53 protein-coding genes are annotated in these 56,044 nt (G+C 63.8%); 29 read left to right on the top strand and 24 right to left on the bottom strand.

Annotated features, from left to right (window positions below; translation table 11 throughout):
- The first annotated feature begins 112 nt into the window (after positions 1 to 112).
- The 5 genes from rpmE (at position 113) to VIG90_RS08605 (ending at position 5,793) form a co-directional block, all read left to right on the top strand.
- Positions 113 to 340, top strand: coding sequence for a 50S ribosomal protein L31 (gene rpmE, locus VIG90_RS08625; RefSeq protein ID WP_331593088.1), 228 nt, complete (start codon positions 113 to 115; stop codon positions 338 to 340).
- Between the two features lie 493 nt (positions 341 to 833).
- Positions 834 to 1,655, top strand: a complete 822-nt coding sequence (locus VIG90_RS08620; protein ID WP_331593087.1) for a PEP-CTERM sorting domain-containing protein — start codon at positions 834 to 836, stop codon at positions 1,653 to 1,655.
- Between the two features lie 86 nt (positions 1,656 to 1,741).
- Positions 1,742 to 3,949, top strand: a complete 2,208-nt coding sequence (locus VIG90_RS08615) for an AsmA family protein (protein WP_331593086.1) — start codon at positions 1,742 to 1,744, stop codon at positions 3,947 to 3,949.
- Between the two features lie 163 nt (positions 3,950 to 4,112).
- The gene (locus VIG90_RS08610; protein WP_331593085.1) at positions 4,113 to 4,856 is read left to right on the top strand and encodes a glucose 1-dehydrogenase; all 744 of its coding nucleotides are present in this window, start codon (positions 4,113 to 4,115) and stop codon (positions 4,854 to 4,856) included.
- 244 nt (positions 4,857 to 5,100) lie between these two features.
- Positions 5,101 to 5,793, top strand: coding sequence for a porin family protein (locus VIG90_RS08605; protein ID WP_331593084.1), 693 nt, complete (start codon positions 5,101 to 5,103; stop codon positions 5,791 to 5,793).
- 118 nt (positions 5,794 to 5,911) lie between these two features.
- On the opposite strand, the gene VIG90_RS08600 is transcribed toward VIG90_RS08605, so the two are convergent.
- Positions 5,912 to 6,763, bottom strand: a complete 852-nt coding sequence (locus VIG90_RS08600) for an ATP-binding protein (RefSeq protein ID WP_331593082.1) — start codon at positions 6,761 to 6,763, stop codon at positions 5,912 to 5,914.
- Between the two features lie 179 nt (positions 6,764 to 6,942).
- Between VIG90_RS08600 and yajC the strand changes: the two genes are divergently transcribed.
- Genes yajC through VIG90_RS08580 form a run of 4 tightly spaced genes read left to right on the top strand, consistent with a single transcriptional unit; the run spans position 6,943 to position 10,281 of the window.
- Positions 6,943 to 7,281, top strand: coding sequence for a preprotein translocase subunit YajC (gene yajC / locus VIG90_RS08595; protein ID WP_331593081.1), 339 nt, complete (start codon positions 6,943 to 6,945; stop codon positions 7,279 to 7,281).
- A gap of 20 nt (positions 7,282 to 7,301) precedes the next feature.
- Positions 7,302 to 8,912, top strand: a complete 1,611-nt coding sequence (gene secD, locus VIG90_RS08590; protein ID WP_331593080.1) for a protein translocase subunit SecD — start codon at positions 7,302 to 7,304, stop codon at positions 8,910 to 8,912.
- A 15-nt stretch (positions 8,913 to 8,927) separates the two neighbouring features.
- The gene (secF, locus tag VIG90_RS08585; RefSeq protein ID WP_331593079.1) at positions 8,928 to 9,896 is read left to right on the top strand and encodes a protein translocase subunit SecF; all 969 of its coding nucleotides are present in this window, start codon (positions 8,928 to 8,930) and stop codon (positions 9,894 to 9,896) included.
- Position 9,897: 1 nt separating this feature from the next.
- Positions 9,898 to 10,281 (top strand): Mth938-like domain-containing protein, encoded by a 384-nt coding sequence (locus VIG90_RS08580; RefSeq protein ID WP_331593078.1) that lies wholly within the window; start codon positions 9,898 to 9,900, stop codon positions 10,279 to 10,281.
- 413 nt (positions 10,282 to 10,694) lie between these two features.
- Here VIG90_RS08580 and VIG90_RS08575 read toward each other — a convergent pair whose 3' ends face one another.
- On the bottom strand, positions 10,695 to 11,564 hold the full coding sequence (locus tag VIG90_RS08575; protein ID WP_331593077.1) for a LysR family transcriptional regulator: 870 nt from the start codon (positions 11,562 to 11,564) through the stop codon (positions 10,695 to 10,697).
- Between the two features lie 128 nt (positions 11,565 to 11,692).
- Here VIG90_RS08575 and bla point away from each other — a divergent pair, with 128 nt between their 5' ends.
- Positions 11,693 to 12,568, top strand: coding sequence for a subclass B3 metallo-beta-lactamase (gene bla / locus VIG90_RS08570; protein ID WP_331593076.1), 876 nt, complete (start codon positions 11,693 to 11,695; stop codon positions 12,566 to 12,568).
- Positions 12,569 to 12,670: 102 nt separating this feature from the next.
- On the opposite strand, the gene VIG90_RS08565 is transcribed toward bla, so the two are convergent.
- On the bottom strand, positions 12,671 to 13,225 hold the full coding sequence (locus VIG90_RS08565) for an outer membrane protein (protein ID WP_331593075.1): 555 nt from the start codon (positions 13,223 to 13,225) through the stop codon (positions 12,671 to 12,673).
- A gap of 379 nt (positions 13,226 to 13,604) precedes the next feature.
- On the bottom strand, positions 13,605 to 14,171 hold the full coding sequence (locus VIG90_RS08560; protein WP_331593074.1) for a porin family protein: 567 nt from the start codon (positions 14,169 to 14,171) through the stop codon (positions 13,605 to 13,607).
- A gap of 171 nt (positions 14,172 to 14,342) precedes the next feature.
- On the opposite strand from VIG90_RS08560, the gene VIG90_RS08555 reads away from it, so the two are divergent.
- From VIG90_RS08555 to VIG90_RS08540, 4 genes are all read left to right on the top strand, one after another.
- A complete protein-coding gene (locus VIG90_RS08555; RefSeq protein WP_331593073.1) occupies positions 14,343 to 15,191 on the top strand; it encodes a phytoene/squalene synthase family protein in 849 nt (282 codons plus the stop codon).
- Between the two features lie 233 nt (positions 15,192 to 15,424).
- Positions 15,425 to 16,063, top strand: coding sequence for a hypothetical protein (locus VIG90_RS08550; protein ID WP_331593072.1), 639 nt, complete (start codon positions 15,425 to 15,427; stop codon positions 16,061 to 16,063).
- A 302-nt stretch (positions 16,064 to 16,365) separates the two neighbouring features.
- Positions 16,366 to 16,983: a VOC family protein gene (locus VIG90_RS08545; protein WP_331593071.1), complete on the top strand. Its 618-nt coding sequence runs from the start codon at positions 16,366 to 16,368 to the stop codon at positions 16,981 to 16,983.
- Positions 16,980 to 17,777 (top strand): hypothetical protein, encoded by a 798-nt coding sequence (locus VIG90_RS08540; RefSeq protein WP_331593070.1) that lies wholly within the window; start codon positions 16,980 to 16,982, stop codon positions 17,775 to 17,777. Before VIG90_RS08545 ends, VIG90_RS08540 begins: the two co-directional genes overlap by 4 nt.
- A gap of 566 nt (positions 17,778 to 18,343) precedes the next feature.
- On the opposite strand, the gene VIG90_RS08535 is transcribed toward VIG90_RS08540, so the two are convergent.
- On the bottom strand, positions 18,344 to 18,973 hold the full coding sequence (locus tag VIG90_RS08535; protein WP_331593069.1) for a glutathione S-transferase family protein: 630 nt from the start codon (positions 18,971 to 18,973) through the stop codon (positions 18,344 to 18,346).
- Positions 18,974 to 19,017: 44 nt separating this feature from the next.
- Positions 19,018 to 19,455 carry a VOC family protein gene (locus VIG90_RS08530; protein ID WP_331593068.1) on the bottom strand — a complete coding sequence of 146 codons (438 nt, stop codon included), beginning with the start codon at positions 19,453 to 19,455 and terminating at the stop codon, positions 19,018 to 19,020.
- Between the two features lie 302 nt (positions 19,456 to 19,757).
- Between VIG90_RS08530 and VIG90_RS08525 the strand changes: the two genes are divergently transcribed.
- Positions 19,758 to 20,375: a winged helix-turn-helix transcriptional regulator gene (locus VIG90_RS08525; protein ID WP_414695483.1), complete on the top strand. Its 618-nt coding sequence runs from the start codon at positions 19,758 to 19,760 to the stop codon at positions 20,373 to 20,375.
- A gap of 3 nt (positions 20,376 to 20,378) precedes the next feature.
- Here VIG90_RS08525 and mobA read toward each other — a convergent pair whose 3' ends face one another.
- Entirely contained in the window at positions 20,379 to 20,999 is a 621-nt protein-coding gene (mobA, locus tag VIG90_RS08520) for a molybdenum cofactor guanylyltransferase (protein WP_331593066.1), read from the bottom strand.
- A 380-nt stretch (positions 21,000 to 21,379) separates the two neighbouring features.
- On the opposite strand from mobA, the gene VIG90_RS08515 reads away from it, so the two are divergent.
- The 3 genes from VIG90_RS08515 to VIG90_RS08505 all read left to right on the top strand — a co-directional run bounded on the left by VIG90_RS08515 (position 21,380) and on the right by VIG90_RS08505 (position 25,382).
- Positions 21,380 to 21,952 (top strand): hypothetical protein, encoded by a 573-nt coding sequence (locus tag VIG90_RS08515; RefSeq protein WP_331593065.1) that lies wholly within the window; start codon positions 21,380 to 21,382, stop codon positions 21,950 to 21,952.
- Positions 21,953 to 22,197: 245 nt separating this feature from the next.
- Positions 22,198 to 23,220 (top strand): tryptophan--tRNA ligase, encoded by a 1,023-nt coding sequence (gene trpS, locus VIG90_RS08510; RefSeq protein ID WP_331593064.1) that lies wholly within the window; start codon positions 22,198 to 22,200, stop codon positions 23,218 to 23,220.
- Positions 23,221 to 23,513: 293 nt separating this feature from the next.
- On the top strand, positions 23,514 to 25,382 hold the full coding sequence (locus VIG90_RS08505; protein ID WP_331593063.1) for an HAD-IIIC family phosphatase: 1,869 nt from the start codon (positions 23,514 to 23,516) through the stop codon (positions 25,380 to 25,382).
- Between the two features lie 32 nt (positions 25,383 to 25,414).
- On the opposite strand, the gene VIG90_RS08500 is transcribed toward VIG90_RS08505, so the two are convergent.
- Positions 25,415 to 26,827, bottom strand: coding sequence for an amino acid permease (locus VIG90_RS08500; RefSeq protein WP_331593062.1), 1,413 nt, complete (start codon positions 26,825 to 26,827; stop codon positions 25,415 to 25,417).
- A gap of 244 nt (positions 26,828 to 27,071) precedes the next feature.
- Complete coding sequence (gene soxR / locus VIG90_RS08495) at positions 27,072 to 27,584, bottom strand: redox-sensitive transcriptional activator SoxR (RefSeq protein WP_331593061.1); 513 nt, start codon at positions 27,582 to 27,584, stop codon at positions 27,072 to 27,074.
- An 81-nt stretch (positions 27,585 to 27,665) separates the two neighbouring features.
- Between soxR and VIG90_RS08490 the strand changes: the two genes are divergently transcribed.
- Positions 27,666 to 28,247: an NAD(P)H-dependent oxidoreductase gene (locus tag VIG90_RS08490; RefSeq protein WP_331593060.1), complete on the top strand. Its 582-nt coding sequence runs from the start codon at positions 27,666 to 27,668 to the stop codon at positions 28,245 to 28,247.
- 205 nt (positions 28,248 to 28,452) lie between these two features.
- Positions 28,453 to 28,992 (top strand): DUF1269 domain-containing protein, encoded by a 540-nt coding sequence (locus tag VIG90_RS08485; RefSeq protein WP_331593059.1) that lies wholly within the window; start codon positions 28,453 to 28,455, stop codon positions 28,990 to 28,992.
- 95 nt (positions 28,993 to 29,087) lie between these two features.
- Here the strand turns inward: VIG90_RS08485 and VIG90_RS08480 are convergent, their stop codons facing one another.
- The 5 genes from VIG90_RS08480 to VIG90_RS08460 form a co-directional block, all read right to left on the bottom strand.
- Complete coding sequence (locus VIG90_RS08480) at positions 29,088 to 31,082, bottom strand: acetyl/propionyl/methylcrotonyl-CoA carboxylase subunit alpha (protein ID WP_331593058.1); 1,995 nt, start codon at positions 31,080 to 31,082, stop codon at positions 29,088 to 29,090.
- Complete coding sequence (locus tag VIG90_RS08475; protein WP_331593057.1) at positions 31,082 to 31,867, bottom strand: enoyl-CoA hydratase/isomerase family protein; 786 nt, start codon at positions 31,865 to 31,867, stop codon at positions 31,082 to 31,084. Before VIG90_RS08475 ends, VIG90_RS08480 begins: the two co-directional genes overlap by 1 nt.
- Before the next feature lie 20 nt (positions 31,868 to 31,887).
- Complete coding sequence (locus VIG90_RS08470; RefSeq protein ID WP_349257203.1) at positions 31,888 to 33,492, bottom strand: carboxyl transferase domain-containing protein; 1,605 nt, start codon at positions 33,490 to 33,492, stop codon at positions 31,888 to 31,890.
- A 303-nt stretch (positions 33,493 to 33,795) separates the two neighbouring features.
- Entirely contained in the window at positions 33,796 to 34,635 is an 840-nt protein-coding gene (locus VIG90_RS08465; RefSeq protein WP_331593056.1) for a hypothetical protein, read from the bottom strand.
- A 473-nt stretch (positions 34,636 to 35,108) separates the two neighbouring features.
- Positions 35,109 to 35,924, bottom strand: coding sequence for a 3-hydroxybutyrate dehydrogenase (locus tag VIG90_RS08460; protein WP_331593055.1), 816 nt, complete (start codon positions 35,922 to 35,924; stop codon positions 35,109 to 35,111).
- A gap of 242 nt (positions 35,925 to 36,166) precedes the next feature.
- Between VIG90_RS08460 and VIG90_RS08455 the strand changes: the two genes are divergently transcribed.
- Positions 36,167 to 37,390 (top strand): polyhydroxyalkanoate depolymerase, encoded by a 1,224-nt coding sequence (locus VIG90_RS08455; RefSeq protein WP_331593054.1) that lies wholly within the window; start codon positions 36,167 to 36,169, stop codon positions 37,388 to 37,390.
- Between the two features lie 88 nt (positions 37,391 to 37,478).
- On the top strand, positions 37,479 to 38,243 hold the full coding sequence (gene yaaA / locus VIG90_RS08450; RefSeq protein WP_331593053.1) for a peroxide stress protein YaaA: 765 nt from the start codon (positions 37,479 to 37,481) through the stop codon (positions 38,241 to 38,243).
- Between the two features lie 54 nt (positions 38,244 to 38,297).
- Here yaaA and VIG90_RS08445 read toward each other — a convergent pair whose 3' ends face one another.
- The gene (locus tag VIG90_RS08445) at positions 38,298 to 38,909 is read right to left on the bottom strand and encodes a DUF2239 family protein (RefSeq protein WP_331593052.1); all 612 of its coding nucleotides are present in this window, start codon (positions 38,907 to 38,909) and stop codon (positions 38,298 to 38,300) included.
- Between the two features lie 99 nt (positions 38,910 to 39,008).
- Complete coding sequence (locus VIG90_RS08440) at positions 39,009 to 40,805, bottom strand: ATP-binding cassette domain-containing protein (protein WP_331593051.1); 1,797 nt, start codon at positions 40,803 to 40,805, stop codon at positions 39,009 to 39,011.
- A gap of 98 nt (positions 40,806 to 40,903) precedes the next feature.
- On the opposite strand from VIG90_RS08440, the gene VIG90_RS08435 reads away from it, so the two are divergent.
- From VIG90_RS08435 to VIG90_RS08420, 4 genes are all read left to right on the top strand, one after another.
- Complete coding sequence (locus VIG90_RS08435; protein WP_331593050.1) at positions 40,904 to 41,245, top strand: PepSY domain-containing protein; 342 nt, start codon at positions 40,904 to 40,906, stop codon at positions 41,243 to 41,245.
- A 30-nt stretch (positions 41,246 to 41,275) separates the two neighbouring features.
- Entirely contained in the window at positions 41,276 to 41,944 is a 669-nt protein-coding gene (locus VIG90_RS08430; RefSeq protein ID WP_331593049.1) for a response regulator transcription factor, read from the top strand.
- Between the two features lie 14 nt (positions 41,945 to 41,958).
- Positions 41,959 to 43,368, top strand: a complete 1,410-nt coding sequence (locus VIG90_RS08425; protein WP_331593048.1) for a HAMP domain-containing sensor histidine kinase — start codon at positions 41,959 to 41,961, stop codon at positions 43,366 to 43,368.
- A 115-nt stretch (positions 43,369 to 43,483) separates the two neighbouring features.
- Complete coding sequence (locus VIG90_RS08420; protein ID WP_331593047.1) at positions 43,484 to 43,972, top strand: RT0821/Lpp0805 family surface protein; 489 nt, start codon at positions 43,484 to 43,486, stop codon at positions 43,970 to 43,972.
- Between the two features lie 124 nt (positions 43,973 to 44,096).
- On the opposite strand, the gene VIG90_RS08415 is transcribed toward VIG90_RS08420, so the two are convergent.
- The gene (locus VIG90_RS08415; RefSeq protein ID WP_331593046.1) at positions 44,097 to 45,881 is read right to left on the bottom strand and encodes a methyl-accepting chemotaxis protein; all 1,785 of its coding nucleotides are present in this window, start codon (positions 45,879 to 45,881) and stop codon (positions 44,097 to 44,099) included.
- Between the two features lie 215 nt (positions 45,882 to 46,096).
- On the opposite strand from VIG90_RS08415, the gene VIG90_RS08410 reads away from it, so the two are divergent.
- The gene (locus tag VIG90_RS08410; RefSeq protein WP_331593045.1) at positions 46,097 to 47,173 is read left to right on the top strand and encodes a GTP-binding protein; all 1,077 of its coding nucleotides are present in this window, start codon (positions 46,097 to 46,099) and stop codon (positions 47,171 to 47,173) included.
- A 48-nt stretch (positions 47,174 to 47,221) separates the two neighbouring features.
- On the opposite strand, the gene VIG90_RS08405 is transcribed toward VIG90_RS08410, so the two are convergent.
- Genes VIG90_RS08405 through VIG90_RS08395 form a run of 3 tightly spaced genes read right to left on the bottom strand, consistent with a single transcriptional unit; the run spans position 47,222 to position 50,492 of the window.
- The gene (locus VIG90_RS08405; RefSeq protein WP_331593044.1) at positions 47,222 to 48,448 is read right to left on the bottom strand and encodes an ABC transporter permease; all 1,227 of its coding nucleotides are present in this window, start codon (positions 48,446 to 48,448) and stop codon (positions 47,222 to 47,224) included.
- Between the two features lie 11 nt (positions 48,449 to 48,459).
- Positions 48,460 to 49,206 (bottom strand): ABC transporter ATP-binding protein, encoded by a 747-nt coding sequence (locus VIG90_RS08400; protein WP_331593043.1) that lies wholly within the window; start codon positions 49,204 to 49,206, stop codon positions 48,460 to 48,462.
- Positions 49,203 to 50,492, bottom strand: coding sequence for an efflux RND transporter periplasmic adaptor subunit (locus VIG90_RS08395; RefSeq protein ID WP_331593042.1), 1,290 nt, complete (start codon positions 50,490 to 50,492; stop codon positions 49,203 to 49,205). Before VIG90_RS08395 ends, VIG90_RS08400 begins: the two co-directional genes overlap by 4 nt.
- A gap of 275 nt (positions 50,493 to 50,767) precedes the next feature.
- On the opposite strand from VIG90_RS08395, the gene VIG90_RS08390 reads away from it, so the two are divergent.
- Together VIG90_RS08390 and VIG90_RS08385 are read left to right on the top strand one after the other, a co-directional pair.
- A complete protein-coding gene (locus VIG90_RS08390; protein ID WP_331593041.1) occupies positions 50,768 to 51,835 on the top strand; it encodes a GTP-binding protein in 1,068 nt (355 codons plus the stop codon).
- 4 nt (positions 51,836 to 51,839) lie between these two features.
- On the top strand, positions 51,840 to 52,826 hold the full coding sequence (locus tag VIG90_RS08385; protein ID WP_331593040.1) for a hypothetical protein: 987 nt from the start codon (positions 51,840 to 51,842) through the stop codon (positions 52,824 to 52,826).
- An 84-nt stretch (positions 52,827 to 52,910) separates the two neighbouring features.
- Here VIG90_RS08385 and VIG90_RS08380 read toward each other — a convergent pair whose 3' ends face one another.
- The 4 genes from VIG90_RS08380 to fahA all read right to left on the bottom strand — a co-directional run.
- A complete protein-coding gene (locus VIG90_RS08380; RefSeq protein ID WP_331593039.1) occupies positions 52,911 to 53,456 on the bottom strand; it encodes a hypothetical protein in 546 nt (181 codons plus the stop codon).
- Positions 53,457 to 53,676: 220 nt separating this feature from the next.
- On the bottom strand, positions 53,677 to 54,204 hold the full coding sequence (locus VIG90_RS08375; protein ID WP_331593038.1) for a hypothetical protein: 528 nt from the start codon (positions 54,202 to 54,204) through the stop codon (positions 53,677 to 53,679).
- 336 nt (positions 54,205 to 54,540) lie between these two features.
- Positions 54,541 to 55,179: a maleylacetoacetate isomerase gene (maiA, locus tag VIG90_RS08370; RefSeq protein ID WP_331593037.1), complete on the bottom strand. Its 639-nt coding sequence runs from the start codon at positions 55,177 to 55,179 to the stop codon at positions 54,541 to 54,543.
- A gap of 4 nt (positions 55,180 to 55,183) precedes the next feature.
- Positions 55,184 to 56,044, bottom strand: an 861-nt coding sequence (gene fahA / locus VIG90_RS08365; protein ID WP_331593036.1) for a fumarylacetoacetase, incomplete at its 5' end; no start/stop codon positions are given.

The following is a 56,044-nucleotide window of genomic DNA, read 5'->3' as shown; positions in this document are numbered from 1 at the left end:
CGGTCGCGCGCCCGAGCGCGTGCCCAAACTCTTGCACTGGCTGGCGGCATGGAGTAGAAGCCCGCTTTCTTTCAGACGGACTGGTCGGCAACCAGCCGAAGTGAGGCACGCCATGAAGCAGAACCTGCACCCTGATTACCACATCATCACCGTCCAGATGACCGACGGCACCACCTACCAGACCCGCTCCACCTGGGGTAAGGAAGGTGACACGATGGTCCTCGAAATCGACCCTCGGTCGCACCCGGCCTGGACCGGCGGTAACCAGCGCATGATGGACCATGGCGGCATGATCTCCCGCTTCAACAAGCGCTTCGGCAGCTTCAAGCTGGGCAAGTAAGCCCGGCTTCCTTCCTGGGCACCTCCCGCGGGAGGGGGCGCGGCCTCCGCGCTGCCCGGAAGCTAAACGCCATACGGAACGGGTCGGCCTCAAAGGCCGGCCCGTTTTGTTTTGTCCGGCAAGGGGTTGAGCGGCTGCGATGCTGATAGGAAAAAACCTATTGACAAGCGTGACGATACTCTGTAGGGTTCTGGATAGTGCTGGAAAGTGTAAGCGGCGGACGGGGTAGAACCCGGCCGCTTTTTTTGTGCCTGACGGGTTTTATACCCGGTCTGGTTTTGTGTTTTAACAATTCGAGGCTGTTAAATGGCAATTGACGTGCAGCATGTTGTCCGCACATAGTTGGTTTGGAGTATGGCAGTGCGCCGCTTGTGGCTGCCGGTTCAGGATGGCGTGCCCGAGTAGTTGCCTGCCCCAGTTGCTCTGTGCCCGAGTGGTGGCGGCCCGGTGGCGGGGAGTGCAACGCAACACAAACACTCCATAAGGAAAAGCCATGAGCTTTCAGAACATGCTGCGCAGGGCAGGCCGGATGGGCCTGCGCCTGATGTTGACGGGCGGATTGATTGCGGGTCTCGCCCTTGTGGCCATGCCCGCGAAGGCAGCCGACGTGGACCTTGAGTTCACCACGCCGACGAATACGGATGCCTCGACGGTGACGGTGGATATCGGCACCCGCCGGATCTCGGTTCTCATTCCGCCGGGCACGACCGCCCCGCAGAAGCGCAATCTCATCCGCGACGCTATTCGGGCCAACCAGGTGCCGCGGTTCACCGTGGAAGACGACGGGCCGACCGGCCTGACCATCAGGTTCCTGACCCGGGGCACCAGGGTCGTCTTCTCCCCCGGTGCAACCGGGGAGGAGAAGGAAGACATCGTGGCCGGGCAGATCCTGACCGGCAGCATCGACTGGGGAACGGGGCAATACAATCCGACGGGCGCCACGGGCGAACCCTCCCGGTTCACGGCGGGGGTGATCACCGATCTGGGCGAGGCAGAGGTCACGCTGACGGCGGAGGAACTGGCCGCACTTGATGGCGCAACCATCGCGGCGGCGTTGTTCGACGAACTGCTGCCGGAAGTGGCGGGGCTTGGGGTCAGCCTTGCAAATCTGGGCGGTACACTTGCCTTCACCTTCGATCGGTCGCTGACCGTAGGCGGCGGCGTCATCTTCGGCACCACGGCGCTTTCCGAAGGGCTGTCCGGCTCGGTGGTGGTGGACGCGCCCGAGCCGGCCAGTCTGGCGCTGATGGGGCTGGGGCTGGCCGCTGCGGGCCTTGCGGCGCGCGGCCGGGGCCGGAGAACTACCAGAGCGTAGGATGGAACAAGGGCCTCGGGCAGCCTGCCTTGGCAGTGCCGCCCGAGCCTGCCGGAACGCTCGCGCTTTAGCACCGTTCTATCCGCGTGAGCAACGAAACGACCTCGCGACGGAGTAACCTGTACAGGTTCGGCAGGGTGCTCGCCATCACTCTGGCGAGTTTGGTGGGTTTGTTCCTGCTTCTGTTTGTGGTGCTTTACGTCACCAAGGGCCGCTTCCTGAAGGAGCCGGCCACGTCTCTGGCGAGCCGGGTGACGGGCCGCACGGTGGAGGTGGGCGGGGACTTCCAGCTTTACCTCGACCCGCACGTGCGGCTGCGCACGGAAGATCTCTCCATCAGCAATCCGGACTGGGTGGGGCCGGGCGCCGCGGCAGACGACGCCCTGTTTCGCGCCGAGAGGCTGGATGCTTCCATTCGGGTGCTGCCGCTGTTCGTGGGCGACGTGAGATTCCGCAGCCTCGACGTAGTGAAGGGCAGCGCCAATCTGGTGCGGGACGAAAACGGCCGGGCCTCCTGGGACTTTGGCAAAGAGAAGACCGACAAGCCCTTCGAGATGCCGCAGATCAGGGCGGCGCGGGTGGTGGACAGCCGCGTGCGCTACGACGACAAGAAGGAGGACCTGTCGGTCGACCTGAACATCGGCGACGTGGATGTGGACGACAATGCCGTCGACCAGCCGCTGACGGCGCGCGGAACGGGCCGGTCACGGGGGCTGCCGTTCCGGTTGGACGCCCGCTGGCGCGGCCAGAACGGCGCTCTGACGGGCGGGCCGCAGAACCTTGTGCTGGTGGTGAACGTGGCAGGCTCTCGCGTCGAGGTCTCCGGCGAGGTGCCGGGCACCACGACGCTGGACGGGGTGGAGTTCAACGTCGCCTCGCGCGGGCGGACGCTGGCCGCGCCGTTCCGGCTGATCGGCATCGTGGTGCCGGACACGCGAACCTATGATGTGCGCGGCATCGCCCGGAAGGATGGCGACACCTGGCGGGTGCGCGACCTGAAGGGGAGGTTCGGCGACAGCGATCTGGCGGGCACGCTGGCGGTGCATACGGCGGGCTCGTCAGGCGAGGGGCGGCTGAAGCTGGAGGCGGACCTCTCCAGCCAGAAGCTGGACATCATCGATGTGGGTCCGTGGATCGGCTACAGCCCGGAGCGGCTGGACGCGCAGGGCGGCAAGGGCGCGATCACGCAGGAAGGCGGGCGGCCCTGGCTGCTGCCCAACGCGACGCTGGCAACGGAGAGCCTTGGCAACTTCGATGCCGAGGTGCGCTATCGGGCAGGCCGGGTGCGGACGGGCAACGTGCCGATCAACGACCTCGACCTGACACTCTCGCTCGACAGGAAGCTGCTGAAGCTGGACCCGGTGGCGATCAATCTGGCGGGTGGACGGCTGACCGCCTACGTGAGCATCGACGCCCGGCAGGAAACGGTGACGACCGACTACGACCTGCGGCTTTCGCCCGCGCCGCTGTCTCGCCTGCTGGCCTCGTTCGGCGCGCTGGCGGACGGCACCACCGGCACGCTCCAGGGGCGGATGCAGCTGCGCGGCTATGGCGATACGGTGCGCAAGTCCCTGGGCTCATCGAACGGGCGCATTGCCCTCATCCTGCCGAAGGGCACGCTGTGGGTGCGCAACAACGAACTGGTGGAGCTGGACATCGGCGGCTTCATCGAGGCGGCGATCTCGGACGACCTGAAGAAACCGGCCGAAATCCGCTGCGGGCTGATCGGCTTCACGGTGAAGGACGGGCAGGCGGCCGCGGACCCGGTGCTGATCGACACCGAACGGGCGGTCATCAAGGGGCGCGGCGGGTTCTCGTTCAAGGACGAAAGCCTGGGGCTGCAGATTGAAGCAGATTCGAAGAAGGTGAGCCTGTTCTCCGCCCAGTCTCCCATCGGCCTGCAAGGCTATTTCGCGGCGCCTGGCATCAACCCGATCTCGGGCGAGCTGCTGGCGCGCGGCGGCGCGGGCGCGGCACTGGGCGTGGTGGCAACCCCGCTGGCGGCCGTGCTGGCATTCCTGGATGTGGGCGACGCCAAGGACACCAACTGCGGCCCGGTGCTGGAAGGGGCAACCGCCGCAAAGGTGAAGGCGGCCCAGCCGTCAAAGGGCGAGAGCAAGGACGCCGAGAAGCAGCGCAAGGCGGTGGAGAAGCAGGCGAAGGAAGCCCGGGAAGACGCTGAGGAAGCAGCTGAAAAGGCAGCAAAGCAGCGGGAGAAGGCGGCGCGGGAAGCCCGCGAGAAGGCCGAGGAGCAGGCTGAAGAGCAGGCAGAGAAGGCGGAGAGGGCCCGCTGAGGGCGGCCGGGCTTCCGGGCTTGCCTGACCTCACCAATACGGCAGGTCTTGGGCGGGTTGCCTGACAGGCCGGTTGGTTCGGCGAATTTCCCCGATAGTATCAGGCCATATTGCTTAGTGAATACGAGCGGCGCCTTGTCGGGCGGCCGCCAGAGGGGGAACTATGGAACGAGTGGCTTTGGTGACGGGCGCGGCAACGGGCATCGGCCGGGAGACGGCGCTGGCCTTCGCCCGCTCCGGCGCACGGGTGGTGGTGGCCGATGTGGCGGTGGCCGAGGCCGAGGAGACGGCGCACCTGATCGAGACGGCGGGCGGCAGGGCCGTGTTCGTGCGCACCGACGTGGCGTCCTCGGCTGATGTGGAAGCGATGGTGGCAACGGCGGTGCGGGAGTTCGGACGGCTGGACTACGCCTTCAACAACGCAGGCATCGCGCCGCGCGGCGCACCCATCGCCGAACTGGACGAAGAGGTGTGGCACCGCACCATCGCGGTCAACCTGACCGGCGTCTGGCTGTGTTTGAAGCACGAGTGCGCCCAGATGCTTCGCCAGGGCGGCGGTGCGATCGTCAACACTTCCTCGATCATGGGCGTGGCGAGTGGCCCAGGGCTTTCGGCCTATTCGGCGTCCAAGACCGGGGTGGTTGGCCTGACCCGCTCGGTGGCGCTGGACTATGCCCGGTCCAACATCCGGGTGAACGCGGTGTGCCCCGGCGGTATCGGCGGTACCGCCATTACCGACCGGGAAGACAACAAGGCGGACATGGACCAGCTCAAGATGATGACGCCCATGGGCCGCCTCGGCACGCCGCGCGAGATTGCCGACGCGGTGGTGTGGCTGTGTTCTGATCAGGCCTCGTTCGTGACCGGGCAGGCACTGACCGTGGACGGCGGCTTTACCGTGTGGTGAGCGGCGCGGGAGAAGAGGGGGCGGGCCTGGCTCGCCCCTGAAAGGCTCTAATAACCGACAGAAATGATTATCTTAAATTAATAAATAACATCAAATCAAAATCATGTCATAACAATTTTAAACTATCCATTTCCGAATTTGTTCTGCTATAGTTCTTGTTGTGGCGCTAGATTTTTGATTTTGCTTTGGTTTTCGTCGCAACTTTCATGGTTGATTATTAATATTTTTTTACTTCGGGGGATTCATGAGACGTCTTCTCGCGGCGGTGGTTGCCTGTCTTCTGGCGACCGGCCCGACCATGGCCATGGCTCAGCAATTTACAGGCAAACGTGCGGAAGTCCGCCTCGGGGCGGATCTCAATGGTGCAGACCTGTGGGAGGCCTATGACTATATCGACGGCTATTACCGCATGAATGACGAGCGCCGCTTCCACAGTGCGGAGGCTGGTTTCAGCTATGGGCTGGGCCTTGGGTATGACATTCCGCTCAGTGGCCGGGTCGTTGCCGGAGTGGAAGCGACGCTCGACTTCTCGACGGCAAAGACCTGCACCTCTGATTTTTACCAGTGGGAAGACTTCTGCCTGAAGGCCGGACGCGACATCGGCCTTGGCATTCGCGCCGGAGCCGTTGTCGCGCCCGGCACCCTGCTGTTCGTGAAGGCCGGCTACGCCAGCGGCCGCATCAAGATGACCGGGAGAGACTTGCTCTGGGGCGGCACCCTGTCCGAGGGTAAGAGCCGCGACGGCCTGCGCATCGGCGGGGGACTGGAGGCGGCCTTGTCCCGCAGGCTCTACCTGAAGGCGGAATACTCCTATACCGACTACAGCAACTGGCAGGACCGCTTCGAGCAGGTCGAGCAGTGGCTCCGCTTCCGGCAGGAGGCCCGCCTCGACTTTGACCGCCACAAGATGCTGGCCGTGGTGGGAGCGCGCTTCTGAGGCCGCAGCGAGAGCAGCTTTCGAGCAGGGTGGCGCACCCTGCGCTGAACAAAAGTGCAACCAGACAAGGACTTAGAGCCGCGATCGGATTCATTCAGATCGGAAAAGACTTAGGCGCTCATGCCAGCCGTATGCCGTGGCGGCCAGCGATGTCCTGAATGAGCTGGAAGGCGACGCGGCCGCTGCGCGAACCGCGGGTCGCGGCCCACTCAATGGCGAGCGGGCGGGCTTCGTCCATGGTTATGGGGAGATTGAAATGGCTGATGTAACCCTCGATCATTTCAAGGAATTCATCCTGCGTGCAGGAGTGGAAGCCGATCCACAGCCCGAAGCGGTCGGACAGGGAGACCTTGTCCTCCACCACGTCGCGCGGGTTGATAGCGTCCCGCTTCTCGTTCTCCATGATGTCGCGGGGGATGAGGTGGCGACGGTTGGAGGTGGCGTAGAACAGGCAGTTGGCCGGGCGGCCCTCGAGCCCGCCTTCGAGCACGGCCTTAAGCGCCTTGTAGCGGCTGTCTCCGGCGTCGAACGACAGATCGTCGCAGTAGAGCAGGAACAGGCGCTCATGCCCGGTGAGCTGGCGCATCAGCTTGGGCAGCGTCTCGATGTCCTCGCGGTGGATCTCGACGATGGCGAAGTCCAGCCCTTCCTCAGAGAGGAGGTGGCCCTGCACGGCCTTGACCAGCGAGCTCTTGCCCATGCCGCGCGCGCCCCACAGCAGGGCGTTGTTGGCGGGCAGGCCCTGGGCGAAGCGGCGGGTGTTCTCCAGAAGCTGCTCCTTCTGCCGGTCAACGCCGCGCAGGAGCGCGAGCGGCACGCGGGCAATGGCGGGCACCGGCTGGAACGCCTCGCGCTCTCCGTCCCACACGTAGCCGGGGAAGGCAGACAGGTCCGTCCGCGGCGGCGGTGGGGGGGCAAGCCGGTCGAGAGCGTCGGCAATGCGGGCGAGAAGAGGCAGAAATTCGTTCATATGGCTCGCTCGGGTACTTGCTGGTGAAACGATTCATCCCCATCTGCCAGGCTTCAATCCGGCGGACGGGGCGGCGGATCAGACTGTTCGCCGGACCTGAACCGTCGTCAAACATTGCGAAATGAGGCGTCGTCTGTATAGTCGCGGCCTTATCTCAGACCAATTGGAAACCTTGAGCGATGTTCATTTCTCCCGCATACGCACAGGCCGCCGGCGCAGCCGGTGGGGCCAACCCGTTCATGCAGCTGCTGCCGCTGATCGCGATCTTCGTGGTCTTCTACTTCTTCCTGATCCGCCCGCAGCAGAAGCGCATGAAGCAACACCGTGAAATGGTCGGCAACGTGAAGTGCGGCGACACGGTGGTGACCTCCGGCGGCCTCATCGGCAAGGTGACCCGGGTTGACGAAACCGAAGTGCAGGTGGAAATCGCCAACGGCGTCCACGTGCAGGTGGTGAAGTCCACCCTGGCCGACGTTCGCACCAAGGGCGAACCGGCCAACGACGTCGCCAAGAAGTAACCCGGCCCCCGGCCCCGACCATGTTGGATTTTCCCCGCTGGAAGATCTGGGCGATCGTGCTGACGCTGATTGCAGGCACGATCTTCGCCCTGCCGAACCTGTTTCCCGAAGCCCAGGTGGCCCGGTGGCCGAGCTGGCTGCCCAAAAAGCAGATCAACCTGGGCCTTGACCTGCGCGGAGGCTCGCACCTCCTGCTCGCCGTCGATACCGAGGCGGTGATCAAGCAGCAGGTGGAAACGCTGGAAGACTCCGTGCGTGCCACGCTGCGCGACACCCGCGACGCGAACGGCGGGCGGGTCGGCTACGGCAACTTCACGACGGGGCCGAATTCCGTCAGCTTCCTCGTGCGCGACGCAAGCGACGTCGATGCGGTGGTGGAGGCCCTGCGCGGCCTGTCACAGCCGATCGGCGGCAGCTTCTCGGGCCAGCGCGACATCGACGTCTCGGTTCGCGACGGCACGCGGGTCACTGCGCGCCTGACCGAGGCGGGCGTCAACGAGCGCAAGCGTCTCGCGGTGGAGCAGTCCATCGAGATCGTGCGCCGCCGCATCGACGAGATGGGCACCCGCGAGCCGACCATCGTGCGCCAGGGTGAGGACCGCATTCTCGTGCAGGTGCCGGGCCTCAAGGACCCGGGCCAGCTCAAGGACATTCTCGGCAAGACCGCAAAGCTCGAGTTCAAGCTGGTCAACACCGACGTCCCGGCCGAGGACGTGTATGCAGGCCGCGTGCCTCCGGGCAGCGAAATCCTGCACATGCAGAACGACCCGAACCAGAAGATCGCGGTGCGCCGCCGCGTCATCATTTCAGGTGAGGAACTGACCGACGCCCAGCCCAGCTATCAGCAGGGCCAGCCGGTCGTCTCCTTCCGCTTCAATACCGCGGGCGGCAAGCGCTTCGGTCAGGTGACGACGGAGAACACGGGCAAGCCGTTCGCCATCATCCTCGACAACGAGATCATCTCGGCGCCGCGCATCAACGAGCCCATCCTGGGCGGCTCCGGCATCATCTCGGGCGGCTTCACGGTGGACGAGGCCAACAACCTCGCCGTGCTGCTGCGCGCCGGTGCGCTGCCGGCTCCGCTCCAGATTCTGGAAGAGCGCACGGTGGGTCCGGACCTCGGCGCGGACTCGATCCGGGCCGGCATGATCGCCTCGATCATCGGCACCATCGGCGTGCTGACCCTGATGTTTGTGACCTACGGGCGCTTCGGTCTGTTCGCCAACGCGGCCCTGATCCTGAACGTCATACTGATCCTCGGCATCATGACCTTCCTCGGCGCGACGCTGACCCTGCCGGGCATCGCGGGCCTCGTGCTGACCATCGGTACGGCGGTGGACGCCAACGTTCTGATCTTCGAGCGCATCCGCGAGGAGCTCCGCGCGGGCAGAAGTACTCTGAATGCCGTGGACGCAGGCTATACCGAAGCCAGCCGCGCCATCTTCGACGCCAACATCACCAACGTGATCGCGGCGGCGCTGATGATGTGGTTCGGTTCGGGCCCGGTGAAGGGTTTCGCCGTGGTGCTCACCATCGGCATCGTGACCTCGGTGTTCACCGGCGTGACCGTGTGCCGTATGTTCAACGTGCTGTGGCTGAAGCGCGCGCGCCCGGCCAAGCTGGTTCTGTAAGGGGAGGGATGATCCATGCTTCTCAAGCTCATCCCTGACAACACCAACATCAACTTCATGCGGTGGAAGAACATCAGCCTCGCCATTTCGGTGCTGCTGCTGGTTGCTTCCGTCGCGCTGGTGGCGGTGCGCGGCCTGAACTTCGGCATCGATTTCAAGGGCGGCATTCTCATCGAGGCGGGCTTCGAGAAGAAGCCTGACCTTGACGAACTACGCGATGAACTGAACGGCCTTGGTCTTGGCGCCGTCAGCCTGCAGGAGTTCGGTGGCGACCGCCAGATCGCCATCCGCCTGCAGCAGCAGGACGGTGGCGAGCAGGGCCAGCAGACCGCCGTGGCCAAGGTGCGCGACACGCTGAGCGCCAAGTACGGCGAAGATGGCGTGAGCTTCCGCCGCGTCGAGACCGTGGGCGGAAAGGTGTCCAACGACCTGATCTGGGACGCCTCGCTCGCCATCGGCCTCGCCATGCTGGGCATCGCCATCTACATCTGGTTCCGCTTCGAATGGCAGTTCGGCGTTGGCGGCCTGCTCAGCCTGTTCCATGACGTGGCGCTGGTGATCGGCTTCGTGGCGCTTCTCGGGCTGGAGTTCGACCTGAACATGGTGGCAGCACTGCTGACGACTGTGGGCTACTCGCTGAACGACACGGTGGTGATCTACGACCGTGTGCGCGAGAACCTGCGCAAGTACCGCAAGATGGACATCGAGCCGCTGCTCAACCTGACCATCAACGAGACGCTGTCGCGCACCATCATGGTGTCATTGGCAACCTCCGTCGCGCTGCTGGCGTTGCTGATCTTCGGCGGCGAAGTGTTGCGCGGCTTCACCGCCGCCATGCTGGTCGGCGTGTGGGTGGGTACGTTCTCGTCCATCTACGTGGCGTCTCCGCTGCTGATCCTCATGAAGGTCGGCCCGCACACCTTCCTTCAGACCGAGGAAAACAAGGCCGGCAAGGCCGAGCAGACCGGAAAGGTGAACGGTTGATATGGCAAAGCTGGAAGCCATTCCTTCGCGTCAGGGCGTCCTGTCCATTCAGGGCTACACGGCCGGCGGCTTTCGCGTTGGCGGCACGCTGCATCAGGGCGGCGTGATCCTGACACCGGAGCGGATGGCGACCTGGCCGGTGACCGATCTTGCAAGCGCCAACGTGGATGACTTCGCGCTGGTGACGACGCAGGAACCGAAGATCGAAGTGCTGCTGCTGGGCACCGGGCCGACCATGGCCCGGCCTCCTGTGGCGCTCCTCGAGGCGCTGAAGGCCACGGGCCTTGCCGTCGATTTCATGGACAGCAAGGCCGCCGCCCGCACCTACAACGTTCTGGTGGCGGAAAGCCGCCGGGTGGCTGCAGCCCTGCTGGCGTTGGATTGAAAACCGGCTCCTTGCAATCAGGTACAGGAAAACGCGGTCCCTCGGGGCCGCGTTTTTCGTTCGGGACGGCTCCGGGTGTAGGGCGGTTCCGATTTCAGGGCGGCTGCCTGTTTCTGACAGCCTGTGCTCGCAGGACTTCTTCGCATCTGGAGGATCCGGGGCCGCCGCATCCCGGCCTGCTGACAGCGCTTCACCCAGCCGCACCCGCCGCATCAACGGAGTGAAGTCTGCCGATGCTCCTTAAAATCATTCAGCGCTTATTGGGCGGCGCTTGTGCAGCGCAGTCAGAGGACCAAGCCTTTTCCGATCTGATTGAGTCAGATCGCGGCTCCAGGCTCTTTGTTGATCGCGCTTTTGTTCAGCGCAGGGTGTGTCATCCTGCTCGAAAGCTGCTCTAAATCAAACTGCCAGATTCAAACCGAAGCTGCACCCTTCAGCCAGTCCCGGAAGGCGGCCATGGCGGGTGTGTCCGTCCGGGACATGAGGCGGGTGAGCCAGTAGCCGCCGCACTGGATTTCAATGGGGAAGGGGCGGACGAGGCGTTCGGTTTGCAGATCCTGCTCGAACATGGCGGCGGGCACGAGGGCGACGCCACGCCCAAGGATGGCGGCCGCGGCCATGAGGGGGGAGCTGTCGAACACCGCACCGCGCAGGGCGGGGCAGCGGACGCCCGCAGCGGCGAACCAGCGCGGCCATTCATCGGCCCGGTAGGAGCGCAGCAAGGATTCCCGGCCGAGATCTTCCGGCTGGTTCAGGCGGGCCGCGACAGTGGGCGCGCACAGGGGCGTGAGGGGCGCATCCATGATGAGATCCGCATGGGTGCCATGCCATGCTCCGTCCCCGAAGCGGATGGCGAGGTCCAGCCCTTCACCCGCCAGATCGACGCGGTTGTTGTTGGTGAGGACGCGCAGGTCGATGTGCGGATGGAGGCGGGAGAAGTCATCGATGCGCTCCAGCAGCCAGCCGACGGCAAAGGTGCCGACGACGCCGAGGGTGAGCACCTCACGCAGATGGCCGCCCGTGAAGCGCTCAAGAGTGCCGCCGATCCTGTCGAACGCCTCGGCGACCACGGGAACGAGGGCGTGCCCCTCGTCGGTCAGGGCAATGCCGCGTGGCAGCCGACGGAACAAGGGCGTGCCGAGGCGGCGCTCCAGCTGAGCGACCTGGTGGCTGACCGCACCCTGACTGACGCAGAGCTCGGCCGCGGCGCGGGTGAAGTTCAGGTGGCGGGCGGCGGCCTCGAAGGCGCGCAGGGCGTTGAGGGGAAGCTGGGCGCGGTCCATGACCTATGCATGAAACAGTTTCATGTCTCTGTCGAGAAATGATGGTTTGTCGAGCAGCGCATCGTTCTGCACCCTGCGCCTGTCCACCGAAACAGAAGGAAAGGGAGAACAGGGCGATGCGTCTGGCCATGAGCTTGATTGGGGTGATGCTGGCGGGGTTGCAGGTACAGGTGGCAGCTGCTGCGCCAGCGGGGCAGACGGTGGATGATCCGTTGCTGCGACCGATTGCGCCCGACACGTCCGCTCGCTGGCTGGAGCCGCAGGCTCCGTCGCGTCTGTTCGGGAGCACTTATTATGTCGGCTTCAAGGGCCTGAGCGTGGCCCTGATTGACACCGGCGACGGGCTCATCCTGGTTGACGGTGCGGTGCCGCAGGCGGTGCCTGCCATTCGGGAAAACATCCGCGCGCTGGGGTTCGACCTGAAGGACATCAAATTCATCCTCAGCACCGAGCCGCATTTCGATCATGCGGGCGGTCTGGCGGCGCTGGCGCGGGATACGGGCGCAACCGTGGTGGCAAGCGCTGCCGCGGCAAAGGTGCTGGAAGCCGGGCAGAGCGGAGCGGATGACCCGCAGCTGCCGTGGCTGCCGCCGTTCCCGGCCGTGAAGGGGGTGCGCACGCTCAAGGACGGAGAGGCGATCCGGCTGGGCGGCACGACGGTGACGGCGCTGGCGACGCCGGGCCACACGGCGGGCTCCATGAGCTGGACGTGGCAAAGCTGCGAGGAGGGGCGCTGCGTCAACGTGGTGTTCGCCTCCAGCCTCAACGCGGTGGCACCGGACGAATTCCGATTCTCCGCGCCGGAGAACCGGCCGCTGGTGGAGACGTATGGGCGCAGTTTCGAGCGAATGAGGTCCGTGCCGTGCGATGTGCTGATTACGGCGCACCCGGACTTCCAGCCCACGGACGCTCTGATTGACAGCAAGGCCTGTGCGGCCTTTGCGGATGCTTCGGCGCGGCGTCTGGCAGAGCGGATGCGGAAGGAAAGCCTGACGGACAGGTAAGGGCGGACAAGGAAACGGCCGCCCGGACGGGGGTCCGGACGGCCGTGCCTGAACGTTTGCCCGCTTCGGGCTGTGCTTGAGAGCCCGAGGCAGTCGCAGTTCTTAGAAGTGGAAAGCCACACCGGTCTTCACGGCGTGACGGCGGTAGCCTTCCTCGCCGTCGGTGAAGTCGTAGCCCAGACGCACCGAGGTGTTCTGGTTCAGGGCGTATTCAACGCCAGCGCCCAGAACCAGGGCATCGGTGTTGAAACCGTCTTCGATTTCCACGGTGGCGGTCTCGTACTCGTACTTGGTACGGACGTTCTCGTAACCGATCTTGCCGTAAACGAGGGTCTGCGGGGTGGCCAGCACGCCGACGCGAGCAGCGACGCCGAGCGAACGGCCAGCCTTCAGCTCTTCACCTTCGTACGGGGTGTCGATGTAGGTGCGGTCAGCGGTGGACAGGGCAGCCTTGGCTTCCAGGCCCAGAACCAGCTGGTCGGCAACCTTCTTGTTATAGCCGGCGACAACGCCGTAGTTGAAGCCGTCGCCGAGGTTGGCGCGGTTGGTTTCCCAACCCAGCTCAACGCCGCCGTAAGCGCCGTCGAAAGCGTCAGCGTGGGCGACAGCCGGGGTGAGGGCGAGTGCAGCGGTAGCGGCCAGGAGATAGGTCTTCATAGCGTGGTACTCCTTTTAAACCTTCGGGAATGTTTTCCTCCCGTGGGCATGACATCGGAGCCGATTGTGGCGGCAAGTGGCCGGAATGAAGCCGTTTTTGCCTCATTTCGGTTTCAGGGCGGCAAAGCGTTGTTACGTAACGACAAACTGGTGCACAAAAGTGACAGGTAAAAATGGTTCCATATGTAAGTGAATGATTTCATTCATGTAGCATTCATTTTGGCGACCGTTTTTGCTGTTGCAAATCGACCCCGGACCCGAGTCAGTGCGGCCCTGTGCGAATACGAAACGGCCGCCCGGGGCTGGTGCCCGGGCGGCCGCTGGCGTTGCAACGGAGAAGAGTGGAGAGAGCCTTCAACTGGCTCAGACAGGAGCAGGCTTAGAAATGGAAGGCCATTCCCGTCTTGATCTGATGGCGGTGGAACCCGTCTTCACCGTCAGTGTAGTCGTAGCCCACACGCAGGGTGGCGGAGGGCATGACGGCGTATTCCACGCCGCCGCCGAGCACGATAGCATCGTTATTGGCGCCGTTGTCCAGCCCGAGCGGATCGGGGTTGTATTCAAGGCGGGTGCGCACGTTCTCATACCCCACCTTGCCGAAGAACAGGGTGGTGGGAGCGGCTAGATAGCCGACGCGACCGGCGATGCCGAGCGAGCGGCCGGCGCGCAGTTCGGCTTCCGGTGAGAGGTCGCCCTCTGCCGTCGAGAGGGCGGCCTTGGCCTCGACGCCGGCAATGATCTGCGGGGCAACCTCTGCGTTGTAGCCACCGAAGACGCCGTAGTTGAAGCCGCTTCCAAGTGCGCCGTTATTGTCTTCCCAACCGATCTCCGCACCCGCGTACGGGCCGTGGAACAGGTTGGCGGACTGGGCGTGGGCAATCGCCGGAGTGAAGGCAAGGGCCGCACCGGCGGCCAGAAGGCCAGAGGCCCGGGTGAAGCAGTTCATCGTTTACTCTCCTCTGATGGACAGGGATGATCAAACGGTTTGCTTTATGCCCCCTTGATGCTGACCATGATGACCCGGAATGTGGCAGCAGATGGCCGGATTTGCCCCATTTCTGCCCACAAGCGGCAAGGTGTGGTTGCATGTCGGCAGTCAGGCGTTTAGGTGCGACGGATGCTCAAGGCAGATGCTCATTGTGCGGACCTTGTCCGCGATCAGGATCACGACCGTTACCTGACGGTGCTGTACGCGTCCGAGTCCGCGCGCGCGGCGCTGTTCGCCCTCTATGCCTTCAACGTGGAGCTGGCGCGGGTGCGGGAGCAGGTGTCCCAGCCGATGCTGGGCGATATCCGCCTGACCTGGTGGCGCGAGGGGCTGGACACGGCCTACAGCGGCGTGCCCCGGCCGCACCCGGTGCTGGAGGCGATCGGCGCGCACGTGGCCAAGGCGGGCGTGCCGCGCGAGTTGCTGGAGCAGTGCATCGAGGCCCGCCTGACCGATGTCTACGGCGAACAGCCCTCCAGCCTGACGGAACTGCGCGCCTATGCCGACCTGAGCGGAGGCGCGCTGACCGAGGCGGCGCTGTGGGTGTGCCTGGGCCATGCGCCGGACGCGTTGCTGACCCAGGCGGTGCGCTGCGTGGGACAGGCCTGGACGCTGGTGGGCATTCTGCGCGCCATCGGGTTTCACGCGGCCATGCAGCGGGTGATGCTGCCCGCCGACGAACTGGTGAAGGCGGGCATTGCGCCGGAGAGCCTGTATCAGGGCGACATGGGGGATGAGATCATCGACGTGGTGCGCATCGTGCACCGCGCGGCAATGCAGGCGCTGGACGGTGCACGCCCGGTGCTGCGCCGCTCGCCCGCCCGGGCGCGCCCGGCCTGGCTGCTGGCCCCGCTCGCGCAGGATTACCTGAACCGCATTCGCGCCGCCGGGTTCGACATGCGCGCGGCCCGGCTGGAACAGGGCGTGCTTGCGCGCCAGACCCGGCTGTTCTGGGCGGCATCGACCGGCCGTTTCTGACACGGTCTCGGCCGCGCATCTACGACCCCGTCTACGACCATGACACCGCTGACCGCCCGGCAGCGGCAGGTTAGTCTTTAGCCATAACAAGTTGAAACTGCGGACTGCCGTTCGGGCGGTGCGGGAGAGAATTCCTGATGGCTGACGGATGGGATGAGGAGCCCCAGGGCTGGAGTCGGGGCGTGGGCCGACAATCTGGTGCAGGGCGGAAAACGGGGGAGCGCAGCGCGGGGATGCGAAGGTGGCTCCCCTCGGCTGCCGGAGCGGTGTTGTTGCTCGCTGGCGGGCTTGGCTGGTGGGCGGCGCCGACGGACGGGGCGATGGTTGGCGCACCGGCTGCCGCGCCAGCTGACGCCCCGCCGCCCGAGGCCGTGCTTGAGCCGCAATCGGGCCAAGTGGTGGCGGCGCTGCCAGCGGGAGGCAGGAGCGCTGAGGAAGGCATGGGGCCGGCCGGCAGGGTGCGGTATCCGAGTCCGGCAGGGGCATCCGCCACGGTGTTGCCGGGGGGCGAGGTGTCGAAAGAAGCGCGAATTTCCAGCCGAGCCCGGCAGCTGCTGTCGGACGAGGAGCGGGAGGCGCGCCGGTTCAGGCGCCAGGATCGGGACAAGGACGGAACGGTGAGCCGGGCGGAATTTCTCGCCTCCCGCCAGAAGTCGTTCGAGCGGCTGGACAAGAACGGCGACGGCCAGCTGAGTTTTGCAGAATATGCCGCAGCGACGGCCGCCCGGTTCGAAGCGGCGGACCGCAATGACGACCAACGGCTGAATCGGACGGAATTTGCAGCCACGGCAACGCCCCGGTCATCGGGTAGCCGCAACGCGGGAACGGCGGCGGCAGATGGTACGGCCCGGGCAGTCAGGAACAGTTCCTGAGAGCCGCTATTCGACCCTGACGAGCTTGTTTCTGTTCGGGAAATGTTCTAGGCTGCGAACAGTGTAAGGCTTGAGCGCGCCGGGAAATGCGCGGCTTGCATCAATCCCAGAGAGTAAGAACTGCCAACGTGTGAAGTGCAGGCGTGTGAAATTCAGGCGTGAGCGCCCAGATGCATGTGGCCAGATGTTCGCTGTCGGATAGGCGCTGGTTTTCATCCGGCAGCGGCACCTTGTTTCCGGGACGGGCCTCAGGACAAGGCTCAGGCATACACTGCTCTGGCTTATTTTTGGGGAGGCTGGAGATGACGCTGCGGTCAATCGACGGAGGGCGGGCCAATCAGCCCGGAGTGAGCAAGGACGCCGGGACGGCGAAGGACGCTTTGCTCGGCCAGGATGCGGGAAAGGTGCGCGGGATCGGGCAAGCCGGGGGACAGGCGGCCGGAGGACAGGCGAACCTGCAGGCCGGTGCACGCCCTGACCCACGTGCGCCGCAGATGCCGTGGCTGGCGATTTACCTGACCGTGAAGGACATGGAGGCCAGCCTCGAGTTCTATGGTCGCGCTTTCGGCTTCGAGGCGGGGACGGTGCTGCGGGACGAGCAGGGTGCACTCCTGCATGCGGAACTGCAGTACAAGGGAGAAATTCCTGTGATGCTGGCACCGGAAACCGGGCCGGAATGCACCACTCCTTCGCCAGCTACACTTGGGGTCATCATGCCCGTGTTCTTCTATTTCTACCATGACGATGTTGACGCCCTGTACGCGCAGGCCAAGGGTGCAGGCGCGCAAGTGGAGATGGAACCCGAGGACATGTTCTGGGGGGACCGCATGGCAGGCTTCCTCTGCCCGAACGGCTACCGCTGGAATTTCGCCACTCATACGGGTCAGTCGGACGGCCCGTCTCCGGGGGCGGCTGCATGACCCGAGGTCGGTCAGGGCCGGGATCCACGGGCAGCGGCAAGCCGCTGCTCAACCTCGATCTGACCGAAACCTACGTGTTCCTTGGCGGCAAGGGCCGGGCGGAGGCCGTGCCTCTAACGGAGGCGCTGTGGGACGAAATGGCGGGCCAAACCGGCGATGGGGCGCTTGGCTGGGTGTCAACACGGTCTGCCGAGGAGGCGACGGAACGGCAGGCAAAGCGGCCGGGCGAGCAGGTGCCGCGCGGGGAAGGCCCGGTGGCAGAAAGCTCCGGATCGAGTAAGTCCGGAGCGGGTGTGTCCGGCGCGAGCACAGCTGAAGCACGTTTGCCCGGTTCGCATCAACGGGGACCGAACGAGCCAGAGGCTCATGGCGGAGAATCGAGAGGGCCAGGACCGGCCGAGGCGGCGTCAAACGGGCGGGGCGCGCAGGAAGTGGGTCCGGAAAGCCGGAGCGGTACGGCCCTGCGCGGCGATGCCCCTCAAGGTGCGGCGCACGGTGCAGCCCATCATGGTGCGCCGCTGCACGGCGAGGGATGGTATGTCTCGGCTTACTGGCTGGAAGCAGATATGGCGACGTGGGAGCGTCATGCCACAGGCGACCGCCTGATCATTGCCCAGTCCGGTACGTTCACCCTGTTGCTTGACCATCAGGACGGACAGCGTGAACACGTAGCGCTGAAGGCGGCGGGATCGGTGCTGGTTCCGAGCGGCTGCTGGCATCGGCTCACCGTCGAGATCCCGGGAATGGTGTTGTTCATTACCCCCTCTCATGGAACGGAGCATCGGCTGGCATGAGCGATGGCGATGCGGGGTCCAGTCTTTGAACCCGACCTGTCCACTGCAGCGCATGGTCTGGCAAGCATGTAGCGGGCCTAGGTGTTGATGCCCGGTTGTTGAAGAGCCGGTCTGCTCCATCAAACTGTGAAAGACCTGATCGAATAGGATGCGCGCCGTTCCGGATTGCAGACGAAGTTAAGCGGGACCGCGATCACAGGCCATCCAGATTGACTCCCTTCAGGGGCAGGGTTGCTTACGGGCGGGGTTATGACGGCTGGGCTCGGTCAGACTGGACCCGGGGTGGCGGAGGTCAGGCGATGTTCGATTTGGGCAAGGACGGCCGTTGGAGATGCGGCGCTCGCGCCTTCGGTTGGTGGCTGGCCAAGCCTTGCAGGGCGAGCCTGTAGTGAGCAGGGTTCGCTGCCGTGCCTGATCCCGGTAAACCGCGTCATTAGAGCAGATAATAGGCCGGATGCCGCACTCTGAGGTAAACAAAAGCCAGTCAGCAAAAGCGCGATCAATCACGGCGTTCCGGCTGGAAGCTTGAGAAGCCACAGTCTTCCGAGCTCATTGCCAAACAGGCATCATGAGAAGTGCCGTTCAAAGATAGGCGTGAGGCGCGGGTCCGCCTCGATGCGCCGGGCGATCGCCGTCAGTTTGGGGCAGTTTTCAGCATACCAGTCGGTGCGCGGCTTCCAGCGGTTCATCATCCCGATGTAGAGATCGAGCGCGGTCATTCCATCACCCAGAAAACAAGGTGCGGCGGCGGCAGCTTCGAGCTGGCGCAGCATGTCCTTGCGAGCTTCGGCTATGCGGTTGCGCAACTCATCCTGCGCGGTGGCGTCCGCCACCCAGCGTTCCGGATAATCGTCATAACGGAAGGTGGCATAGAAGCTGGCGGTCAGGAAGAACAGCCAGCGCAGGAAGGCCGGGCGGCGCGGATCGTCGGCGGCAGGCACCAGCCCGGTTTCGGGATGTCGCTCGCCCACCAGCAGCACCATTGCTCCGCTCTCGGTCATAACCGTGCCGTCGGGCAGCACAAGCACCGGCACTTGTCCGAGCGGATTGATCTGGCGCAATTGCTCCAGATGGGGGCCTTCCTCCCACGGCGGCGCGTCGATGACCTGGACCGGCGCGCCCGCAACGGCAAAGGCGGCCTCAATAATACCACCGCCCGAACCCTTGGCGGACCAGAGCTGATAGGGAGTGGCCATGGGACGTCTCCGTTCGTGCGGGCTGCCGGTTCCGTGCGCTGCTGCTAAGCGTCCTGCTGCTCCTTCGGGGGCATGGCGGTAAGGGCTGCCTCCACATCCATCCAGGCGACTTCAATGATATGGCCGTCCGGATCCTCGAAGCTGCGGCCATACATGAACCCGTAGTCCTGAACCGGGTTGGGGTCCGGCTCTCCGCCAGCGGCGGTCGCCTTGGCGACCATGTCGTCAACGGCGTCGCGGCTGTCGGCCGAGAGGGCGATCAGCACCTGCACGTGGGTTTTGGCGTCGATGATGGTCTTGCGGGTGAAGTCGGCGAAACGTTGGTGACTGAGCAACATCAAGGCGATGGTGTCAGAGAACTTCATCATCGAGGTGCTGTCATTGCAGAAATTGGGTTCGCGCTCGGCACCAACAGCTTCGTAAAAGGCGGTGGAGCGGGCGACATCGCGGACTGGCAGGTTGACGAAGATCATTCTCGACATGAAAGATTCCCCCTGGTGCGCCTGGTTGAGGCTAGAGCAATTTTAAACAGGGCCGATGCCCTGCATCTCAATAAGGTGTCAGCCGATAGGAGCTCTGAGCGGCGATCAGCACTGCAAGTCATTTGAAAACCGCTCAAAGCGCCATTGGTTGATTGTGATGCCAGTATGAGTTATAAAAAACAACCATGAAGTCAGAAAAAATGGTTAAGCGTGACGGGGTGCAGAACGAGCACCGGGACAAGCGTCAGGACAAGCGCCATGATAAACGCTGGTATGACGACGCCTGCGGCACGGCGCATGCGCTGGAGTTGCTGGGGGAACGCTGGTCCCTGCTGATTGTTCGGGAGCTGATGTTCGGTCCGCGCCGGTTCAGCCAGCTTCGCACGGGTTTGCCCGGACTGAGCGCCAATGTTCTGACCCAGCGGCTTGAAGGTCTGGAGGCCGCGGGTATTCTGACGCGCCGCATGCTGCCGCCGCCCGCCAGCGTGCAGGTCTATGAATTGACGCCCTGGGGGTATGAGGCCGAGCCCGCTATCCAGTCGCTGGGCCGCTGGGCCGCGCGCTCCCCCAGCCACGATACCAGTTTGCCGCTCTCGGCGGCCTCGCTCATGATGTCCTTCCGCACCATGGTGGATCGCGATCGTGCTGGTGAACGACCGATGACGGTTGGCTTCAACCTGGAACCGGACGTGTTCGTGGTGCGGCCGGGTCCAGAGGGGGTTGAGGTGCACCGCGACGATCCCAATGCGGCGGATGTGGTCCTGCAAGGCAGCCCGCGGGGCATTGCGGCGGTGGTGTACGGCGGCATGGCGCTGGCCGATGCAGAGGCGGCCGGGCTGATTAAACTTTCCGGAGATCGCGGCGCAGCGGAATGGTTTGTCACTCTGTTCCGGCTGCCGCCAAAAGTGGGTGCGGCCTGATCGTCAGGGGCGGGGCGTAAGAGCTGCCAGATCCTGCGGCGTGTTGACGTTGGCGAATGAGCCATCCGGGAACGCGACCGATACCGCGCCGACCGTGGCGGCCCAGCGGCGGATGGAACGATCGCGCGGCGACGAGCAGGCGTCCAGCCACGCATCGAGCATGGGGGCCAGACGGGCGGACCACAGGCCGAATGTGGGATGATCGCGCCCGTCTGCATGGGCATAGGCGGCCGGAGAATTGCCGAGCCCGGCGCGCAGCCGCGTTGCGAGATCCGGGGGCAGGCGGGCAGCATCGCACGGGGCTGTCAGAGCCCAGTCAAACCCACCGCCTGCGGCTGCGTGCAGCGCGGCATTGAGCCCGCCCAGCGGACCCAGATCAGGCAGGGGGCGGTCTGGCACGCACTGGAAACCTTCCCGCTTCGGACCGCCCGCTACGAGGAGGCCATCTGCCTGTGGAGCAAGAGCTTCTGCCACATGGTCGATCAGGCGTTTATCGTTGAGCAGGGCTTCCGCCTTGTCCTGGCCAAACCGGCTGGACCGCCCGCCCGCCAGAATTGCGCCGAGAACCCTCCCGGCCGTGCCAACCGTAGCATTGTGTGGAGCGTTGGTGGGGGCGGTGGTCATGGGACAGGGTTCATTGCGGAACTTTGGAATTGGCTACAGCGGACGTTGCCCGACCTCGGCCCCGTGTCAAGAGGGCGGCTGAGGCGCAGGAACGCAGGCGCTCCTTACAATCATTCAAATTTAGTTGCTGGCGGGCTGATCAGGGCCACCCGAGTTGGCAGGTGCACAGCCGCGCGAGGGTTTCTGGGCCGCGTGCTTGTGCAATGCTGTGGCTCAGGCCGGTGAAAATACATGGCTGGTGCTTGATGTGCGCTTGCGACCGGCACCCGCATTTTTTCCGGAAACCAGTGAGAAGCTTTGAACGGGCGCTGCGCAGCCGCTTCACAGCGCGGGGATTGGCGCTATTGTTGAGAGAAGATGTGTAGGGGAGATTGAGGGCTATGGGTGAACTTGCGCGGGGGCGCGGGCTGCTGGCCATGATGGCATCGGCGGCTCTGCTTGGTGCATGCGCCGGCGGTGAGCACCGCCTCGCACCGGGGCAGAGCGCCGGTGATCTGGACGAGCTGCTGGCCTTCAAAAACCCTGCCGAGTGCGAGCCGGGAAAACCGCTCAAGACCCTCTACGACACCATGGCCGTCTATGACGCCGCGTTCCAGCCCCAGCCGCGCCGTCCGGACCTGCCGGCGCGCTTCGCCAAGGCGGCGGGCGAACCCACGACCATCAGCCGCTCGGCGGATCATGCGGTCATCAGCATGGCGTTGCGGGGGCGGTGGAAGGGCCTGCCGGTGCAGGCGGTGGAAGGCATTTACGGTATCCAGAGCGATGCCTTTGGCCTTGCCATCGTGTTCGACGCGCCGCTTGCCCGCACGCAGGCGACGCTGCGCGAAAACGGTTTCGCCAACGGCAAGACGGAGCCCTCCAACGCTGGCGTGACGGAGAACAGCGCCTTCGGCCGGGCGGAAGTGACGGGCGATGAACGCACTTCTCGCCTGGTGTGCGACTGGGGGCTGTAGAAACCGAGGGCGGAAGCCTGCAGCATCTTCGGCCTTCTTCTTGCCATGGCCCGACGGACTGTGGCACAAGAGGGCTATGACGACCTTCGCCTCTTTCGCAGCCCTTTGCTGGTGGCGCTCCTTCTAAGGAGCGGCGCGTCGTCTTATTCTGCAATCAACACGACCATCGCCGCCGGGGTGAGGCTGGCATGGTTTGTGTTTGCAATTGATCCTCCCGCGGCGGCGCTCATTTCAGGAGATCCGCCATGTCGGCAGAGAATTCACAAGAGAACCGACCCGTCATTCTGACGGGAGATCGCACTACAGGCCCGCTGCATCTGGGGCACTACGTGGGCTCGTTGAAAAATCGCGTTGCGCTGCAAGAGACGCACGAGCAATTCCTGCTGCTGGCGGATGCTCAGGCGCTGACCGACAATGCGCATGACCCCGAAAAGGTGCGGCGCAACGTCATGGAAGTGGCGCTGGATTATCTGGCGGTGGGGATCGACCCGCAAAAATCGTTTATCTGTGTGCAATCACTGCTGCCGGCGCTGGCGGAGCTGACGATGCTCTACCTGAACTTCGTGACGGTGGCGCGGCTGGAGCGCAACCCGACCGTGAAGGATGAAATTCGCCTGCGCGGGTTCGAGCGGGACATTCCCGCCGGGTTCCTGTGCTATCCGGTGGCACAGGCGGTGGACATCACTGCCTTCCGGGCGACGCTGGTGCCGGTGGGCGAGGATCAGGCTCCAATGATCGAGCAGAGCAACGAGGTCGTCAGGCGCATCAACCGGCAAGCCGGGCGCGATGTGTTGCCGGAGGCCCGCGCGCTCATTCCGAACGTGGGGCGTCTGCCGGGCGTCGACGGGAAGGCCAAGATGAGCAAGAGCCAAGGCAACGCCATTGCGCTCTCGGCCTCGGCGGACGAGATCAGCCAGGCGGTGCGGATGATGTACACCGACCCTAATCACCTCAGAGCAAGCGACCCCGGCACGGTGGAGGGCAATGTGGTGTTCTCCTACCTTGATGCCTTCGGCACGGACAGGGCGGCTGTGGAGGAATTGAAGGCGCACTACCGGCGCGGCGGCCTAGGCGACATGAAGGTGAAGCGGCGGCTGGAGGATATACTGCAGGCGCTGCTTGGACCCATTCGCGAGCGGCGCGCGGCGCTGGCTCAGGACCCCGGCTACGTTCTGAGCGTGCTGCGGGACGGCACCCGGAAGGCGCGAGAGCGCACGCAGCAGACGTTCGAGGATGTCCGCGAGGCATTGGGCCTGTTTCGGCTCTAGAAAGAAATTATGCAGGCGGCGGCACCGGCCGCCGCCTTTGCGCGTTAACATCTCTCGGGCTTTCCCGCCGGGTCGAGGTGCCTCGGTTGCGGCGGATCTTACGGGCTTTCAGGCCTTGCCTGCCAGAAACGGCGGGCAAGATATGCTGTTTATGTCCGGCCAATTTCTCGTGGCCGATGCGTGGCGTTCAAGCGCATTGTCTTTTTCTCCAGCTGTTTCTTGCGCCTGCTTCCAACAACATTCCGTGCGTACCCGCTGTACCGGTTTTCATTACCCAGAACGGCAGGTAGATCATGTTTGAATTCGACAAATACGAGAGAGACAAACAGACGTTCCGCGCGCGGCCGACAACGGCCTATACGCCGTTCGAGGGCGGGGAGAAGCGCGCCTTTCTGCTTTGGGGCGAACACTGCATCGAATGCGCTGCGCCGGACTGCTATGCCTCGTGCGATCTGTATCATGCCCGCCCGGACATGCGCTGCCGCCGCTTTGATTTCGGCATGTTCAAGAACCGCAATTTCCCCTCCAGCACCGGCTATGGCGCAGAGGTCATATTTCGCCGCTGGGGAAAGATCGAGGCGCGCGGCAATGCAACGCTGATGCCGAGCGACCGGGTGCGGGCACTGGAATGGATGGCAGGACTACTGGCTCCGGTGGTGAACGGGTTGGGGCGCGTCGCGCACCGGGTCTCCGGGGATATTCGCTGGGCCTATTCCAGCTTTGCGCTGCTGGAGCGGGTGAACGGTTTTCTGCACAAGCGCGCGGACGCGCAGCCGGTGCCGGAGGCGTTCGTGATTGAGCTCTACAACCCCATGGACCGGCCGGTGACGTTGCAACTGCTGATGTTCATCGACCGCTCACGCATCGGGCGGACATTGCGCCCGGACCAGTTGCCGACGCCGGTGGTGCGCAAGCTGGAGGTGGGACCGGGGTATTTCCGGGAAGACCTGCCGCGCGAGGTTTTCCAGACGCTCATCGGCTCCCGATTGCCGTTCGGCATCGCGCTGACGCCGTTGGGAGAGGAAGGCGCGCACCTCGTTTTTCTGACACTCGACTTTGTGGAGTATCGGCGCGCGCCGGCGCAGGTAGCAGAGAATGCTGCGATCGAGGCGCGCAAGGTGCCGCCCGCCAAGTGCGTGGTGTTCGATCTGGATAACACCTTGTGGGACGGGGTGCTGCTGGAAGGGGACGTCCAGCTTCGGTCTGGCGTGCTCGATGTGATCCGGCGTCTCGATGAGCGCGGCATACTGGTCTCCGTTGCCAGCAAGAACGCGCCGGAGGACGCGATGGAGAAACTGCGCGCGTTCGGCCTTGAGGAGTATGTGCTGTTCCCGAGCATCGGCTGGGGGCCAAAGTCAGAGGGGCTGAGGGAAATTGCGAAGAACCTGAACATCGGCATCGATGCGCTGATGTTCGTGGACGACAACCCGTTCGAGCGGGACGAGGTGGCGCGCAGCGTGCCGGGCATGGAAGTGCTGCCGGACAGCGCACTGCTCTCGCTGCCTGACCATCCGCGCTTGCAGGGTATGGCGACAGCGGAATCGAGGATGCGCCGCTCGCTCTACCGGCAGGCGATGGAGCGTCAGGTGGCGGCAGCGGCGTTCGGTGAGAACTACATCGAGTTCCTGCGCTCCTGTGGGATTACGGTGGAAATTCGCCCGGACCGGCCGGAAGATCTGGAGCGGGTGTGCGAACTGGTGCAGCGCACGAACCAGCTGAACTTTTCAGGGCGGAAATACAGCCGGCCGGAAATTCTGGAACTGCTGGCAGAGCCTTCGCGGGAGCGATACGTCATCATCTGCGCAGACCGCTACGGCAGCTACGGCATTGTGGGGTTCTGTCTGGCGAGCCGGACGGAAGAGGGAGTTCGGATCGATGATTTCATGCTGTCCTGCCGGGTGCAGGGCAAGTTCATCGAGCAGGCGCTGCTGCATCATCTGACGCACCGGCCGGACTGGCAGGCGAAGTTCGTGGAGATCAATTTCCGGCGGACGGAGCGCAATGGCGCGGCGCAGGCGGTGCTGTCCAAACTGGGGCTCGCGCCGGAGCAGGACGGCTACCTGCGACGTGCGTTGACGCCGGGTGAATTCGCGCTGGATTTCATGACCGTCAGCGGCAGCTATGCCGGAGACGTGGCCGAGGCTGAGCGGCTGGCGGGATAGGTGAGGCGCGCCTTCCTGTCCCGCCGGTGCCGTTATCTGTGGCGCAGGGTGTCGTCCACCGTGACTTCGCTGGTATCCAGCTTGTGCATGCCGAAACGGCCGGTCTGGATGTGCAGCGATGCCATCATCACGAACCCGGCGAGGAAGATCAGCATGCTGATGTAAACCGCGAACTGGCCGGAGCCCGCGATCATCCAGAAGGTGAAGACGAGGGCGATGGCAGCGACGATGACCTCGCGCGGGAAGGTCGCCAGCTCGAGGCGGCGGCCTTCGGTGAACAGGTAATAGATCTGCACCAGCACGGAGAAGAAATAGGGTAGGCCGACGGTGACGCCGGAGAACATGACGATCTCGGTAAAGGCGTCAATCCCGCCGCGCAGGCCGAGCGCCAGCACGACGGCAATGGAGGCAAGAACGGCGGAGCTAATGATGCTGAACGCGGGCATACCGTGCCGGTTGGTGGAGGCGAACACCTTGGGGAACAACCGGTCCCGGGCGGCGGCGTAAGGGACTTCTCCGCACACCATGGTCCAGCCATTGAGCGCGCCAAGGCCGGAGATGACCGCGAACAGGGCCACCAGCTTGCCGCTCCACGTGCCGCCGAAAATGGCATTGAAAGCGTCCGTGAACGGAGCGCCGCTGGAGCGCAGCGTCTCGTTCGGGACGATGCCGAACACGGCGACGGTGACGAGAATGTAAATAAGCGCCGTTGCCATGGTGCCGTAAACGGTGGCGCGCGGCACGTTGCGCTGCGGGTTCTTCACGCGCCCAGCGCCGATGGCGGCGGCCTCGATGCCGACGTAGGCAAAGGTGGCAACCGTAAGGGCCGAGGAAATGGCGAAGAGGGTGTTGCCGCCCGCCGGGTTCCATTCCGGCCAGTTGCCGAGCCGGAAAGCGACGAACAGGCCGACCGTTGCCAGAAAGGCCAGCGGCAGAAACTTCACGACCGTCGTGATAAGCTGGAACTGGCCGAGGCTGCGTGCGCCGCGCAGGTTGACCAGCACCGGCAGCCAGAGGCCGACGAGCGCGATGAGGATGCTCTGTAGCCGGTTGTCCGGGTCCAGCCCGAACAGTGCCTGCACGTAGAATACCCAGGAAATGGCGACGCCCGCATTGCCCGGCCAGGCCGAGCACCAGTAGGAAAAGGCGTTCCAGAACCCGGCCAGATCGCCAAAGCCCTTGCGGGCGTAGGCATAAGGGCCGCCCGGCGCGGGAAACAGGCGGGCGAGCAAGCCGAACACCATTGCCACCGCCACTGCGCCGACCGTGGCGAGCAGGAAGCCTGTAAGGCCCGCCATGCCATAGGCGGCAAGTGCCGCGGGCAGGGTGAAGATGCCCGTGCCGATGACGGTGCCCATGACAAGGGACACAGCCGCAGGCAGGCCGAGGCCGCCCGCGCTTTCAGGCTCAGGGGTTGGCGGAGGGGGAGCGGTTTCTTCGGACATGCGTCAATCTTACAGTTACACAACGTATATAGTCCGGAGATACCCCCGGTTCCGAACCTGCCGGATTTCGGAAGGCGCTCGTTTAGTGCGGTCTCGCTGCTGGCAAAAGCAGCGTTTTGCTGGCGTCATGGATTGGCAACAATCGTTCCTGGCAAGGCTGTTCCCGGTAACGAAAGAAGCTGAACGCCAGCAGGCGTGGGTGCTCGCTGTTTCGTCTGAAGACGGGCCGGAGGAGGAGCGAGAGCTACCTGTCCTCCAAGCCGCAGTCGGGCTGGCATTCCGTGATGGCCGGAGCGGTGGCGCCGGGCTCGAGATAATAGGCGCCAGGACTGCGTTCGCCCATGATGTCTCCCGGGTTGCGCAACGGACAGCTGCTGACCGACAGGCAGCCGCAGCCGATGCAGCCGTCCAGCCGATCGCGCAGCAGCGTGAGGCGGGCGATCCGGTCGTTCAACTCGTCTCGCCAGGCGGCGGAAAGGCGGGCCCAGTCTTCGGTGGTGGGCTTTTCGCTCGGCAGGGTGCCGAGGGCCTGCTGGATTTCGCTCAAGGGAATGCCGAGCTTCTGGGCCGTCTTGATGACGGCGATGCGTCGCAAGACGGCGCGGGAATAGCGTCGCTGGTTGCCAGGGCTGCGCTCGCTGCGGATGAGGCCTCGGCTCTCATAGAAATGAAGCGTGGAGACGGGCACGCCGCTGCGGGCGGCCACCTCGCCGACGGTAAGGGGCAATTTATGACGTGCTCCATCGATGAGTGTCATCGAAATTATTCCTCTTGACCTCAACTATAGTTGAGGTTTTATCAGTTCAGCTCCTGAAACGAAAGCGATGAGGAGCATTCCATGCAGCAGAAGAAAATCAAGCTGGCGCTGGTTTACGGCAGTGCGCGGGAGGGACGGTTCTGCGATACAGTGGCCGAATGGGCCATCCGGCAGATGGCGGGGGATGGCCGGTTCGAGTTGCAGCTGATCGACCCCGCCACCATGGCCCCTCCGGGCTGGGACATGAAACAGGACGCGCCCGAGCGGCAGGATCTGGCGCAGCGGGTTGGCTGGGCCGACGCCTTTCTGGTTGTGACGCCTGAGTACAACCACGGCTACCCGGCGGCGCTGAAGCACCTGATCGACGCGGTTTACAGCGAGTGGCAGGCCAAGCCGGTGGCCTTCATTTCCTACGGCGGCATTTCGGGCGGCCTGCGGGCGGTTGAGCAGCTGCGGCAGGTATTCGCCGAACTGCATGCCGTCACCATGCGCGATTCCGTGGTGCTGCCGAATACCCGCACGCTGTTCGATGCGGAGGGGCGGATGATCGAGCCGGAGGCACCGCGCAAGACGCTGGGTTTCGTTCTTTCCCGCCTGCACTGGTGGGCAGTGGCTCTGCGCGACGCCCGGCAGGCGCAGGATTACGCGGCACTGGCGGCGTAACTGATCAACCGGGGACGATAGCGGGACGTGCGGAAACTTGCTGCCGTCCTCGGGTGCTGAAAAGGCCGGGTGCGACCCGGCCTTTCAAGCTCGCTCCGTGGTGATGGCAAGAACTCCGCCATACTGAACCCAATTGCACTGGAATCGTTGGTCTGTGGTCCGGCAGCAATACTGGATCGGAAACTGCATCGAGAGGTAGCTGTTTATGGCTGAACTCGTAGCAATCGGATTTGACACGCAAGAAGAAGCGGACCGGGTGCTGACGGAACTGCACCGGCTTCAGAAGGAGTATCTTATTGACCTCAATGACGCGGTGGTGGCCGTGCGCTCCGATGACGGCAAGGTGCGGCTCAAGCAAAGCGTCGGGACCGTGGGCCTTGGGGCGGCGAGCGGCGGCCTGTCCGGAATCTTCTGGGGAACGCTGGTTGGGCTTCTGTTTCTCAATCCGTTGGCGGGATTAGCGCTTGGCGGCGCTATTGGAGCCGGCACAGGAGCACTCGCAGGTGCTCTGACCGACTATGGCATTGATGACAACTTTATCCGTTCGTTGGCAGAGAATATGCCCCCTGGAAGCTCTGCACTGTTCATTCTCGTGCGTAAGGTCCAGCCGGAGAAGGTGTTGCAGGAAATTTCCAAGTTCAATGGCCGGGTGTTGCGGACCTCGCTGTCTCCAGAACAGGAACAGCGTCTGGGCGAAGCGCTGAGCAGTCACCCAGCAGGCACTCAGGTTTCTACTCAAGCCTGATGCCAGTGAAAGAAAAGAGGCCGGAAAAATCCGGCCTCAGAGATTGGATGCTCGAATCGTCAGGTTGATGACCAAGCGTAGGCGCACAATAATTGTCAGGCCTCCGCTACAGTCTCCAGTTCGATGAGCAGGCGGCCTTCGGGTACCTGGTCGTTCTCACCGATGTGGACGGCTTTGATGGTGCCGGCAACTGGGGCTGCGAGGCGGTGTTCCATCTTCATGGCTTCCAGCACCAGCAGCCGCTCGCCCGCCTCGACGCTCTGGCCGGGCTTCACGAAGATGCCGAGCACCTTGCCGGGCATGGGGGCGGTCAGCTTGCCGTCGCGCGGGAACGCGCCCTTGTCGCCTTCCTCCCGGTCGCGCAGGCCGAAGTGGAAGGTGTAACCGCCAACGCGCACCTCAAGGCTGTGGCCGTGGTGCAGAACGATGGCACGGGCAGGGCTGCCGGAGAAGTCCACCTCGAAGCGGTGCTCGCCGCGCCAGTTGGGAATGCCGCTCAGGTCTTCATCCAGCCCGCTGATGGTGATGCTGCCGTCCGGCCGGGTGATGAGATCAAGCGTGCGTTTGATGCCGTTGGGCAGGAACAGGTCGATGCTCTGCCGATAGGGCAGATTGAGCCGCCACGGCCCGAGCGCGCTCCAGGGTGAGGAGGTGTCCGGCCTGGCGCGCGGCGTGGCCGCCGCAAGTGCGGCGAGCGCCAGTAGGCGGTCCGGCACGTCGCTGATGGGAGCCAAGTCCTCAAGGTGCCGCTCGATGAAGCCGGTGTCGATCTCCTCGGCCCGGAAGGCCGGGTGGCCGATAAGGCGCGCAAGGAAGCTGCGGTTGGTTTTGGGACCAACGGCGATGGTCGCATCCAGCGCGTTGATCAGCCGGTCGATGGCGACGGAGCGATCGACGCCATGGGAAATGACCTTGGCGATCATGGGGTCATAATGGACCGTGATCTCCTGTCCCTGCTCGACGCCGCTGTCCACCCGCACGCCGGTCAGGCCGTCCGGCAGCGACAACTGCTCGAGCCGACCGGTGGACGGCAGGAAACCGGCCTCCACATCCTCGGCATACAGGCGCACCTCGACCGCGTGGCCGTTGATGCGGATATCTTCCTGCGCAGCGGGCAGCGTCTCGCCCCGGGCGACGCGGATCTGCCACTCGACCAGATCGTAGCCGGTGATCAGCTCGGTGACCGGATGCTCGACCTGAAGGCGGGTGTTCATCTCCATGAAGTAGAAGGGGGCCTTCCCGATGCCCTCCGAGACGTCGAGGATGAACTCGACGGTGCCCGCGCCCACGTAGCCGATGGCCTTGGCAGCGGTGACGGCGGCCTCGCCCATCGCCTTGCGCATCTCCTCAGGCAGGCCGGGAGCGGGGGCCTCCTCCACCACTTTCTGGTGACGGCGCTGGAGCGAGCAGTCGCGCTCGAACAGGTGGACGACGTTGCCGTGGGTGTCGGCGAACACCTGCACTTCCACGTGCCGCGGCTGGGTGAGGTACTTCTCGATGAGCACGCTGTCGTTGCCGAAGGCGCGGGCGGCCTCCCGCTTGGCGGCAAGCAACGCATCAGCGAAGCTGTCGGCGTCACCGACGCGGCGCATGCCCTTGCCGCCGCCGCCTGCTACCGCCTTGATAAGGATGGGATAGCCGATGGCATTGGCCGAGCGCTGGAGCCGGTCGAGGCTCTGGTCGTCCCCCTGGTAGCCGGGCACGATGGGCACGCCTGCCTGCCGCATCAGCCGCTTGGCGCCGTCCTTCAGGCCCATGGCGCGGATGGCTTCGGCGCCGGGGCCGATGAAGATGAGCCCGGCCTGCTGGCAGCGCTCGGCAAAGCCGGCGTTCTCCGAGAGGAAGCCGTAGCCGGGATGAATGGCGTCTGCGCCTGATTTCAACGCAGCATCAATGATCCGCTCCACCTGAAGATAGCTTTCGGTCGCCGGGGCGGGGCCGATGTGGACGGCCATGGTGGCTTCAACCACGTGGGGGGCCTGCGCGTCCGCATCCGAGTAGATGGCGACGGTCTCGATCCCCATCCTGCGGGCAGTACGGATGACACGGCGGGCGATCTCGCCGCGGTTGGCAATCAGAATTCGACGCATCAATGGACCCAGTTCGGACGACGCTTTTCGAGGAACGCGGCAATGCCTTCCTGCCCCTCGAGGGAGGTGCGCAGGGTGGCGATGCGGCGGGCGGTTTCGGATCGTAGTTCCGGGGTGATGGGGCGTTCTCCGAAATCGTGGATCAGGGACTTGGCCTCGCTCACCGCGCCGGGGGCATTGCCGAGCAGCAGGCCGACGAAGATTTCCACCTGATCGTGCAGTTCGGTCTCGTCAGACACCAGCTTGTGCACGAGGCCGACCTCCTTCGCGCACTGGGCGTCGATGGGCTCGGCGGTCAGGAAGAAGCGGCGGGCATGGCGCGGGCCGATGGCCTTCATGACGAACGGCGAGATCGCCGCCGGAATGAGGCCCAGGCGCACCTCGGTAAAGGCGAAGCGCGCCTTGTCCACCGAAATGGCAATATCGGCACAGGCGATGAGGCCGACCCCACCGCCGAAGGCGTTGCCGTGGACCTTGGCGATGACAGGCTTGGGGCAGCTGTCGATGAGGAACAGCATGTCCGAGAGGCGCTGGGCGTCCTCGCGGTTCTTCGCCTCGTTGTAGGATGCGGCGCGGCGCATCCAGTCAAGGTCCGCTCCTGCCGAGAAGCTGTCGCCGTTGCCCTGAAGCACGACGGCGCGGACGCGGTCATGCGAGGCGAGGTCGGTGAAGGCGTCGCTCAGCTCGTTGATGAGGTCTTCATTGAAGGCGTTGTGAAGGTCAGGGCGGTCGAGGGTGAGGTACGCCACGCCGCGTTCGTCGATCTGATACAGAAGGGCCGTCATGGGGCTTCTCCTACACGCCGTTACATACGGAACACGCCAAACTGCGTTGCAGATATGGGCGCATTAAGCGCGGCTGCGAGCGAAAGGCCGATGACATTGCGGGTCTCGGCCGGATCGATCACCCCGTCATCCCACAAACGCGCGCTGGCGTAATAGGGATGACCCTGACGTTCATATTGGTCCCGGATCGGTGCTTTGAAGGTCTCTTCTTCGGAAGTTGGCCAGCGCTTGCCCTTCGCTTCGAGATTGTCGCGGCGGATGGTGGCCAGAACCGTGGCCGCCTGCTCGCCGCCCATGACGGAGATGCGGGCGTTGGGCCACATGTAGAGGAAGCGCGGGTTGTAGGCCCGGCCGCACATGCCGTAGTTGCCCGCGCCGAACGAGCCGCCGATAATGACCGTGATCTTGGGAACCTGCGCGCAGGCCACAGCCGTGACGAGCTTCGCGCCGTCCCGGGCGATGCCGGCGTTTTCATATTTCTGACCGACCATGAAGCCGGTGATGTTTTGCAGGAAGAGCAGCGGGATCTTGCGCTGGCAGCACAGCTCGATGAAGTGCGCGCCCTTCAGCGCGCTTTCGGAGAACAGGATGCCGTTGTTGGCGATGATGCCGACCGGCATGCCCCAGATATGGGCAAAGCCCGTGACCAGCGTGGTGCCGTAGAGCGGCTTGAACTCGTCCAGCACCGAGCCGTCGACGATCCGGGCGATCACGTCCCGCACGTCGTAGGGCGTGCGGCTGTCGGCAGGGATGATGTCGTAGAGGCTCTCGGGTGTGAACCGGGGTTCTACAGGCGATTGCAGTGCCACGTCCGGCACGCGGGGCGGGGGCAGGGTGCCGACGATCCGCCGGGCGATGTCGAGCGCGTGGGCGTCATTGCGGGCCAGGTGATCGGCAACGCCGGACTGGCGGGCGTGAACGTCGCCGCCGCCAAGATCCTCGGCCGTGACGACCTCGCCGGTTGCCGCTTTCACCAGCGGCGGACCGCCGAGAAAGATGGTGCCCTGGTTCTGAACGATGACGGCTTCGTCAGACATGGCGGGCACATAGGCCCCGCCTGCCGTGCAGGAGCCCATCACCACCGAGATCTGGGGGATGCCTGCGGCCGACATGGTGGCCTGATTGAAGAAGATGCGCCCGAAGTGGTCCCGGTCGGGGAAGACCTCGTCCTGATTGGGCAGGTTCGCGCCGCCTGAATCCACCAGATAGACGCAAGGGAGGTTGTTCTCCCGGGCAATGTCCTGCGCGCGCAGGTGCTTCTTGACGGTGAGGGGGTAGTAGGTGCCGCCCTTCACGGTAGCATCGTTGCAGACGACCATGCACAGACGGCCGGCAATGCGCCCGATGCCGGTGATGATGCCTGCCGCCGGAATGGGCTCTTCGTACACCTCGTGGGCGGCCAGTTGGGAGAGTTCGAGGAATGGTGTACCGGGATCGAGCAGGCGCTCCACCCGCTCACGGGGAAGCAGTTTGCCGCGCCCGGTGTGTTTCTCGCGTGCGTCGGCAGGGCCGCCCTCGGCAATGGTTGCGATTTTCGCCTTCAGATCGGCGACCAGCTCACGCATGACGTCGCCCTGACGGCGGGGTTCGGAAACAGGGGCGTCTGCCCGCTTGCTCTTTACCATGCACCTCTTCCCATAATGGCCCGAAGCCTATTCCTTGCAGTTCCGATATAGGTTGATGGCGGCAAATGCGTCGGAAACAGGCTTCAGAGCGTCGACCCGATTGTTGCCGGTCGAGGCCATAGGTTTAAAGGCCCAGTTCTTTTAGGCAAATGGCATATTCGCCCGGGTGGCCAACTGCTGCAGCCACGGCAGCGCGCGAACGATTCGCGCCTGCTCTCGCGCCATGGCGAGAGCAGGCGAAACGAAACGCAGATGTGGAAAGCCGCTGAGGATAGGGTGGCAGGCCAGCCGCGAACCCCGGCCTTATTCCATGCCGAAGGGCGAGAGCATGCCGCGCACGATGACCATGGCAAGGGTTGCGCCTTCCACCACGGCGATGCCGGCCAGAACACCCGGAATGGTAAAGCCTTCACGGCTGCGGCGCAGCCAGAACTGCCACAACAGGATGGCCAGCGGAGCCGCCAGCAGGGAGTAATCCCACAGCAGGCTGGCAACGAACAGGGCCAGCGCCCAGCGCGCGGTCATGGAGCGATCGGCGGGCCAGAGCAGGGCAGCGTCGCCCTCGCGCGTGCGCGCGGCAGTGTTCACCCACACCATCGGTGCGAGCCGGGCCCAGCCAAGCAGCAGGGCAAGCGTCACCCACTCGGTGTTGTCCATGCGGACGGTGAGCAGCATGAGCAGGATAAGCTGGGTGATGAGCAGCAGGGCGACCGCAATGGTCGCAACGTGCAGGCCGATGGCAGCAGGCTTCGGCTCGCCTTCCTCCGCGCCGGCCCGGGCGGCGGTTTCACTGGCATAGGCGGCGAGGCCGGCGAGCGGGCGCGCACGAGTCAGCACGGTCCAGGTAATCAGGCCGAGAAGAGCGGCAAACCAGATGTCGATAACGACGGCGGCGCGAACAACTAGGCCGATGCCGACGCCGAAAGCCAGCCCGACAGCCGGGAACCAGACGGATGCGCCATCGGGCAGCGGCCGGATCTCCTGTGCCGAGGCCGGCATGCGCGTCAGATATCGGGCCGCTGAAAAGAACTGACCGGCCATAACTCCCTGCGAAAATTCGGGGTTGAGCAGTGTGAGCGTTTCCCACCCTTCGCCCATGACGCGCAGCGGGTCAAGCCGCGTAAACTGACGGAGTGAAGTCATTCCCGAAGGGTGGCGTCAACGCAACGCTTCGTTACCGAATGTCGCTTCCAGCAAGGGTTTTCTGGGTGTCGGGCGTCATAGGATCAGGTAGGGGCTGAGGCGTTGGCTGCTGCCGGCAGGCGGCCAGCAGAGCGGTAGTCAGCAGAATCATGACGGCAACACGGACGGGGGTGCTACGTGCCCCGGTTCCACTGGAGTCGGTTCCCTTGAAATGCGTCTGCTTCTGCATGTTGAACCTCGCGGTGGCGCGAATCCGTCCTCTGCCTGCAGCTAAGCGAACGCCTGCCCCGGCGGCTGGTTGCCAGGAAGCAGGCGGCGCACGGGAAGACTTTTGGCCGATACCCAGATGATCAGGCAGCCTTCGCCGAGAAGACGTGATGCGGCGGTGCTGTCGGCCGGATCCAGCGGGTGATTGCAGCGGCGCAGCGGCCATGGCGGGGAGGACCAAGGCCGCTGCGCAGGGTTCGTCTGGCTTAGCGCGCCGTCCAGCCGCCGTCGAGAGAGACGGGAACGCCGGTGATCGATGCGCCGGCGGGCGAGCATAGGAAGAGCACCGTTGCCGCAATTTCATCCGGCTCGACGAAGCGCTTGTTGGGCTGGGCGGCGAGGATGACCTCGCGCACGACCTGCTCCTCCGACATGTTGTGCACCTTGGCCTGATCGCGGATCTGTCCTGCGACCAGCGGCGTGTTTACATAGGCCGGGCAGATGGCGGTACAGGTGATACCGCTCTCAGCGCACTCCAGCGCCACCGTCTTGGTCAGCCCGATGATGCCGTGCTTGGCCGTAACGTAGGCCGACTTGAACGGAGAAGCGACGAGCCCGTGCGCCGAGGCGATGTTGACGATCCGGCCCCAGCCTCTCTCCTTCATGCCGGGCAGCGCTGCCTTGATGGCGTGAAAGGCGGAGGAGAGGTTAAGGGCAATGATGAGGTCCCACTTGTCGTCAGGAAATTCGTCGACCGGGGAGACAAACTGCACGCCCGCGTTGTTCACTAGAATGTCTATGCCGCCGAAGACAGCGGTGGCGTCCTCAATGTACGCCTTCACCTCGGCGGTCTTGCTAAGGTCCCCGCTGTTGAGCGTGACCTTCACGCCATGGTCGCGCTCCAGCCGGGCGCGCAGGGCCTCGTTGGCCGCAGCGTCCCCAAGGCCGCTGAGCGCCACGTTGCACCCGGCGCTGGCCAGCGCTTCCGCAACAGCAAGGCCAATGCCGCTGGTGCTGCCCGTGACCGCGGCGGTTTTCCCCTTGATCGAGTCGGTTAACATCAGTTGTGCCGCGTTGCGCATGGCCCGTTTTCTCCTCCCCGGGATAGTACAATACTGAAGCAGCGCGGCTCGCAGGCAAGGCTCCGGTACGGCGGCTGCCTGCTCTTTTTGCCGTCGCCAACCGCGAAATTGCAAGTTGAATCAGTTTTCAAGTTTGCGGCGCGGGAAGGGGGCTCGAGACTACAGTGTAAAATTTATGCTGCACCGCAAAAAGAATGCACTTATAAGCAGCCAGTAAGGGGAAGGGACAGGATGGCCGCCTGATGCTGTATGAACTGTACGAGCTTCAGAAGAAGGCAATGGCGCAGGCTAGCGCCTTTGCCAGCGCTGGTTCGTCCCTGTGGCTGAACCCACTCAATCCGCTGGCCTATACCAACGCGGGCAACATGGTTGCCGCGGCGCTGGACGTTTTCGCGCATACCACCAAGCCCTATGGCAAGCCGAAGTTCGGTCTGGACGAGACCATCATCTATGGCAAGCCGGTGGCGGTGCACGAGGAGATTGTAAAGCGCCTGCCGTTCGGCCAGCTGAAGCGCTTTCGCCGCGATACTGACCGGCAGGACCCGAAACTGCTGATCGTCGCGCCCATGTCCGGCCACTTTGCCACGCTCTTGCGGGGTACGGTGCGCGAGATGCTGCCGGACCATGACGTGTACATCACCGACTGGCGGGATGCGAAGCTGGTTCCGCAGTCCGACGGCCGGTTCGATCTCGACGATTACATCGATTATCTGATTTACTTTCTGAGTGAGATCGGTGAGGGGGCGCACGTCATTGCGGTGTGCCAGCCCTCCGTGCCAGCCATGGCGGCGGTGTCCCTGATGGCGAGTTGCGAGCACCCGGCAACGCCGCGCAGCCTGATCATGATGGGCGGGCCGATCGATACCCGCCAGAACCCGACGGCGGTGAACCAGCTTGCGCAGAACCGGCCGCTGCCATGGTTCGAGCAGAATGTGGTCGCCACCGTTCCTGCGCCGCATCGGGGTGCGGGCAGGCGGGTCTATCCGGGCTTTCTGCAGCTGGCCGGTTTCATGTCCATGAACCTTGGCGACCATTTGATGAGCCACTGGGAGATGTTCAATCATCTGGTGGAAGGCGACGGCGAAAGCGCCGAGGCGAAAAAGAAGTTCTACGAGGAGTACCGCTCGGTTGCGGACATGACGGCGGAATTCTATCTGCAAACGGTGGAGACCGTGTTCCAGACCCATGCGCTGCCGAAGGGTGAGATGCTCTATCGCGGCAAGCAGGCCGTCACGCCTTCCAAAATCACCGACACTGCGCTGATGGCGGTGGAGGGTGAGAAGGACGATATCTCCGGGATCGGCCAGACAAAGGCAGCGCTGACACTGGCCAGTGGTCTCACAGAGGCGAAGAAGAAATACCTGTTGGTCGAGGGCGTGGGCCACTTCGGCATCTTCAACGGCCGCGCCTGGCGCGAACGTGTGACCCCGGCGGTGAAAGACTGGATCGCCACGCACAACGGTTAAGTTTTTCGCAAAAGTTGATTTAGTGTCGAGGCTCGCTCTACAAGCTGGCGGAGTTTTGATTCCGGTTGCATGAAGCGGAACCTGCCAGATGCTGACGCTGCTTTCCCCCGCCAAGTCCCTCGATTTCGAGACGCCGCTGCCGCCGCTGGAGCCGACCCAGCCGCAATTGCTGGAGCGCTCGAAGGAGCTGGTGGAGCATGCGCGCAAGCTTTCCGCTCAGGATCTGAAGGACCTGATGGGCATTTCCGATGCGCTGGCCGAACTGAACGTGGCTCGCTTCCAGAATTTCACGACTCCGTTCACAAGTGAAAATGCCCGGCCCGCACTCTTTGCCTTCAATGGCGATGTTTACACCGGCTTTGACGTGAAGACGCTGAGTGCGGATGCGGTGGCATTCGCGCAGGACCACGTGCGGATTCTCTCCGGTCTTTATGGCGTGCTGCGCCCGCTTGATCTGATGCAGGCATATCGGCTGGAAATGGGCGTGTCGTTCCGCACGCCGCAGGCCAAGACGCTGTACGGCTACTGGGGTGAGACGATCACCAGCCTGCTCAACGAGCAACTGGCAGCGCAGGAGAACGCGGCGATCATCAACTTGGCCAGTCAGGAGTATTTCGGCGCGGTGCAGCCGAAAAAGCTGAATGCCCCGGTGATCACGCCGCTGTTCAAGGAGCGGCGCGGCAACCAGCTGAAGGTGATTTCCTTCTCCGCCAAGAAGGCGCGGGGGATGATGGCGCGCTACCTGTGCGAAAATCGTATCGATCGTCCCGAAGCGCTGAAGGAATTCGCGGAAGACAACTACCGCTTCGATCCGCACCTGTCAGACGACAACACCTGGCTGTTCGTGCGGTAGGATTTTTTCCTGCCGATCTTGCGTTCGTAGGGGGGCAAAGCCCCCTGCGAAAAATTACTGCACCCAGTAGTCCGGATTGCCTGCCTCGATGATGCGCGAGACATGATCGCGCACGTCCTTCGGCCAATTTGCAATGGCGGTTTCAAAACGCATCTGGTCCTTGGCGTAGAAGGCGCGCAGGGCGTCTTCGTATTTCGGCAGGTCGCCCGCCAACACGAGCAGGATGCGATCGACGGTTTCCTGAAGAACGCGCTGCCGATCTTTCGCTTCGTTCTTGCGACGCGCTTCATCCACCAGTTTGCGCAGTGCGACGGAGGCGCCGCCCGGCTGGCTGTTCAGCCACTCCCATTGGCGCGGCAGCAGCGTGACCTCGCGTGCAACCACACCGAGCTTGGGGCGGCCAGGACCACGCGGTGCCTCTTCCTCCGGCTTGGGAGCAGTCGCGACCGGAGCATCGGCGGAAAGGCGGGCAAGCACGTCGTCGAGCGTGCCACGCAGGTCCACTTCCGCCTGACGGCCGGTCGCATCATGAAAAATAAGGAACGAGGCGTTGGGCTCGCGGTCCAGCGTGTCCTTGGTGGCGATTGCCACGTCCCGAAGGGTGCCGGTGGCGAGACGCTGGTGGCCGTTAAAGGCGGAGTAGCTGTTCAAGAGCGCTTCGATCATGGCGCAGGGTTCCTTTGCAAGACGCAAAGGGTTTTACCCGGATAAAATCTGCGTGTCAATTATACCCGGGTAAAATATGTGCCGTGGTGAAGGTGCAGCTCAGCTACCCAGATTTTCCACCATCTCTTCCAGTTCCAGCCAGCGTTCCTCGCGTTCAGCGAGCTTGTCGCGGGTGGCTTCCAGTTCGGCAGAGAACTTGGCGAACTTGTCCGGGCTCTTGGTGTAGAGTTCGGGATCCGCCAGCTTCGCCTCCAGTTCCTGAATTTTCGTGCCCAGCTGTTCGATCTCGGCCGGCAGGTTATCCAGCTCGCGCTGGTCCTTGTAAGACAGCTTGGTCTGCTTCTTAGGCGCTGCCGGGGCAGGGGGCGCGGACTTTTTCGCCTCGCTGATGGAGCGCACGTTGGAGGGCTGCCGCTTGGCTTCCCAATCTGAATAGCCGCCGACGACCACATCCACCTTGCTGGTGCCGTCCAGACCGATGACCATGGTGACCGTGCGGTCGAGGAAGTCGCGGTCGTGGCTGACCAGCAGCACCGTGCCCTGATACTCGGAAATGATTTCCTGCAGCAGGTCGAGCGTCTCGAGATCGAGATCGTTGGTCGGCTCGTCGAGCACCAGCAGGTTGGAGGGACGGGCGAATTCGCGCGCCAGCAGAATGCGGGACTGCTCGCCGCCCGACAGGGTTTCGATCTTCGCATCCAGAAGGCTGGGGTCGAAAAGGAACTCCTTCAGGTAGCCGGAGACGTGCTTCTTGCTGCCGTTTACCTCGATCCAGTCGCCACCGTCCGCCAGAATGTCGCGCACGGATTTGCCCGGCTCCAGTAGCCTGCGCGCCTGATCGACGATGACGCGATCCAGCGTCTTGGCGATGCGGACGGAGCCTTCATCGGGCTGCAGCTCGCCCGTCAGCAGTTTCAGCAGTGTCGTCTTGCCAGCGCCGTTGGGGCCGACGATGCCGATGCGGTCGCCCTTCTGAATCTTGATGTTGAAGTTTTTGAAAATCGTGCGCTCACCAAAGGTGATGGACACGTTCTCGGCGTCGATGACGGTCTTCGACTTTTGCTCTGATTCGTTCAGCGCAAGGTTGGCGACGCCCTGCGGCCCGGTCATGGCACGGCGCTGGGCGCGCATGTCCTGCAGCTTGCGCAGGCGGCCCATGTTGCGCTTGCGTCGTGCGGTCACACCGCGTTGCAGCCAGTGTAACTCCAGCTTCAGCTTGGCATCCAGCCGCTCGGCGACGCGGGCTTCCTCTTCCTCCGCCTTTTCCTGCCAGGCCTCGAATCCGCCGAAGCCGACTTCGGCGCGGCGCACCGTGCCCCGGTCCAGCCAGATGGTGGAGCGGGTGAGGCGGGAGAGGAACATGCGGTCGTGGCTGATGACGACGAACGCGCCGGTGAACTGGCGCAGGCGACCTTCCAGCCACGCGATGGCGGCAAGGTCGAGGTGGTTGGTCGGCTCGTCCAGCAGCAGCACGTCAGGATCGAGCGCGAGCGCGCGGGCGATGGCGGCGCGGCGCTTCTCACCGCCCGAAGCCGTTGCGGCCGGCCGGTCGAGATCGACGCCCAGTTCCTCCGCCACCTTTGCAACTTCGTGCGGCTCTGGCGGCATGGGCTGGTCGCCCTGGCTCAGAGCAAATTCGCGCAGGGTGGCAAACTTTTCCACCGGCGGGTCTTGCTCCAGCAGAACGACGCGGGCGCGGGGACGTACAACGCGGCGGCCTTCGTCCAGCTCCAGACTGCCTGCGATCACGCTAAGCAGGGTGGATTTGCCCGCACCGTTGCGGCCCACCAGGGCAAGGCGGTCCTTTTCGCCGATGAACAGGTCCAGCGACCGAAACAGCCACCCTTCGCCGCGTTGGATTCCGATTTGTTCAAGAGAGAGAATGGGGGCAGACATATTGTAAACCTGTTAGTAGCGACTATACGACGGGGTCACCAACGGGACGTGGATATGTTCATGGCCGGTTCACGGGTGCAAGGGTAGTTTTCTCAGACATGACATACGGTCGATTTCTTCCCTTCCTTGCTATCGGGTCTGCCGTTCTGCTGACGGCTTACTCGCCCGCGCCTTATGGCGGGCGGGTGCTGGTGCGTTCCGCAGAACAGGATGCCGCCTATCGGGGCGTAAACTCCGGCCGGATGCTGTCCCTCGACCAGATCAAGTCCATAGTCTCTCGCCGGGTGAAAGGCGAGTACATGGGCGTGGAAATCGACGACGGGATGCTGCAAGACGGTGGATACGTCTACCGTCTGACCTATCGCCAGCCAAACGGTGCTATTGTCCGGGTGGACGTGAATGCGCAGAATGGGCGTATTCTCGGGATTCACGGCAAGTAAGCGCCGGTTAGGCAGGGGGTAAAGACAGACATGCGCATTCTGGTGGTGGAAGACGAGCCGACGTTGCAGCGCCAGCTCAAGGCCGCTCTGGAAGCGGGCGGCTATGCCGTTGATACTGCCAGCGACGGCGAGGATGGTCATTTCCTCGGTTCCACCGAATCCTATGACGCCATCATTCTCGATCTTGGCCTGCCCAAGATGGACGGCCTGAAGGTGCTGGAAGCGTGGCGGCGCGAAGGTCACGGCATGCCGGTGCTGGTGCTGACCGCGCGCGATTCCTGGTCCGACAAGGTGGCCGGGCTTGATGCGGGCGCGGACGACTACCTCGCCAAGCCGTTCCAGATCGAAGAGCTTCTGGCCCGCCTGCGCGCGCTCATCCGCCGCACCAGCGGCCATGCTTCCTCCGAAATCGAGGTGGGGCCGATGGTGCTGGACACCCGCTCCAGCCGCGTGACGGTGAAGGGCGAGGCGGTGCGCCTGACGGCGCAGGAATACAAGCTGCTGGCCTATCTGGTGCATCACAAGGGCAAGGTCATCTCTCGGACCGAGCTGACCGAGCATATCTACGATCAGGACTTCGATCGGGATTCCAATACGATTGAGGTGTTCGTCACCCGCATCCGCAAGAAGCTGGGCGTTGATCTGATCCGGACCGTCCGGGGCCTTGGCTACTGCCTTGAAGAGCCCGAAGCGGGCTGAACGGGCGGCGGCGATTGAACAGAGAACAGCATCAGCTGCACTTCCTCCTGTTTCAGCCCGGTTCGCTGTCGCGGCGTCTGGTGCTCATGGCGGCGGCATGGATCATCCCCATGCTCATGGCGGGCGGCTTCGCGCTTGACCGGCTGCTGGCGGACAACCTGACACAAGGGTTCGACACCCAGCTGCGCCAGTTCCTGCGCTCCTCCATCGCGGCGGCGGAAATCGACCCGACGGGCGAGGTGCGCAGCACCCGGCCGCTGGGGGATCAGCGCTTCTTCGAACCCTATTCGGGCCTGTACTGGCAGGTGAGCGCGCCGGGCAAGGCGCCGTTCCGCTCCCGCTCGCTTTGGGATCGTGCGCTGCCCTATGACCCCAAGGTTCCGGCGCAGGAGGGGGCGATCCGCACCATTCGCGCCTTTGGCGATGAGGAACTGCGGATTGCCGAGCGCGATGCGATGCTGCCGGGCTCCGACACCGTATTCCGCTTCGCCGTTGCCATCCGCGTCAATGAACTTCATCAGCAGATTGCCGACTACCGGCGGGTGCTGATCTGGTCGCTTTCCATTTTGGCGCTTGGCCTGCTCACCATGGGCGCGTTGCTTGCCACCTACGGCCTCAGTCCGTTGCGGCAGGTGCGCAAGGCGCTGTCGCAGATCCGCTCCGGCTCGGCTACCCGCATCGACAGTGCCAAGTTTCCGCCGGAAATTCTGCCGCTGGTCGATGAGATGAATGCGCTGCTGGAATATACCGAGGCGCAGGCGGAACATGCACGCACTCATGCCGGCAATCTGGCCCATGCTCTGAAGACGCCGATGAGCGTGTTGATGAACGAGGCGCAGGACGACACCAGCCCGGCTTTGCGGGAGACGGTGCTGGGACAGGTGGCCCTGATGCGCCGCCACGTGGACCATCATCTGGCCCGCGCCCGCGTGCTTGGCCGCCGCGCCGACATCCGTGCCCGCACGCCAGTCTGGCCGTCCGTTCTCAGCCTCAAGCGGGCGCTTGAGCGGATTTACGTGGAGAAGGAATTCTCGGTCGAGATCGAGGGCGACTCCTCGCTGGAATTTCGCGGCGAGCGGCAAGACCTGGAAGAGATGATCGGCAACCTTCTGGACAATGCTGCCAAGTACGGGCGGGGCCGCGCCCGCGTTACGGTGCGCAAGGATCAGAATGGCGGCAACCGTGCCTACCTGCGCATCGTCATCGAGGACGACGGGCCGGGCATTCCGGTGGAAAAGTGGAGCCTGCTGTTCGAACGCGGCGTGCGGCTGGATCAAAGCTCCAAGGGCACAGGCATTGGCCTGGCCATCGTACGCGACATTGCTGACATCATGGGCGGCAAGGTTTGGCTTGAACAGTCGGAAGAACTGGGCGGTCTTGCCGTCGTTCTGGTGCTGCCCCGGGCCGAAAGCGCCAAGGTGTAGAGGATTTACGCCCGGATACTGGCAGGTGGCAACATGTTCAGCCGCAGTTCAGTCGCTTTGGCCTAACGTGGCGGCAGTAACCTATTTCCGCGTTATGCGATCATGGAGACTTTGTATGCAGTTTCGGGGGTCTTCGCGTTGGGCCATGGTGCCTTTGCTGGCTCTGGCCCTTCCTCTGGCGGCCTGTCAGGATTACGGAACCAAGGAAGGCGTTGGTACGCTGGCAGGTGCAGGACTTGGTGCCTGGGCCGGGTCGGCCATCGACAGCTCGGGCTCGGGCGGTGTGGTCGCCATTGCGGCCGGTACGCTGATCGGCGGCTTCCTCGGCAATCAAATCGGTCGCGGGCTCGACAAGGCCGACCGTCTGGAGGCAGAGCGCGCTCAGTATCAGGCTCTGGAATATGGCCGTTCGGGTACGCGTACCGAATGGCAGAACCCTGACAGCGGCCACAGGGGCTGGGTTGAGCCGGCTCCGGCCTACCAGAGCGACCGCGGCCAGACTTGCCGTGAATACACTCATACGGTTGTTATCGGCGGCAAGCCGGAACAGGCCGTTGGCACCGCCTGCCGTCAGGAAGACGGTTCATGGCGCGTGGCGAGTTAATGATCCGCTGACCTGATCCAGTTCAGGTGTGCTGCCCGTGTGCGCGCCTGAACAGGTCAGCTGGATAAGCCAAGGGGTCGGATGCAGGCTGCATCCGACCCCTTTGTTTTGCCCGTTCGGCTGATTATGCTGCCCGCAGGGCACTCAGGAAGTGCTGGATCTGCTGACGCAGCACCTGCGCCTCGTTCGAGACGCCGCGTGAGGCGTCCAGCATCTGCTGTGCGTCGGTTGCGTTTTCGGCCACCGCCGTCTGAACGGCCGTGATGTTGCCAACCACCTGAACGGTGCCGTTGGCCACGTCCTGCACCGTGCGGCTGATCTCCTGCGTTGCGGCGCTCTGCTGCTCGACGGCGGAGGCCACGGTTGCGGACATCTCGCTCACCGTGTTCACGATGGTGCCGATGTCGTTGATGACCATCACGGTGCTGTCGGTTGCAGCCTGAATGGCGCTGATCTGTGCCGTGATTTCATCGGTTGCCTGCGCGGTCTGGTTGGCCAGGGTCTTCACCTCGGCCGCGACGACGGCAAACCCGCGGCCGGCTTCGCCTGCGCGCGCGGCTTCGATGGTGGCGTTCAGCGCCAGCAGGTTGGTCTGATCGGCGATCTGGTTGATGAGCGTGACCACTTCGCCAATGCGCTGGCCCGCTTCCGCCAGATGCTGAACCTGCGTGGTGGCATGGTCAGCCTGGGCTTTCGCCTTGATGGCCATGTTAGATGTTTCGCTGATGCGGCTGGTGATTTCCGAAATGGAGCTGGTCAGCTCCTCTGTTGCAGCCGCAACCGCATTGACGCCATTGCGCGCATTTTCGGTGGCGCGGGTGGCGGTTTCCGCCTGCTGGCTCGAATGGGTTGAGGATTCAGCCATGCGAGTGGCCGAGTTTTCCAGATCACCGGCGGCTTCGGTCAGGCGCTCGGCAATGCCGGCCACAGATGCCTCAAGATCGGATGCCATCTGCAGCAGGGCAGCGCGCTGGCGTTCGTCCGCCGCGCGGCGTTCCGCCTCGGCCTCATCCATCAGCTTGAGGTTTTCGGCATTCACTTCACTGATGCGCTGTTCCAGCAGAGTCTGGGCCTCGTGCCGCTCGGTTTCTACCTGCGACTGAAGCTCGGCATTGCGCTGGGATTGTTCGCGGAAAATTTCAAGTGCACGGGCAATATCGCCCACCTCGTCGCGGCGGTTGCTGCCTTCGATCACGACGTTGTGGTTGCCGTTGGTGAGGGTGTTCACTGCATCGGCCAGCTTGACCAGCGGACGGCCGATCAGCATCTGGCCAAGGGTCAGGGAAACGATCACGGCAAAGCCGACGCCGCCGATGGCGACGATGAGCATCAGGCGCAGGGCTTCGTCGTGGAAGGCTTGCAGTTCAGCGTGCGTCTTGTCGATATCCTTCGCCATCAACTGCGCAAAGGAACGCACATGCGCGCTCAGGGCCTGACGGGATGCACGGTTCTCGTCATTGTCACCGAGCAACCGAGCGGCTGCGCCACCTTGTTCCCGGGCAACCTGCGCCATTTCGATACGGTACTGGGCGAACTTCCTTCCCTCGCTTTCGAGTTGCGCAAACTCTGCGCGCTGCTCGTCGGGGATCATCTTGCTCCAGGCATCCAGCATCTGCGTGAAGCGGCCGACGCCAGCCTCCAAGCTGTTCGCGAACACCTCCACGTCCTCCGGCTCGGTGGACATGTAAACGCCGCGCGAGTCCATCACCACGGCGTTGATCAGGCCGTTGAGCTTTTCGCCATAAATGGCACGTTCGGCGGCATTTTCGATCGCAGTGACGTGTTCGCGGTAAACTTGAAGGGCATTGGCACCGATCAAGGCAATAGCGAGGGCCGTGACACCGAGCACGCCCACCATGACGCCCAGCTTCGAGCGAATGCGCAGGTTGAGAAGAAAGCCTTTAAACATAAGCACCTTAGCCACATTTAGTCTGGATTCGCTGATCCAAGCAGGCGCAAATTTGTACGTAACTGTTTTAGAATTTGTTAACGACGTCAGTATGTCCAAAGAAGTACGGACCAGCCTGGCCGAACTTGTGGGCGCACCTGGAAAACACGCATCGAAATCGATGCCCATGCGCTGCAAACAATCACTTTCCTTTTTGGGAGATGTGATTTTATATCATGGCCATGAGCACAATCCCCGTTACCATTCTCACCGGCTTTCTCGGTGCCGGAAAAACCACGCTGCTGAAGCGGCTGCTGGCGGATCCGCGTTTTTCGGACACTGCTGTCGTCATCAATGAATTCGGCGAGGTGGGGCTGGACCACATGCTGGTCGAAGCCGCGCCGGAGGCGATCATCGAAATGACATCCGGCTGCCTGTGCTGCACGGTGCGGGGGGACGTGCGGCGCACGCTGGTGATGCTGATGGAGCGGTCGGAGCGGGGAGAGATCCCGCTGTTCTCCCGCCTCGTCATCGAGACGACCGGCTTGGCTGATCCTGCGCCCGTCATCCACACGCTGCTGCTCGATCCGCGTCTTGCCCGTCGCTATCGGCTGGCGCAGGTGGTGACGGTGGTGGATGCCGTCAACGGCCCTTCAACGCTGGACAAACAGCCGGAAGCCCTGAAGCAGGCGGCCGTCGCTGACCGGCTGCTTGTCAGCAAGACCGACCTCCTGAAGGCGGGCGAGGCTGATGCGGTGTTCGAGCGGCTGCGCTCGGTGAACCCCGGCGCTGTGATTGCCGACGCCGGTGCGGCAGACTTCGACCTGCGCTCCATCGTTGACGATACAGTCACCTTCCGGCCGGACATGAAGCCCGCGAACGTGCGCGCATGGCTGGCGGCTGAAGCGGTCGAGGTGCAGCACGCGCATCATCATGATCATGAGCAGCATCATCACCACGACCATCACCATCACGACGTGACGCGCCACTCGGAAGACATTCGCTCTTTTTCACTGGTGATCGACCAGCCGATCAGTCGCATGGCCTTCGCCATGGCCATGCAGCTGCTCACGGCCAACCAGGGCGAGGACCTGCTGCGCGTCAAGGGCATCGTCAAGCTGGCGGAAGATCCCACGCGGCCCGTGGTGATCCACGGGGTCCAGCACATCCTGCATGACCCGGTGTACCTCGACGCCTGGCCGGACGATGACCACCGTACGCGCCTCGTGTTCATCACCCGCAACATCCCGAAGGAAACCATAGACGGCTTCTTCCGGGCCTGGGCACAGGCCAGCGTGCCGGGCGAGGCGTAAGGTTCTTTTACCGGGTACCTTGCAAGAAGGCAGGCGGAGCCGTTTTCCTCAGTCGTACCGCAGGGCCTCGATCGGGTTCAGGCGGGCCGCCTTGCGGGCTGGGTAGTAGCCGAACACGATACCGACGAGGCCCGCGAAGAACAGGCTCACTGCCACGATTTGCAGGTTGAGGCTGATATCGAACGCGCCGGTCATGCTGATGGCGACGACAAGCAGCAGCGAGAGCACGACGCCGATAAGGCCGCCTACCAGCGAGAGCAGGGCGCTTTCGGTGAGGAACTGGCTCATGATATCTTCCGGACGCGCGCCGACGGCCATGCGCAGGCCGATCTCGCGCGTGCGCTCGGTCACGGATACGAGCATGATGTTCATGATGCCAATGCCGCCGACCACGAGCGCAACGGAGGCGATCGCACCCAGCAGCGCGGTCATGGTGCGGGTGGTGGCGGTGCGCAGCGCCATCATTTCAGTGAGGTTGCCGATGCGCACCGGAGAGTCGGCGCTTTCCGGCGTGCGCTTGCGTTCACGCATCAGGTCTTCAACCTGACCCTGCACGCTGGCCATGATGTCCTGCGAAGAGGTCTTCAGGAAAATGGCATGCACTTCCCCGGCGATGCGGTCGCCGCTGCCCATCAGGCGGGACTGGGCGGTCTTCAGCGGCACGATGAGCACATTGTCCTCGTCCTGCTGGCCGCTGCCGCTGCCCTTTGAGGCCAACACGCCAATCACCTGCATCGGCGTGCGATTGACGCGGATGGTGGAGCCGATTGCACCGCCGTTGGGGAACAATTCCTTGCGCACGGACTCGCCGATCAGCACCACCTTGGCGGCGCTGCGCTCTTCCAATGGCTGGAACTGGCGGCCATCAGCCACCACCCAATTGCGGGCGATCAGATAATCATTGTTCGTGCCGTAAAGCTGGGATTCCCAGTTCTTGCCGCTGGTGACGATCTGTCCCGAACCGAAGCGCACGGGCGCGGCGGCCACCACGCCGGAGATGCGCTTCTTGATGGCCTCGGCATCCCTGTCCAGCAGGGGCGTGGCGCTGTCGGCGCTACGCACCGGGCCGCGTCCGCCTGACGGGAAGATCATCATCAGGTTGGTGCCCATGGCGCGGATTTCGCTGTCGATCTTGTCTCGCGCGCCCTGACCGATGGAGACCATGGTGATGACCGACGCCACGCCGATGATGATACCGAGCATGGTCAGCGCGCTGCGCATCTTGTGCGCCTTGAGGGACGCGAAGGCCAGCTGGAGGGAAGGGATCAGTCGCATCTGCTCTGTCCTCAGGCAGCCGGGTTCGGCCGCCAGATATCGGTGTTCTGGGTATCGGATTCCACCTTGCCGTCGCGCATGCGGATGATGCGGGTGCCGGCGTGGGCCACGCGCTCGTCGTGCGTGACAAGAACGACCGTCAGCCCGGCCGCGTTCAGGTCCTGAAAGAGGGTGATAATCTCTGCGCCGGTGCGGCTGTCGAGCGCGCCGGTGGGCTCGTCAGCCAGCAGAAGCAGCGGATCGTTCACCAGCGCCCGGGCAATCGCCACGCGTTGCTGCTGGCCGCCGGACATTTCGGACGGCAGATGGTTCATGCGGTTGGCCAGCTGCACACGCTCAAGGCAGCGGCGGGCGCGCTCTTCGCCATCCGTTACCGGATCGCGTCGGTAGATCAGTGGCATGGCGACATTCTGCGCCGCCGTCATGCGCGGCAGCAGGTGGAACTGCTGGAACACGAAGCCGATGGTGCGCCCGCGCAGCTCGGCCAGCTGAGCCTGGCTTGCCTGCCGGAGGACGGTGTCGCCAATGGCGATGGAGCCGTCCGAGGGGGTATCGAGCGCGCCGATCAGGTTCATGAGCGTGGACTTGCCCGACCCGCTCGGCCCCATGATCGAGACGAACTCGCCGCGCCGGATGGTCAGCGACACGCCTTGCAGGGCATTGACCGTCTCGTCACCCATGCGGAACCGTTTGGAAAGGTTCTCGCAAACGATGATGGCATCGGCCTCGTTGGGTTTGGCCTGAGGCGCGGCCGTCATGACGCGGCACTTTCGCCGATGATGACCTTGTCGCCCTCCTTCAAAGGGCCGCCGACGACCGATACTTCCTCATCGGTGCGGACACCGATAGCCACCGGTTTGGCTGCGGGTTGGCCGTTCTGGCCGATCACCCACACCGTGCCGCGCTGGCCCTTGGGAACGTTCTCCATGCCTGGTGGTGGAGCAGGGGGGGCGGCCTTTGCCCCGCCGCCTGCCGGGCGACGGCCGCCTGCACCCGGAGGGCCGAAACCACCGCCCGGAGGCATGTTGCGCGCTTCCTGCGCCGCGATGGCTGCCGGCTTGTAGCTCAGGGCCATGACCGGCAGCTTCAGAACGTCTCGCACTTCGCCCAGGAAGATGGTGGCGTTGGCGGTCATGTTGGGCAGCAGCTTGCCTTCCTTGTTGGGGGCGGTGATGATGACGGTGTAGGTGACGACGCCCGTGTTCGTGGTGGCCTGCTCCGCATCCGTGTCGCCGCTGGCAAGGCGCACTTCCTTGACTTCACCCTCGAAGGTGCGGTCCGGGTAGGCGTCCACGGTGAATTCGGCGCGCTGTCCGGGCGCAACCGAACCGATATCGGCCTCGTCCACGGCCGCTTCCACCTGCATCTCCGACAGGTCCTCGGCAATGGTGAAGAGGGTGGGCGTCTGGAAGCTGGCCGCCACAGTCTGGCCGATGTTGATGGAGCGGCTGATGACGATACCGTCCACCGGCGCGCGAATGTATGTGCGAGACAGGTCGATGCGGGCCTGATTGAGATTGGCGCGGGCCTGCAACAGGTTGGCCTCTGACAGCTTCACCGAGGCACGGGCCTTGGACAGCGTGGCCTCGGCGGTTTCCGTGCCACGGGCTGAGTACCAGCCGCTGGTGGAGAGCTTGCGCTTGGTCTCGTAATCGCGCTCGGCCTCGCGCAATTCGGCCCTGGCCTGATCCAGCTGCGCCTGCGCAATGGCGAGCTGGGCCTCACCCTGCAGCACCTTGGCCTCGAAGGTGCTGGGGTCGATGCGGGCCAGCACTTGGTCCTTCTTCACCGGCGTGTTGAAGTCGGCATGGAGCTCGTTGATGAGACCGGAGACCTCCGAACCGACCTCGACGGTACCGACCGCCTGCAAGCTGCCGGAGGCGGTGATGCTGGTGACGATATCGCCGCGTTCTGCCACCACAGTCTGGAACGAAGGGCCGGAGGGCTTACTGAAGGCCCACCAGGCCGCGCCGATGGCGAGAGAGGCCACGATGAGGCCCGTGTAAGCGAGACGTTTGCGGGAGAACGTGGGGCGAGAAACCATGGAATTTTTCTCAATTGTTTCCGTATATTGGCAGACGCTATTCGTTGCCGGTCCGAAATCTCGAGGGTTGCGAGCCTGCCTCTCCGCGCCCACTCGTCATACGAAAACGGGAGGGTAGTTCCTTCGGGACGCCGAGGAAATGGCAATACTTTCTGATTAACATGGGGGCTCGGCGAAGCGATGCCAGTGCGTCAAAGCGCACACACCCTCTGGACGAACGGGCCTGCTGTTGCCAATTACCCTGCAAAGACACGAAGCATAAGGTGTACAGACCCATGTCGCAGATCCCCGTTACCGTGCTGACCGGCTATCTGGGAGCCGGAAAGACGACGCTTCTCAACCGCATCCTCACCGAGCCGCACGGCAAGAAATATGCCGTTATCGTCAATGAGTTCGGCGAAATCGGCATCGATAACGATCTGGTGGTGGATACGGACGAGGAAGTGTTCGAGATGAACAACGGGTGCATCTGCTGCACCGTGCGCGGCGATCTCATCCGCATCATCTCCACGCTGCTGAAGCGCCCCGGCCGGTTCGACGGCATCATCGTCGAGACCACCGGCCTTGCCGATCCGGCCCCGGTTGCCCAGACCTTCTTCGTTGACGAGGACGTGCGAGCAAAGACCCAGCTGGATGCCGTCATCACCGTGGTCGATGCCAAGCACCTGCTGCTGCGCCTGGCGGATTCGCAGGAGGCACAGGAGCAGATCGGCTTTGCCGACATCATCCTCATCAACAAGATCGATCTGGTGACGCCGGAAGAGCTGAAACAGGTTGAAGCCGCCGTGAAGCGGATCAACCCGTACGCGGTCATTCATTACACCGAGAAGGCGCAGATCGACGTGAACCTGCTGCTCGACCGCGGCGCGTTCGATCTGGAGCGTATTCTGGAAGCGAACCCCGGCTTCCTCGCCGAGGACGATCATCACCATCACGACCACGATCATCACCATCACCATCATGACCATGAGTGCGACGAGCACTGCGGCCATGACCACGATCACCACCATCACGAAGAGCATGCCGCGCCCAACGTCATCCATGACAAGGGCGTGACCAGCGTTTCTCTGCGGTCCGACAAGCCGCTGATCGGCGACCTGTTCACCCGCTGGATCGGCGATCTGACGCAGGAGAAGGGGCCTGACATTCTCCGCCTCAAGGGCATTCTGGCGTTCGAGGGCGAGGACCAGCGCTTTGTGGTGCAGGGCGTGCACATGATCCTCGATGGCGACCTGCAGAAGCCATGGGGCGAGAACGAAGCGCGGGTGTCGCGCCTCGTGCTGATCGGGCGCAACCTTGATCCGAAGGACCTGAACGAACAGTTCCAGGCGTGCGTGGCGTAATCCGATGCCGCTGATGGATGATAACGGGCAGGCGCTCGATTTTGATGCCTTCATTGAAGCAGTGGTGCCGGTGCGCGAAGGCCTGGCCTTCGTCACCACCGAGGGGCAGATCTCGTTCGGCGGTGCAGAGGCACGTCAGGTGCACGACGGAGGCATCCTGTGCGCTGCCGCCTATGATGGCGGCATCGTGACCGGCGGTGACGACGGCTGCGTCAAGCTCACCAAGGCTGACGGTACGGTGCAGGACATTGCCGAGTTGCCGGGCAAGTGGATCGAGAAGATCACGGCCAGCGACGGTGCGGGCATTGCCTTTGCCACCGGCAAGACCGTGCATGTGGCGCGGCCGCTCAAGGGCGTGTTCCGCACCATCCAGCACGATAATACCGTGCAGTCTCTGGCGTTTGATCCCAAGGGCAAGCGGCTGGCCTGCGCGCACTACAACGGCGTCTCGCTCTGGTGGGTAAATTCGGACGCGCAGAAGCCGCTGGTGCTGGGCTGGAAGGGCGCGCACACGCTCGTCACCTGGAGCCCGGACGGCAAGTTCGTGATGACGGCCATGCAGGAGAACAGCCTGCACGGCTGGCGCATCGCCGATCTCGCTGACATGCGCATGGGCGGTTATCCGTCCAAGACCAAATCCGTCGCGTGGGTAGACAAGGGCAAGTACCTTGCCACCTCTGGTGCCGAGGCGGTCATCCTCTGGCCGTTCACCGACAAGAACGGACCCATGGGCAAGTCCGGCCTGCAGCGTTTCGGCCTTGGCGCGGTCTGCACGGCCGTTGCCGCGCACCCGAAGCAGGGGGTGATCGCCGCAGGTTTTGCCGACGGCGCGGTGCTCCTCTACCGCACGGACAACGACCAGGAAATCCTTGTCGCCGGGCGGACGGATGAAGAGGCGCCGGTTTCCGCCATCGCCTTCTCGCGTGATGGCAAGCAGCTCGGCTTCGGCCGGGAAGACGGAACGGCCGGTCTGGTGCAACTGCCGGGCTGACGCTCGACATAGCCCCGAGTACGATAAAAGCCGCCCCGGCTCTGCAGCTGGGGCGGCTTTTTCATGCGTCGGAAGCGCGAGACCTCAGAGCGGGTTCTTGCGCGGTCGGCCCCGCTTGCGTGGTGCAGTCGCAGCAATGACGGCAGCGGCCGGCGTTTCCTTGGGTGTCTCCGACGCTGCGGCCTTTTTGGTGTCCGCAGCCTTCTTGGTCTTGGCCGGAGCTTTCGCTTTGATCGGAACTGCAGCCTTGGTTGCGGCCTTCGCCGGTGCTGCAGCCTTGGGCTTTGAAGCGTCAGCTTTCTTTGCCGTGCCGTTCGGCTTGGCGGTGCCGTTGGTCAGGCATGTGCCGTTTGCCTTGGTGACAGGCTTGGCGGCCGGGCTCTTCGCCGGGGCGGCCTTGGCTGCAGTCCCCGTGCTGCTCTTCAGGCTCTTCTCGAGAGCGGCAATGGTTTTGGAAAATTCCGCAATCTTGGCCTTCTGATCAGCCAGCGTCTTTTCCGCCTTGTCGAGCCGGGCAGTGAGACGGCTCAATAACTTTTCTGTAGCGGACGAAGCCGCAGCGGGTTTGGGCGCAGACGCTGACTTACTCTTCGATGCAACTTTTGCACGCACGGTGGTGGCCTTGGCCATGTGATCCCCCTTTGATCGCCGTGAGCTGCAAAAACACTCACAAATAATTTTTCGTTCTGCAAGATAAGTTTTTCATGGTCCGCTTGAATATATGCCAGTGATTCCTGCTGATTGAGATTTTCCTGCCTTTTGAAAATTGAATTGCAGGTGCGAACGGGTCGAATTCATCGGGTCTGGCGAGCAGAGTACCGCGGGCTCTTCAGTCCGTGCTGGGCCACTGTCAGAGGCGTATGGCCTGGCAGCGGGCAACGGCAATGTCGCACAGTTTCTGTGTCGCCAACCTCAGGGACCTCATGCCTTTTGCCATGGTCAGTATGTCATCCATTTCAAGTGAATGGAGTTCGGCATCTTCCGGCTCCAGGAAGGCGTTCGGAAACAGCTCAAGCCGCGGCGGGCTGTAGCTGTATTGCTTCTTGCGTGGTTTGGTGCGGCTGCGCGCATAGGTGTAAAACAAAATGTAACTGTCCGGTGCATCCTTGATCCAGCCCGGCTCCCCGTGTGCAATTGCATTGCGGACGGGCAGGACCTTGTTCATCTGATTGATCGTCGACAACAAACTTCGGCGCTCGTCTGCCTGAACAAGAATTTTGTTGAGTGCGCTGCTCCACTCATTCACCTGTGCTTCCAGTGGCAGCTCGAACCAGCGCTCTTTTGCCTTTGGGCGAATAATGTCCAAACATAGACGCAGGCGCAGGCTGATACGGGACCACTCCTGAATGATGCAGATCTCGGCAAGTTTCAGACGCATCTCTGCTTTGCGCAAGGGAAGGGGTCGTTCCTTATATCCCATGCCAATCTTAGTGCTCCCCCATTTGTAAATTCCCGGATTTCGATGCCGTGCGCCTGCTGGCTGCAGCGTCACCTGAGTGACGAGTTCGGTGGGAAGCTAGGGGATGAGGATTAACGTTTGCCTAAGTGATTCGTTAAAAAACCATTAAAAATCAAATACATCATGGAAATTTGGCTTGCATCTCCACGAGATGGCGGCACAAGCGCGGAAGCGGGCATGAAGGGAAAAAGAAAGCGGCGCAGAGGGTATCTGCGCCGCGTGCTTCAGCCGGTATACTTACAGCTTGTGATCAGTTCAGTCCGCGTCGGGCTGCTCTGTGGGGTGCGCTGCGGCCACGGCGGGCAATCCTTGCGCGGCGCGCACAGCGGCCATCAGGCGCGGGTAGGGCGTCAGGTCGGTCTCGAACCGCTCGGCCGAATAGACCTGCGGCACCAGGCAGCAGTCGGCCAGGGTTGGCGTGTCGCCAAAGGCATAGGTGCCGTCGTGCCGGGCGATCATCGCCTCGAGCGCGGCAAAGCCTTGGCGGATCCAGCGCTGCGCCCAGGCATTGATCTGCTCGGGTGTGGCGTTGAGGTCCTGCCTCAGGCTTTTGAGGATGCGCAGGTTGTTGAGCGGGTGAATGTCGCAGGCGATGGTTGCCGCCATCGCCCGGACAACGGCCCGGTCCTGGGCGCTGCCCGGCAGCAGGGAGGGTTCGGGATAGCGCTCCTCCAGCCATTCCAGAATGGCCAGGCTTTGGGCAATGACGCCGCCGTCTGTCTCCAGCGCCGGCACCATCTGCTGCGGGTTGAGCGCGGCATAGGCGGAAGCCTCATGCGCGCCGGTGCGCAGGTCATGGGTGACCTGCGCATAGTCCAGCCCCTTGAGGTTGAGCGCAATGCGCACCCGGTAGGAGGCGCTGGAGCGCCAGTAGCTGTGCAGGGTCAGCGCCATGGCCTCAGCCCCTGACGGCCGGGGCCGGCGTGATCGTGCCGGCGCACGGGCCAAAGCCGATGGAGACATAGCCCTGCGCCTCGGCCACGGCCGAGAGGAACAGGGTATCGCCATCCTCCAAAAAGGTGCGGGTCTCGCCGGTGGGCAGCTCGAGCGGCTGCTGGCCGCCGCGGGTGAGCTCGAGCAGGCTGCCAAAGCCGTCCTCGGTCGGCGCCGAGATCGTGCCGGTGCCGAGCAGGTCGCCGGGCTGGAGGTTGCAGCCGTTGGAGGCATGGTGGGTGAGCAGCTGGGCGGCGGTCCAGTACATGTGCCGGGCCTCGCCCTGGCTGAGGCGCAGCGGCGGCAGGCCCTGGCGGCGCATCTCGGCCGAGAACAGGTAGACCTCGAGCCGGAGGGCAAAGGCACCCGCCTGCTGGTCCGCCTCGTCCCAGAGGTAGGGCAAAGGCCGGGGGTCGCCCGTGGGGCGCGCCGGCTGGGCGATGCGGAACGGGGCCAGCGCCTCGGCGGTGATGATCCACGGCGAGACGGTGCTGATGAAGTTCTTGGCCAGGAAGGGCCCCAGCGGCTGGTACTCCCACGCCTGCAGATCGCGCGCCGACCAGTCGTTGAGCAAGCACAGCCCGGCGATATGGGTGCCGGCCTGTGCAATGTCGATCGGCTCGCCCAGCGCGTTGCCGGGGCCGACCCAGATGCCCAGCTCGAGCTCATAGTCGAGCCGGCGGGCGGGGCCAAAGCTGGGCGCCTCGTCCTGCGGGCCCTTGCGCTGACCGTTGGGGCGGCGCACCGGCGCGCCCGAGGGGCGGATGGAGGAGGCCCGGCCATGGTAGCCGATCGGCACATGCTTGTAGTTGGGCAGGAGCGGGTT

The organism is Pedomonas sp., from assembly GCF_036515995.1.
Classification (GTDB): domain Bacteria; phylum Pseudomonadota; class Alphaproteobacteria; order Sphingomonadales; family Sphingomonadaceae; genus Pedomonas.
The sequence above is the reverse complement of the archived record's forward strand: the minus strand, read 5'-3'. Positions and strand labels throughout refer to the sequence as shown.

Coding starts and splice junctions, on each gene's coding strand:
- VIG90_RS08575 (WP_331593077.1), bottom strand. CDS start 11,564: ATGGACCGCGCCCAGCTTCCCCTCAACGCCCTGCGCGCCTTCGAGGCC.
- VIG90_RS08475 (WP_331593057.1), bottom strand. CDS start 31,867: ATGACGGCCCTTCTGTATCAGATCGACGAACGCGGCGTGGCGTACCTC.
- VIG90_RS08445 (WP_331593052.1), bottom strand. CDS start 38,909: ATGATCGAAGCGCTCTTGAACAGCTACTCCGCCTTTAACGGCCACCAG.
- VIG90_RS08620 (WP_331593087.1), top strand. CDS start 834: ATGAGCTTTCAGAACATGCTGCGCAGGGCAGGCCGGATGGGCCTGCGC.
- VIG90_RS08515 (WP_331593065.1), top strand. CDS start 21,380: ATGGGTGAACTTGCGCGGGGGCGCGGGCTGCTGGCCATGATGGCATCG.
- VIG90_RS08385 (WP_331593040.1), top strand. CDS start 51,840: ATGCCGCTGATGGATGATAACGGGCAGGCGCTCGATTTTGATGCCTTC.
- VIG90_RS08505 (WP_331593063.1), top strand. CDS start 23,514: ATGTTTGAATTCGACAAATACGAGAGAGACAAACAGACGTTCCGCGCG.
- secD (WP_331593080.1), top strand. CDS start 7,302: ATGTTGGATTTTCCCCGCTGGAAGATCTGGGCGATCGTGCTGACGCTG.
- VIG90_RS08405 (WP_331593044.1), bottom strand. CDS start 48,448: ATGCGACTGATCCCTTCCCTCCAGCTGGCCTTCGCGTCCCTCAAGGCG.
- VIG90_RS08565 (WP_331593075.1), bottom strand. CDS start 13,225: ATGAAGACCTATCTCCTGGCCGCTACCGCTGCACTCGCCCTCACCCCG.
- VIG90_RS08455 (WP_331593054.1), top strand. CDS start 36,167: ATGCTGTATGAACTGTACGAGCTTCAGAAGAAGGCAATGGCGCAGGCT.
- VIG90_RS08390 (WP_331593041.1), top strand. CDS start 50,768: ATGTCGCAGATCCCCGTTACCGTGCTGACCGGCTATCTGGGAGCCGGA.
- VIG90_RS08580 (WP_331593078.1), top strand. CDS start 9,898: ATGGCAAAGCTGGAAGCCATTCCTTCGCGTCAGGGCGTCCTGTCCATT.
- rpmE (WP_331593088.1), top strand. CDS start 113: ATGAAGCAGAACCTGCACCCTGATTACCACATCATCACCGTCCAGATG.
- VIG90_RS08550 (WP_331593072.1), top strand. CDS start 15,425: ATGCGAAGGTGGCTCCCCTCGGCTGCCGGAGCGGTGTTGTTGCTCGCT.
- VIG90_RS08530 (WP_331593068.1), bottom strand. CDS start 19,455: ATGTCGAGAATGATCTTCGTCAACCTGCCAGTCCGCGATGTCGCCCGC.
- VIG90_RS08400 (WP_331593043.1), bottom strand. CDS start 49,206: ATGACGGCCGCGCCTCAGGCCAAACCCAACGAGGCCGATGCCATCATC.
- VIG90_RS08395 (WP_331593042.1), bottom strand. CDS start 50,492: ATGGTTTCTCGCCCCACGTTCTCCCGCAAACGTCTCGCTTACACGGGC.
- VIG90_RS08540 (WP_331593070.1), top strand. CDS start 16,980: ATGACCCGAGGTCGGTCAGGGCCGGGATCCACGGGCAGCGGCAAGCCG.
- maiA (WP_331593037.1), bottom strand. CDS start 55,179: ATGGCGCTGACCCTGCACAGCTACTGGCGCTCCAGCGCCTCCTACCGG.
- VIG90_RS08490 (WP_331593060.1), top strand. CDS start 27,666: ATGCAGCAGAAGAAAATCAAGCTGGCGCTGGTTTACGGCAGTGCGCGG.
- secF (WP_331593079.1), top strand. CDS start 8,928: ATGCTTCTCAAGCTCATCCCTGACAACACCAACATCAACTTCATGCGG.
- VIG90_RS08420 (WP_331593047.1), top strand. CDS start 43,484: ATGCAGTTTCGGGGGTCTTCGCGTTGGGCCATGGTGCCTTTGCTGGCT.
- VIG90_RS08440 (WP_331593051.1), bottom strand. CDS start 40,805: ATGTCTGCCCCCATTCTCTCTCTTGAACAAATCGGAATCCAACGCGGC.
- VIG90_RS08375 (WP_331593038.1), bottom strand. CDS start 54,204: ATGCGTCTGAAACTTGCCGAGATCTGCATCATTCAGGAGTGGTCCCGT.
- VIG90_RS08470 (WP_349257203.1), bottom strand. CDS start 33,492: ATGGTAAAGAGCAAGCGGGCAGACGCCCCTGTTTCCGAACCCCGCCGT.
- VIG90_RS08500 (WP_331593062.1), bottom strand. CDS start 26,827: ATGTCCGAAGAAACCGCTCCCCCTCCGCCAACCCCTGAGCCTGAAAGC.
- VIG90_RS08380 (WP_331593039.1), bottom strand. CDS start 53,456: ATGGCCAAGGCCACCACCGTGCGTGCAAAAGTTGCATCGAAGAGTAAG.
- VIG90_RS08535 (WP_331593069.1), bottom strand. CDS start 18,973: ATGGCCACTCCCTATCAGCTCTGGTCCGCCAAGGGTTCGGGCGGTGGT.
- VIG90_RS08555 (WP_331593073.1), top strand. CDS start 14,343: ATGCTCAAGGCAGATGCTCATTGTGCGGACCTTGTCCGCGATCAGGAT.
- soxR (WP_331593061.1), bottom strand. CDS start 27,584: ATGACACTCATCGATGGAGCACGTCATAAATTGCCCCTTACCGTCGGC.
- yaaA (WP_331593053.1), top strand. CDS start 37,479: ATGCTGACGCTGCTTTCCCCCGCCAAGTCCCTCGATTTCGAGACGCCG.
- VIG90_RS08415 (WP_331593046.1), bottom strand. CDS start 45,881: ATGTTTAAAGGCTTTCTTCTCAACCTGCGCATTCGCTCGAAGCTGGGC.
- VIG90_RS08560 (WP_331593074.1), bottom strand. CDS start 14,171: ATGAACTGCTTCACCCGGGCCTCTGGCCTTCTGGCCGCCGGTGCGGCC.
- trpS (WP_331593064.1), top strand. CDS start 22,198: ATGTCGGCAGAGAATTCACAAGAGAACCGACCCGTCATTCTGACGGGA.
- VIG90_RS08545 (WP_331593071.1), top strand. CDS start 16,366: ATGACGCTGCGGTCAATCGACGGAGGGCGGGCCAATCAGCCCGGAGTG.
- mobA (WP_331593066.1), bottom strand. CDS start 20,999: ATGACCACCGCCCCCACCAACGCTCCACACAATGCTACGGTTGGCACG.
- VIG90_RS08410 (WP_331593045.1), top strand. CDS start 46,097: ATGGCCATGAGCACAATCCCCGTTACCATTCTCACCGGCTTTCTCGGT.
- bla (WP_331593076.1), top strand. CDS start 11,693: ATGAGCTTGATTGGGGTGATGCTGGCGGGGTTGCAGGTACAGGTGGCA.
- VIG90_RS08600 (WP_331593082.1), bottom strand. CDS start 6,763: ATGAACGAATTTCTGCCTCTTCTCGCCCGCATTGCCGACGCTCTCGAC.
- VIG90_RS08465 (WP_331593056.1), bottom strand. CDS start 34,635: ATGACTTCACTCCGTCAGTTTACGCGGCTTGACCCGCTGCGCGTCATG.
- VIG90_RS08610 (WP_331593085.1), top strand. CDS start 4,113: ATGGAACGAGTGGCTTTGGTGACGGGCGCGGCAACGGGCATCGGCCGG.
- VIG90_RS08435 (WP_331593050.1), top strand. CDS start 40,904: ATGACATACGGTCGATTTCTTCCCTTCCTTGCTATCGGGTCTGCCGTT.
- VIG90_RS08605 (WP_331593084.1), top strand. CDS start 5,101: ATGAGACGTCTTCTCGCGGCGGTGGTTGCCTGTCTTCTGGCGACCGGC.
- VIG90_RS08480 (WP_331593058.1), bottom strand. CDS start 31,082: ATGCGTCGAATTCTGATTGCCAACCGCGGCGAGATCGCCCGCCGTGTC.
- yajC (WP_331593081.1), top strand. CDS start 6,943: ATGTTCATTTCTCCCGCATACGCACAGGCCGCCGGCGCAGCCGGTGGG.
- VIG90_RS08430 (WP_331593049.1), top strand. CDS start 41,276: ATGCGCATTCTGGTGGTGGAAGACGAGCCGACGTTGCAGCGCCAGCTC.
- VIG90_RS08485 (WP_331593059.1), top strand. CDS start 28,453: ATGGCTGAACTCGTAGCAATCGGATTTGACACGCAAGAAGAAGCGGAC.
- VIG90_RS08460 (WP_331593055.1), bottom strand. CDS start 35,924: ATGCGCAACGCGGCACAACTGATGTTAACCGACTCGATCAAGGGGAAA.